At 67.4% G+C, this 57,671-nt stretch carries 44 protein-coding genes (1 of these 44 running past the window's edge); 23 read left to right on the forward strand and 21 right to left on the reverse strand.

The genetic code is table 11. The features are described 5' to 3' along the window. Positions 1-297: 297 nt before the first annotated feature. Both pelA and ACODRZ_RS00010 read right to left on the reverse strand, forming a co-directional pair. Positions 298-1,587: a pectate lyase gene (gene pelA, locus ACODRZ_RS00005; protein WP_488968970.1), complete on the reverse strand. Its 1,290-nt coding sequence runs from the start codon at positions 1,585-1,587 to the stop codon at positions 298-300. Between the two features lie 23 nt (positions 1,588-1,610). Beyond that, positions 1,611-4,226 carry a glycoside hydrolase family 3 C-terminal domain-containing protein gene (locus tag ACODRZ_RS00010; protein WP_488968971.1) on the reverse strand — a complete coding sequence of 872 codons (2,616 nt, stop codon included), beginning with the start codon at positions 4,224-4,226 and terminating at the stop codon, positions 1,611-1,613. A gap of 107 nt (positions 4,227-4,333) precedes the next feature. On the opposite strand from ACODRZ_RS00010, the gene ACODRZ_RS00015 reads away from it, so the two are divergent. The 3 genes from ACODRZ_RS00015 (at position 4,334) to ACODRZ_RS00025 (ending at position 9,706) form a co-directional block, all read left to right on the forward strand. Next, the gene (locus ACODRZ_RS00015; RefSeq protein ID WP_488968972.1) at positions 4,334-5,410 is read left to right on the forward strand and encodes a LacI family DNA-binding transcriptional regulator; all 1,077 of its coding nucleotides are present in this window, start codon (positions 4,334-4,336) and stop codon (positions 5,408-5,410) included. Positions 5,411-5,609: 199 nt separating this feature from the next. Further along, entirely contained in the window at positions 5,610-8,723 is a 3,114-nt protein-coding gene (locus ACODRZ_RS00020) for a sugar-binding domain-containing protein (protein ID WP_488968973.1), read from the forward strand. Further along, the gene (locus tag ACODRZ_RS00025; RefSeq protein WP_488968974.1) at positions 8,720-9,706 is read left to right on the forward strand and encodes a pectinesterase family protein; all 987 of its coding nucleotides are present in this window, start codon (positions 8,720-8,722) and stop codon (positions 9,704-9,706) included. The genes ACODRZ_RS00020 and ACODRZ_RS00025 overlap by 4 nt, the downstream gene beginning before the upstream one ends. Before the next feature lie 7 nt (positions 9,707-9,713). Here ACODRZ_RS00025 and ACODRZ_RS00030 read toward each other — a convergent pair whose 3' ends face one another. Further along, positions 9,714-12,221 (reverse strand): putative bifunctional diguanylate cyclase/phosphodiesterase, encoded by a 2,508-nt coding sequence (locus ACODRZ_RS00030; RefSeq protein WP_488968975.1) that lies wholly within the window; start codon positions 12,219-12,221, stop codon positions 9,714-9,716. A 168-nt stretch (positions 12,222-12,389) separates the two neighbouring features. Between ACODRZ_RS00030 and ACODRZ_RS00035 the strand changes: the two genes are divergently transcribed. Next, on the forward strand, positions 12,390-13,754 hold the full coding sequence (locus ACODRZ_RS00035; protein ID WP_488968976.1) for an FAD/NAD(P)-binding protein: 1,365 nt from the start codon (positions 12,390-12,392) through the stop codon (positions 13,752-13,754). A 6-nt stretch (positions 13,755-13,760) separates the two neighbouring features. On the opposite strand, the gene ACODRZ_RS00040 is transcribed toward ACODRZ_RS00035, so the two are convergent. After that, complete coding sequence (locus ACODRZ_RS00040) at positions 13,761-14,426, reverse strand: peroxiredoxin-like family protein (RefSeq protein WP_488968977.1); 666 nt, start codon at positions 14,424-14,426, stop codon at positions 13,761-13,763. A gap of 101 nt (positions 14,427-14,527) precedes the next feature. After that, positions 14,528-15,367: a LysR substrate-binding domain-containing protein gene (locus ACODRZ_RS00045; RefSeq protein ID WP_488968978.1), complete on the reverse strand. Its 840-nt coding sequence runs from the start codon at positions 15,365-15,367 to the stop codon at positions 14,528-14,530. Between the two features lie 274 nt (positions 15,368-15,641). On the opposite strand from ACODRZ_RS00045, the gene ACODRZ_RS00050 reads away from it, so the two are divergent. From ACODRZ_RS00050 to ACODRZ_RS00090, 9 genes are all read left to right on the forward strand, one after another. Next, positions 15,642-16,424: an ABC transporter permease gene (locus ACODRZ_RS00050; protein WP_488968979.1), complete on the forward strand. Its 783-nt coding sequence runs from the start codon at positions 15,642-15,644 to the stop codon at positions 16,422-16,424. A 38-nt stretch (positions 16,425-16,462) separates the two neighbouring features. After that, positions 16,463-17,257: an ABC transporter ATP-binding protein gene (locus ACODRZ_RS00055; protein ID WP_488968980.1), complete on the forward strand. Its 795-nt coding sequence runs from the start codon at positions 16,463-16,465 to the stop codon at positions 17,255-17,257. After that, on the forward strand, positions 17,254-17,874 hold the full coding sequence (locus ACODRZ_RS00060) for a cysteine dioxygenase family protein (RefSeq protein ID WP_488968981.1): 621 nt from the start codon (positions 17,254-17,256) through the stop codon (positions 17,872-17,874). The genes ACODRZ_RS00055 and ACODRZ_RS00060 overlap by 4 nt, the downstream gene beginning before the upstream one ends. Beyond that, entirely contained in the window at positions 17,871-19,097 is a 1,227-nt protein-coding gene (locus ACODRZ_RS00065; protein WP_488968982.1) for a rhodanese-like domain-containing protein, read from the forward strand. The genes ACODRZ_RS00060 and ACODRZ_RS00065 overlap by 4 nt, the downstream gene beginning before the upstream one ends. Positions 19,098-19,120: 23 nt before the next feature. Beyond that, positions 19,121-20,209 (forward strand): LLM class flavin-dependent oxidoreductase, encoded by a 1,089-nt coding sequence (locus ACODRZ_RS00070; protein ID WP_488968983.1) that lies wholly within the window; start codon positions 19,121-19,123, stop codon positions 20,207-20,209. 289 nt (positions 20,210-20,498) lie between these two features. Then, complete coding sequence (locus ACODRZ_RS00075; protein ID WP_488968984.1) at positions 20,499-21,833, forward strand: LLM class flavin-dependent oxidoreductase; 1,335 nt, start codon at positions 20,499-20,501, stop codon at positions 21,831-21,833. A gap of 24 nt (positions 21,834-21,857) precedes the next feature. Then, positions 21,858-22,718 carry a TauD/TfdA dioxygenase family protein gene (locus tag ACODRZ_RS00080; RefSeq protein ID WP_488968985.1) on the forward strand — a complete coding sequence of 287 codons (861 nt, stop codon included), beginning with the start codon at positions 21,858-21,860 and terminating at the stop codon, positions 22,716-22,718. Positions 22,719-22,721: 3 nt separating this feature from the next. After that, positions 22,722-23,660 (forward strand): ABC transporter substrate-binding protein, encoded by a 939-nt coding sequence (locus ACODRZ_RS00085; protein WP_488968986.1) that lies wholly within the window; start codon positions 22,722-22,724, stop codon positions 23,658-23,660. 233 nt (positions 23,661-23,893) lie between these two features. Further along, the gene (locus ACODRZ_RS00090; protein ID WP_488968987.1) at positions 23,894-26,431 is read left to right on the forward strand and encodes a TonB-dependent receptor plug domain-containing protein; all 2,538 of its coding nucleotides are present in this window, start codon (positions 23,894-23,896) and stop codon (positions 26,429-26,431) included. Positions 26,432-26,434: 3 nt separating this feature from the next. On the opposite strand, the gene ACODRZ_RS00095 is transcribed toward ACODRZ_RS00090, so the two are convergent. Further along, positions 26,435-27,322, reverse strand: coding sequence for a nucleotidyltransferase family protein (locus ACODRZ_RS00095; RefSeq protein WP_488968988.1), 888 nt, complete (start codon positions 27,320-27,322; stop codon positions 26,435-26,437). A gap of 145 nt (positions 27,323-27,467) precedes the next feature. On the opposite strand from ACODRZ_RS00095, the gene ACODRZ_RS00100 reads away from it, so the two are divergent. The 3 genes from ACODRZ_RS00100 to ACODRZ_RS00110 all read left to right on the forward strand — a co-directional run bounded on the left by ACODRZ_RS00100 (position 27,468) and on the right by ACODRZ_RS00110 (position 31,835). After that, positions 27,468-29,441 carry an OPT family oligopeptide transporter gene (locus ACODRZ_RS00100; RefSeq protein WP_488968989.1) on the forward strand — a complete coding sequence of 658 codons (1,974 nt, stop codon included), beginning with the start codon at positions 27,468-27,470 and terminating at the stop codon, positions 29,439-29,441. A 178-nt stretch (positions 29,442-29,619) separates the two neighbouring features. Next, positions 29,620-31,665 (forward strand): carbon starvation CstA family protein, encoded by a 2,046-nt coding sequence (locus tag ACODRZ_RS00105; protein ID WP_488968990.1) that lies wholly within the window; start codon positions 29,620-29,622, stop codon positions 31,663-31,665. 2 nt (positions 31,666-31,667) lie between these two features. Further along, the gene (locus ACODRZ_RS00110; RefSeq protein ID WP_488968991.1) at positions 31,668-31,835 is read left to right on the forward strand and encodes a YbdD/YjiX family protein; all 168 of its coding nucleotides are present in this window, start codon (positions 31,668-31,670) and stop codon (positions 31,833-31,835) included. 40 nt (positions 31,836-31,875) lie between these two features. On the opposite strand, the gene ACODRZ_RS00115 is transcribed toward ACODRZ_RS00110, so the two are convergent. From ACODRZ_RS00115 to ACODRZ_RS00135, 5 genes are read right to left on the reverse strand one after another with little or no spacing between them, the layout of a single operon-like run. Next, a complete protein-coding gene (locus ACODRZ_RS00115) occupies positions 31,876-32,661 on the reverse strand; it encodes an SDR family oxidoreductase (protein WP_488968992.1) in 786 nt (261 codons plus the stop codon). Between the two features lie 11 nt (positions 32,662-32,672). Next, the gene (locus ACODRZ_RS00120) at positions 32,673-33,431 is read right to left on the reverse strand and encodes an SDR family NAD(P)-dependent oxidoreductase (protein ID WP_488968993.1); all 759 of its coding nucleotides are present in this window, start codon (positions 33,429-33,431) and stop codon (positions 32,673-32,675) included. Further along, on the reverse strand, positions 33,428-34,228 hold the full coding sequence (locus ACODRZ_RS00125) for an NAD(P)-dependent oxidoreductase (RefSeq protein ID WP_488968994.1): 801 nt from the start codon (positions 34,226-34,228) through the stop codon (positions 33,428-33,430). The genes ACODRZ_RS00120 and ACODRZ_RS00125 overlap by 4 nt, the downstream gene beginning before the upstream one ends. 7 nt (positions 34,229-34,235) lie before the next feature. Beyond that, positions 34,236-35,018: a carboxymuconolactone decarboxylase family protein gene (locus ACODRZ_RS00130; RefSeq protein WP_488968995.1), complete on the reverse strand. Its 783-nt coding sequence runs from the start codon at positions 35,016-35,018 to the stop codon at positions 34,236-34,238. Next, entirely contained in the window at positions 35,015-36,481 is a 1,467-nt protein-coding gene (locus ACODRZ_RS00135) for an aldehyde dehydrogenase family protein (RefSeq protein ID WP_488968996.1), read from the reverse strand. Before ACODRZ_RS00135 ends, ACODRZ_RS00130 begins: the two co-directional genes overlap by 4 nt. A 154-nt stretch (positions 36,482-36,635) precedes the next feature. On the opposite strand from ACODRZ_RS00135, the gene ACODRZ_RS00140 reads away from it, so the two are divergent. After that, a complete protein-coding gene (locus tag ACODRZ_RS00140; protein ID WP_488968997.1) occupies positions 36,636-37,322 on the forward strand; it encodes a transcriptional regulator in 687 nt (228 codons plus the stop codon). A gap of 1 nt (position 37,323) precedes the next feature. Here ACODRZ_RS00140 and ACODRZ_RS00145 read toward each other — a convergent pair whose 3' ends face one another. Together ACODRZ_RS00145 and ACODRZ_RS00150 are read right to left on the reverse strand one after the other, a co-directional pair. Further along, positions 37,324-38,787, reverse strand: a complete 1,464-nt coding sequence (locus tag ACODRZ_RS00145) for an alginate export family protein (protein WP_488968998.1) — start codon at positions 38,785-38,787, stop codon at positions 37,324-37,326. 39 nt (positions 38,788-38,826) lie between these two features. Then, positions 38,827-40,146, reverse strand: a complete 1,320-nt coding sequence (locus ACODRZ_RS00150; RefSeq protein ID WP_488968999.1) for a dicarboxylate/amino acid:cation symporter — start codon at positions 40,144-40,146, stop codon at positions 38,827-38,829. Between the two features lie 240 nt (positions 40,147-40,386). Between ACODRZ_RS00150 and ACODRZ_RS00155 the strand changes: the two genes are divergently transcribed. The 5 genes from ACODRZ_RS00155 (at position 40,387) to ACODRZ_RS00175 (ending at position 48,501) form a co-directional block, all read left to right on the forward strand. Continuing rightward, positions 40,387-42,099 carry a sensor histidine kinase gene (locus ACODRZ_RS00155; RefSeq protein WP_488969000.1) on the forward strand — a complete coding sequence of 571 codons (1,713 nt, stop codon included), beginning with the start codon at positions 40,387-40,389 and terminating at the stop codon, positions 42,097-42,099. After that, positions 42,096-43,415, forward strand: a complete 1,320-nt coding sequence (locus tag ACODRZ_RS00160) for a sigma-54-dependent transcriptional regulator (RefSeq protein WP_488969001.1) — start codon at positions 42,096-42,098, stop codon at positions 43,413-43,415. Before ACODRZ_RS00155 ends, ACODRZ_RS00160 begins: the two co-directional genes overlap by 4 nt. Before the next feature lie 148 nt (positions 43,416-43,563). Beyond that, positions 43,564-44,799 (forward strand): glycosyl transferase, encoded by a 1,236-nt coding sequence (locus tag ACODRZ_RS00165; RefSeq protein ID WP_488969002.1) that lies wholly within the window; start codon positions 43,564-43,566, stop codon positions 44,797-44,799. Then, positions 44,792-45,946 carry a glycosyltransferase family 4 protein gene (locus ACODRZ_RS00170; RefSeq protein WP_488969003.1) on the forward strand — a complete coding sequence of 385 codons (1,155 nt, stop codon included), beginning with the start codon at positions 44,792-44,794 and terminating at the stop codon, positions 45,944-45,946. The genes ACODRZ_RS00165 and ACODRZ_RS00170 overlap by 8 nt, the downstream gene beginning before the upstream one ends. A 119-nt stretch (positions 45,947-46,065) precedes the next feature. Continuing rightward, on the forward strand, positions 46,066-48,501 hold the full coding sequence (locus ACODRZ_RS00175) for a hypothetical protein (protein WP_488969004.1): 2,436 nt from the start codon (positions 46,066-46,068) through the stop codon (positions 48,499-48,501). Between the two features lie 3 nt (positions 48,502-48,504). Here ACODRZ_RS00175 and ACODRZ_RS00180 read toward each other — a convergent pair whose 3' ends face one another. The 6 genes from ACODRZ_RS00180 to ACODRZ_RS00205 all read right to left on the reverse strand — a co-directional run bounded on the left by ACODRZ_RS00180 (position 48,505) and on the right by ACODRZ_RS00205 (position 53,459). Further along, positions 48,505-49,623 carry an alpha-hydroxy acid oxidase gene (locus tag ACODRZ_RS00180; RefSeq protein WP_488969005.1) on the reverse strand — a complete coding sequence of 373 codons (1,119 nt, stop codon included), beginning with the start codon at positions 49,621-49,623 and terminating at the stop codon, positions 48,505-48,507. Then, complete coding sequence (locus tag ACODRZ_RS00185) at positions 49,620-50,300, reverse strand: Fe2+-dependent dioxygenase (protein WP_488969006.1); 681 nt, start codon at positions 50,298-50,300, stop codon at positions 49,620-49,622. Before ACODRZ_RS00185 ends, ACODRZ_RS00180 begins: the two co-directional genes overlap by 4 nt. Before the next feature lie 67 nt (positions 50,301-50,367). Further along, on the reverse strand, positions 50,368-51,354 hold the full coding sequence (locus tag ACODRZ_RS00190; protein WP_488969007.1) for an FAD:protein FMN transferase: 987 nt from the start codon (positions 51,352-51,354) through the stop codon (positions 50,368-50,370). Positions 51,355-51,368: 14 nt separating this feature from the next. Continuing rightward, positions 51,369-52,274 (reverse strand): DUF4198 domain-containing protein, encoded by a 906-nt coding sequence (locus ACODRZ_RS00195; protein ID WP_488969008.1) that lies wholly within the window; start codon positions 52,272-52,274, stop codon positions 51,369-51,371. Positions 52,275-52,311: 37 nt separating this feature from the next. Then, positions 52,312-52,812: a DUF2271 domain-containing protein gene (locus tag ACODRZ_RS00200; protein ID WP_488969009.1), complete on the reverse strand. Its 501-nt coding sequence runs from the start codon at positions 52,810-52,812 to the stop codon at positions 52,312-52,314. Positions 52,813-52,826: 14 nt separating this feature from the next. Then, entirely contained in the window at positions 52,827-53,459 is a 633-nt protein-coding gene (locus tag ACODRZ_RS00205) for a PepSY-associated TM helix domain-containing protein (protein ID WP_488969146.1), read from the reverse strand. Between the two features lie 250 nt (positions 53,460-53,709). On the opposite strand from ACODRZ_RS00205, the gene ACODRZ_RS00210 reads away from it, so the two are divergent. Continuing rightward, positions 53,710-54,495, forward strand: a complete 786-nt coding sequence (locus ACODRZ_RS00210) for an energy transducer TonB (RefSeq protein WP_488969010.1) — start codon at positions 53,710-53,712, stop codon at positions 54,493-54,495. A 63-nt stretch (positions 54,496-54,558) separates the two neighbouring features. Here ACODRZ_RS00210 and ACODRZ_RS00215 read toward each other — a convergent pair whose 3' ends face one another. Continuing rightward, positions 54,559-54,942 (reverse strand): response regulator, encoded by a 384-nt coding sequence (locus tag ACODRZ_RS00215; protein ID WP_488969011.1) that lies wholly within the window; start codon positions 54,940-54,942, stop codon positions 54,559-54,561. Between the two features lie 85 nt (positions 54,943-55,027). Next, positions 55,028-57,671: the 3' portion of a PAS domain S-box protein gene (locus tag ACODRZ_RS00220; protein WP_488969012.1), read on the reverse strand. The gene runs 1,001 nt beyond the window's last position; 2,644 of the gene's 3,645 nt are visible here — the last part of the coding sequence; its start codon lies off the right edge, out of view; it ends in the stop codon at positions 55,028-55,030.

Raw genomic sequence — 57,671 nt, forward strand, 5'->3', positions numbered from 1 at the left:
TCATCCCAGCGAAGGCTGGGACCGCTGGCCTGTTACGGCCAACTATCGTCAGGGCGCCCTGCCGAGGGTTGGGTTTTACGCGGCCAGCGGTCCCAGCCTTCGCTGGGATGACGGGTTTTGTGGGATGACGGGGGTAAAGGGATCACGCACGCACATCCTCCCCGGCACGGGGAGGGGGACCACCCACAGGGTGGTGGAGGGGCACCCTCGTGCAGGGCGCTTCCTCTCGACCTTACATAAACCGCCTGTGCCCCTCCACCATGCTGCGCATGGTCCCCCTCCCCCAAGGGGGAGGATTTACTCCCGACCCTTCGCCCAGCTTTCGTACCGTTTCAGCGCCTGACCCGGCCCGCCGCCGAACCAGCTGTAGCCATTGCGCCGTTCCAGGCTGATCTCGTTCACATCGTCATGGACCGACTTGTCGCGGTCGCCGAATACGGGTCGCCCCGTGGCCATGTCGTAGAACCGCGCCCAGATCGGCCCGGCGCCTGCCTTGTCGAACAGGTGCTTGCCCGCGATGCCATCGTCGGCCAGTCCCCACGCCTTGTCCCGCACCGCGACCGAGCGCAGCCACGCGGCCCCGCCATGCACAGCCGCGACGACCTGCGGCGAGGGCGAAGGTTGCTCCATCAGCAGAACCAGCAACCGCGCGCTCTCGTTGCTGGACAGCGTGGCAGGCTCGAAGTTGCGCGCGCCGACCGGGGCCAGGGTCAGCGCATCGTGCTGCTGCGACCAGCCGGTCAGCCTGCCGTCCACCCGCACTTGCGTGGCCAGGATCACCCCGATGCCGCGATCGTATGCTGCCCTGGCCTTTCCAGCCTCCGCCGTCGTCACGAACGCGAAGTCGCCCTTGCGCCCCGCTACGTCCTCCAGCAGCGCGAGCACTTGCGCCATGGCGTCGTCGTTGTAGGTCACCGCGTCGTGATAGCCGCCCTGCAGCGGATAGACCTGCGGCCAGCCCCCGTTCGGGAACTGCGCTTCGAGCAGATAAGCCAGCCCCTTGCGGAACGAAGCGCGCGCCGCGTCTCCCTCGCGCCCCTGCGCATGCGCCTGAACGCGGGCGAGGAAGCGCATCTCGTCGAGCGTGGCGTTGTTGTCGATCGTGCCGACGTAGCGCCATTCCTCGCTGGCGCTGACGATGTCCTCGCGCGCGTTGGCGGGCAGGTTCTCGTGCGGGACCCAGCTCTGGCCGGGCAGCCGCGCCGGGCCGGAGCGGTCCATGTTCTTGCCCCAGCCGCCCGCCGGGGTCTGGAAGCTGACCACGGTGGCGGCGATGCGCCGCGCCTCCGCCCCGGCGTACCACGCGGCAGGCTTGTCCATCGGCATCCCGCCGCCGCCCGAGGGGCCGGAGGGCGGGTTGCTCGCCGGATGGGTCTTGCGCTCGGCGGCCAGCGCCGCCTTGTCCGCCGCCATCAGCGCCTGCGAGCGGGCGAGGTAACGATCCCACGCCTGCTGCTGCGCTGCGGGCAGGGCGGCGATCCGCGCGGTGGTGACCGGCTCGGCCGGGGTCATGGTGCCGATCGTCGCGGCCTGCAGCGGCGCGGCCGCGAGTGCGGTTGCGAGGAGCAGGGCTTTCAGGTTGCGCATGGTTCTCTCTCCCTAGGACGTCGTTATTTTGGAAGCGGCACGGCCTTGCCGGTCATGCGGACTTTCGCCCAGCCGCCGGGCGCGCCGGTATCGGGCTGGCCGCCGCCGACCCAGATCTCGACCTCGCCCGGCATCACGCGGCGCATCCCCGCCGCATCGACGGTGCTGAGCGCGCGCGGATCGAGGATGAAGCGCACCTCGCGGCTTTCGCCGGGCCTCAGGTGGATACGGGTGAAGCCCTGCAGCGCATGGCGCGCGGGGCCGCCGGGATGGCGCAGGTAAAGCTGCACGACCTCGTCGCCGTCCCGCTTTCCGCTGTTGGTCACCGTCGCCGAGACTTCCAGCGCCTTGCCCGCAACGACCTGCTTCGCGGTCCTGGGCGCGGCGTAGGCGAAGCTGGTGTAGCTGCGGCCATGGCCGAAGGGGTAGAGAGGCTTGTCCGCGAAGTAGCGGTAGGTCCGCCCCTGCATCGCATAGTCGCCGAAGGCGGGAAGCTGCTCGGCGGAGGCGTAGAAGGTCACCGGCAGGCGGCCCGCCGGGCTGAAGTCGCCCGCGATCATGTCCGCCACCGCGCGCCCGCCAACCCCGCCGGGATACCACGCCTCGACGATGGCGGGCAGGTGCCCTTGCGCCCAGTTCACGCTCATCGCGCTGCCGTTCATGAGCACGAGGATCACCGGCTTGCCGGTCGCGTGAAGCGCTTCGAGCAGCCCCTCCTGCGGGGCGGGAAGGTCGAGGCTGGTACGGTCTCCGCCCGCGAAGCCCGGCGCGTTGACGCGCATTTCCTCGCCCTCCAGCTTCGAATTGAGGCCCGCCGCGAAGACGACGAGATCGGCCTTGCGCGCGGCCTCGACGGCGGCGCCTTCCTGTTCGCGCATGTCGGTCCAGAGCAGCGACTGGTCGCCGCGATCGCCCTCCTGCCGAGCTTCGATGACGATGCTATACGCCTTGCCTGCGGTGAGGGTGACGCCGTCGTTGTGGATCGATGGCGGGTCGCCGAGGTCCCAGGCATCGGCGATCTCGCGCCCGTCCACGGTGATGCGGTAGCCGTCGTCGAGGTTCATGCGGAAGTGATATTCGCTGGTCGCCTCGGGCACGATCCAGCCGCTCCAGCGCATCGCGGTGCTGCGCTGCGCGCGGGCAGGGCGGCCCCAGTCGAAGCGGATGTCGGCGTTCGTGCGGCGGGACAGGGGCTTGCCTTCGATCACCGTCCCGGCAAATTCCTCGACGGTGACGCCCTTGGCGCTGCACCGCGCATCGACGCAGAGCACCGCGCCGGGCACGGGCTTCAGCGGCGGGCCGACGTGGCCGGTGCCCTGCACGTAGTCGATCCGCGCCTCGGGGAAGCGCTGGCGCAGGCCCTCCAGCAGCGTGACGGGCTTCGACGGCGTGCCGTTGTAGTTACCCACCAGCGCATCGACGCTGTCCGCATTCGGCCCGATCACCGCGATCGAGCGCGGCGCCTTCGCCAGCGGCAGCAGCCCGTCGTTCTTGAGCAGCACCAGCGATTCCCGCGCGACCTTGCGGTTGAGGTCGGCGTTGGCGGCGGTATCGTTCTGCGCGGGCGTGATGGCGGAATAGGGCGTCGTCTCTCCCGGCAGGCCGAGGCGCAGGCGGTCGGTAAGGGTACGCTCCACCGCGCGGTCGAGCAGGTCCTCGGGCAGCAGGTTCCGGCGCACGGCATCGACGATGATCGCCGGGTCGGAGGACTTGTCGCGCCCGAACTCGACGCAGATGAGGTCGGTTCCCGCGCGCACCGCGCTCGCCGCCGCGTCCACTGGATCGCGGCTGTAGGCGTGGGCCTCGGGGTTGAAGAAATCGACCATCGCGGCGCAGTCGGTCACCACATGCCCGGCAAAGCCCCAGTCCCCGCGCAGCCGCTGCGCGATGAGCGGCGAGCCGCAGGCGGGCACGCCGTCGATGGCGTTGTAGGCGCACATGATCCCGGCGGGCTTCGCCTCGGTCACCGTAGCGCGGAAGGCGGGGAGGTAGGTGTCCTCCAGATCGTAGGGAGAGGGGTGGACGTCCTCGCGGTGGCGGTTGCCCTCGGGGCCGGAATGGACGGCGAAGTGCTTGGCGACGGCGGCGGTCTTGTAGAACGTGGGGTCATCGCCCTGCAGCCCGCGCACGAAGGATACGCCCATGCGGCCGGTGAGGTAGGGGTCCTCGCCGAAGGTCTCCTGTCCGCGCCCCCAGCGCGGATCGCGGAAGATGTTGATGTTGGGCGACCAGACGGTGAGCCCGCGATAGCGCTTCGAACTGCCGTCGGCGCCGAGCGTCTCGCGGTACTTGGCGCGAAATTCGGTGGCGATGGTGTCGGCGGCCTGCTCGATCAGCGGCGCATCGAATGTGGCGGCCATGGCGACGGCCTGCGGGAAGACGGTCGCCTCCCCGGCACGGGCGACGCCGTGCAGGCCCTCGCTCCACCAGTCGTAGGCCGGGATGCCGAGACGCGGGATCGCCGGAGCCTCCGACTTGAGCTGCGCGGCTTTCTCCTCCAGCGTCATCGCGCGCACCATGTCAGTGGCGCGGCTCTGGAGCATAGCGGGGCTGGGTGGTTCGGCAGTGCCTTGTGCGCTGGCGATGGTCGGCAGGACGATGGTCGCCGCACATAGCAGCAGCCCGATTCGGTGCGTCACGATGCTCTCCCTATTATTTCTGATAGCGCTATCAATCAGCCGCTCACATTGCAAGCGGCTTGCGGGCGCGTTAGCAGCGAGGGTTCAGGCAGGGAGTTGAGGCACGCATGGCAGACGATATCGACGGATCGCCCATGCGGCCGCGTACCTCCCGCCGGTCGCGCGCGGGCAATACCATCTCGGACGTGGCGCGCGAGGCAGGCGTCTCGTTGATGACGGTGTCGCGCGTGATGAACGGCAAGGCCAACGTGCGCGAGGAAACGCGCGAGCGGGTCGAGGCGGCGATCAAGGCGCTGAACTATTCGCCCAGCGCCGCCGCCCGGAACCTCGCGGCGGCCAGCGAGATCCGCATCGGCCTGCTCTACAGCAACCCGAGCGCCGGATACCTCAACGAATTCCTCGTCGGCAGCCTCGACCAGGCGAGCCGGGCGAACGTGCAACTGGTGGTCCAGCTGTGCGAGACGAAGGAGGAGCGCTCGGGGATCGTGCAGCGGCTCATCGACAGCGGAGTGGACGGCCTGATCCTGCCGCCGCCGCTGTGCGATGCCGACGACATCCACCGGCTGCTTCAGGACGCCGAGGTGCCCGGCGTCGCGGTGGCTTCGGGGCGGCCGCCGATCTTCCTGTCCTCTGTCAACATCGACGATCGCGGGGCGGCGGCGGCCATGACGCGGCATCTTGTCGAGCAGGGGCACAAGCGGATCGGGTTCGTCTGCGGAAACCCGGACCAGACGGCTTCGGCGCTGCGGCTTTACGGTTATCTCGATGCGCTGGGAGAGGCGGGGCTGGTTTCCGACCCGGCGCTGGTGGTCGAGGGCCTGTTCACCTACCGCTCCGGCCTTGACGCTGCCAAACAGCTGCTGGCTCTGGCCGAGCGGCCGACCGCGATCTTCGCCAGCAACGACGACATGGCGGCGGCGGTGGTCTCGGTGGCGCACCGCATGGGGCTGGACGTGCCGCGCGACCTTACCGTGGTCGGCTTCGACGATGCCCCGCAGGCGACGACGACCTGGCCGGAACTCACGACGATCCGCCAGCCCATCGCCGACATGTCACGCGCGGCGGTGTTGCAGCTGGTCGAGGATATCCGCACCCGCCGCGAAGGTCGCCGCTTCGCGCCCCGCCATGCGCAGATGACCTTCGAGCTGATCCACCGCGAGTCCGACGCCGCGCCTTCGACCTGATCGGGCAATTCTCGTTCATCATCATCGCGAGCGCGGGATCTCTATCCCGGCCGTCTTTTAGCGAAGGCTCTTGCACATCTGGCTTGATCAATGATAGCGCTATCTCAATTCGGGTGAACGTGCAGCAAGCCGGCGCCGCGAACGGGGGAAGGGATGGCATGGAACAGCATCAATCCGCACGCCTGACGGAAACGGGTCGATGACCGCGCTCGATCGTCGGGGCTTTATCGGCGTCGCGGGCGCTTCGGGTGCGGCGGCAATGCTGCCTTCGACGGCGCTGGCGGTAGAGCACGGCAACCGCATTTCGCTGCCTGACGAGGGCTGGCGGCTCTGGCTCGATCGCGAGGCGCGGTTCGAGGACGATCGCATCGTGCTGCCTTCGCAGGTCGATCTTCCCAGCCTGCCGGTCAATCCGCCGACGGGTGGGTGGGGCATCCTCGACAGCGCGCCGTCAGTCGCCGTTACCCTCCCGACCACGGTGGAGGAGCACGTCTGGGGCAAGTTGGGCGAGCGGCCCTATACCGACGACGAGTACCGCTACGCCAACGACGATCCCGTGCCGCAGAACGGCGCCTATCGCGGCGTTTCGTGGTGGACGAAGGACTTCGATGTGCCCGCCTCATTCGCGAAGCGGCGCACGCTGCTGCACATTCGCGGCGCGCGGCTGCGGGCGGAGGTGTTCCTCAACGAGAAGCTGGTCGGTTACTCGATCATGGCCGAACTGCCGATCGTCTGCGATCTGACCGAGGCGCTGCGGCCCGGCGCGCGCAACCGGCTGGCGATCCGCATCACCAACCCCGGCGGCCGCTATGACTGGCGCGATTCGACCACGATGACCTGGGGCGCGGTGAAGCTGTTCCGCTCGCACGGGTTCGGCGGGATCGACCGGGATGTGTATCTCACCAGCCACCCGCTCGATGCGCATGTGGCCGACGCCTGGGTGCTCAATACGCCCGATCCGCATGTGGTGACCGCGCATATGGAGGTTGCCTGCCGCGACGCCGCGCTGGCGGCAAGGGCCGGAAAGCTCGCCAAGGCTGTGCTGCTCGATGACAAAGGCGCGAGGCTTCCGGCGAAGGTGGCGCTGGAGGACGTGCGCGTCGAGGGGACCACCGCGCATGTCCGCTTCCGCGTCGAGGCACGGGACGCGCAGTTGTGGGATCTCGACGCCCCGGTGCTGCACACGCTGCGCCTCTCGTTCGGCAAGGATGCGCGCGATGTGCGCTTCGGCTTCCGCTGGTTCGCGCCGGAGGGGCTGGGCAGCGACGCGATGCTGCGGCTCAACGGGCGGCGCATCAAGCTCTACTCGGCGATCTCGTGGGGCTATTGGGGTTTCAACGGGCTCTGGCCGCGCCCTGACCTTGCGACAAAGGAAGTCGAGGCGGCCAAGGCGCTCGGCCTAAACTGCCTGCACTTCCACCGCAACGTCGGCAAGCGCGAGGTGCTCGACCGGCAGGACGAGATGGGCCTGCTGCGCGTGATGGAGCCCGGAGGCGGCCGCTTTGCCATCGCGGGTTATGGCAAGAACGGTGAACTCTCCGACGCCGATCGCTTCGCGCGCGACTATCAGGTGGAGAAGTGCGTGGCGATGGTCCGGGCGTTCCGCTCGCACCCCTCGCTGGTGCAGTACACGCTGCAGAACGAGCTGGGCGCGGACCTCGCGAACCCCGATGTGCAGGCGGTGCTGCTGGCGATGCACCGCGCCGATCCGAGCCGCACGGTGATCCTCAACGACGGCTTCGTCCAGCGCGGCGCCTCCCAGGCGATGTACGTGCCTTACAGCGACCGATACTACCGCTCGGACGAGGTCGAGTGGGGTGGCTGGTGGGACAACCATCAGGGCGCGGGCGATCAGTGGTACGACGCCTTCTACAAGAGCCCCGACGACTACATCCACCGCCAGACCGGCAAGCCCTTCATCGTCGAGTTCGGCGAGATGGAAGGCTGCGCGGTCGCCGACGATCACGCCGCCATGGTCGAGACGATCCGCAAGGGCGGCGGCCGCTCCTACGACCTTGCCGACCATGCGGTGATCCTCGCCAATACCGAGGCGTTCCTGGAGCGCTGGGGGTTCCGCAAGGCATTCCCCACCGCGCAGGACCTGTTCCTGTCGATCGGCGCCAAGAGCTACGACGCCTGGGCCAACTACATGGAGAACATCCGCATCGGCGACGAGGTGGACGTGGCGGCGATCAGCGGGTGGGAGACCACCGCGATCGAGAACCACTCCGGCATCGTCGACAACCTGCGCGGCTTTAAGGCCGACCCGGCGCTGGTGCGGGCCAGCCTGCTGCCGGTGCGCCCCGTCGCCAAGCAGCGCAAGCTGGCTTACGCGGCCGGGGAGAGCGCGGTGCTCGACCTGTTCCTGTTCAACGATACCGGCAAGGCGGTGAGCGGCGAACTGGCGCTGTCCCTGCGCGATCCGCAGGGCGCCGTCGTGGAACTGGGGCGCTATCCGGTAGTCGCCACGGTGCCGGACCGGTTCAGTCAGCTGGTCGCCCACGAAGTCACGACGCCTGCTTTGGTTCGAGAGGGGGAGTGGCAGGTGCGCCTGTCCTTCTCCGGCGCTCCGGGCGCGAGCTTCACGCGCAGTCTGTGGGTGGCGGGGCTGCCCGCTCAGGTGGCATCCGGGCGGCGCGTCGCCGTCTCCGGGATCGCGCGTAGTCTTCGGGCGCAACTGGAGGCTTTGCCCGGCCTCAGGCTGGAGGAATTCCGGCCGGGGCAGCGGTACGATCTGGTCATCGCCTCGGGTCTCAAGGCGGACGAGATCGCCCGTCGCCAGATCGGCGAGCAGACCGGCCTTGAAGCGCAGCCGAAAAAGGGCGAGAAGCCCAAGCTGGTGCTCGGCGAACTGTCGCCGCAAGTGTTGGCTGCCGTGCGCTCGGGCGTGCCGCTGCTGGCGCTGGTGCCGGAGGATGGCTTGTCCGAAGGCGTCGCGCGGCAACTCGCGGATCTCGGCCTGCTGGAGTTCAAGGGCACCGTGGGCGACATTCGCGCGCCGTGGATGGGCAACTGGAACTACCTGCGCGCGCACCCGTTGTTCGCCGGTATCCCGGCGGACCGGGCGGCGGGGATCTTCCATCAGGTCGACGGTCGGCTTTCCAACGGACTGCTGGTGGACGGGCCGGGCGTCGAGATCGTCGCCGGCTACAGCCGCGACCACGATCGCCACAACGGCGCGGCAACGCTGGTGGCCGCGAACAAGGGGATGCACGCGGTGGTCCACCGCATGCCGGACATGGTGGCGCCGCTGCAGCGCCGTTTCCTCGCCAATGCCATCGAATGGCTGGCAAGACAGGGGAGGACTTCGTGAACCATAAACTGATCTGCGCGGCGCTTGTCGCACCTGCCATGCTGAGCGCGCCTGCCATGGCCCGCACCGTCCACGTCGACCCGGCGAAGGCAGAGGCATTCCATACCGTCCAGTCCGCCATCGATTCGGTAGCGGCCGAGGGCGGCAAAGTGCTCATCGCGCCGGGAACCTACCGCGAGAAGCTGACCGTCAGCGCCGCGAACGTCACGTTGGCAGGCACCGGCAGGCGGCCGGACGACGTCGTCCTCGTCTACGGCGATTCCGCCATGACGGCAGGCGGCACCTTCAAGTCCGCGACCCTGAGCGTGACCGGTGCTTCGTTCACGCTACGCAACCTGACGGTGTCGAACGACTGGTGGCTCGATCCCGCGCACGCGCCCTCGCAGGCGGTGGCGGTATCGCTGACGGGCGACGCGGCGGTGGTGTCGAACGTGCGGATGCTCGGCCATCAGGACACGCTGTTCGTCAACGACGGGCAGGGCGGCAAGGAAACCCGCGCCTACTTCGAGAACTGCTACATCGCCGGCCACGTCGATTTCGTGTTCGGCAATGCCAAGGCCTTCTTCCGCAAGTGCCAGCTTCACGGCGAGGCGCACGAGTCCGTCATGTACACCGCACAAAGCCGCAACGCGCCGGGCGAGGACAGCGCCTTCGTGTTCGAGGACTGCCGCCTCACCGCCGATCCGGCGGCGCGCAACGTCTCGCTCGGGCGACCGTGGCGCGATTATGCCTCGGTCGTGTTCCTGCAGCCGGTGCTCGATACGCCGCTGGCGCCGGGCGCCTTCACCGAATGGACGCCGGGCAAGACCAGCAAGCTGCCGACCACCCGCTATGCTCTCTACGCGCCGAGCGGGCCGGGTACCTCGGGGTTGACGCTGGCGAAGGAAGCGACCTGGCTCGATGCCGAGGGGGCGAATGCGTGGCGGCTGGAGCGATTCTTCGGTAACGACACCGCCTGGATCGCACGCGGCCTGAAGCGCTGAAGGGACCTCAGGCCGCGCGGGATGCCGTGTCTGCGGGAGCGAAGGTCTCGATTGGAGCGGGCCGCGCGAAGAGGTAGCCCTGGCCCAGCTGGCAGCCCATCTCCGCCAGCTTAAGGCGCTGCTCTTCGGTCTCGACACCTTCGGCCACGACCTGCTTGCCGAGGCCCTGCCCGAGCCCGATGATGGCGCGGATGATCGCCTCGCTCTGCCCGTCGTCCTCGAACAGGCCGAGGGTGAAGGAGCGGTCGATCTTGAGCACGTCGAAAGGCAGGTGCTTGAGGTGGATCAGCGAGGCATAGCCGGTGCCGAAGTCGTCGAGCGCCACGGTGACGCCCGCTTCGTGGAGGAGGTCGAGCGCCTTTGCGGTTTCGTCGACGGCGCGACCAAGCACGAAGTCCTCGGTAACCTCGATGCACAGGCGTTCCGGAGCGACGCCGTAGTCACGCATCCGCGCCAGCAGGCGGGCGGCGGCATGGGGGCTGTCCAGCTGCGCGGCGATGAGATTGACCGACAGCCTGGGCATCCGCTCGGGGTGATCGCGCAGGGCGGCGAGGCCCATGTCGAGCACGTGCTGCTGGATCGCAAGGCCCAGCTTGCGCTCGTTCAGCATGTCGCCGAAGACCGCCGGGGTCATCAGTCCGTGCACCGGGTGCTGCCAGCGCAGCAGCGCCTCGTAGGAGCCTATCGCGCCGGTCGCCATGTCGACGATGGGCTGGTAGTGGAGCGAGAACTCGTCGCGCTCGATGCCCTGGCGGGCCTCCTGTCCGAACAGCTGCCGGCTGTCGAGTTGCTCGCGCAGGTGCGGTGCATAGTCGAGCAGGCGGCGGCGCCCTTCCTGCTTGGCCTGGTACAGCGCGAGGTCCGCATTCTTTACGAGCACGTCCGGTTCGAAGGCATCCTGCGGGAAACAGGCCAGGCCGATGCTGAGCGACAGCGCCCATGTCCGACCGCCATGCGTCAGCGTCGCGCCCTGCAGTTCGTCGAGCGCGCGGCGGATGCGCAGTTCGGCGGCGGGGTCCCAGGGCAGCAGGATCGCGAACTCGTCGCCGCCGATGCGCGAGACGTGCGAGCCCAGGCCGCCCGCCGCCGCAAGGCCTCGGCCGACCTTGCCGAGCAGCAGATCGCCGCCGTCATGACCGAGGCGATCGTTGATGTGCTTGAGGTGGTCGACGTCGACCAGCAGCAGCATGAACGGCGCGCGGCTGGCGCTTTCGCACATCGTGCGCAGCACGGACTGGAACGCGGCGCGGTTGCCGAGGCCGGTCAGGTAGTCGGTCTGGGCGGCGCGGCGGAACGTCTCGCTCTCGACTTGCGCGACCTTGCGGGCCTGTTCCGCGGCATCGCGCTCCTTGCCGAGCAGGCGGAAACGGTCGGCGATGGCGAGCGAAAGGGCGATCGATTCAAAGGCGAGCGTCGCGAAGGTCGCCATGTCGATCATGTCGTCCTGCACGGTCAGTCCGAAATTGCGACTGACGCGCAGCGCGAAGACCGAAAGCACCGGCGTCCAGCCCGCGAGGTAGAACCAGACGACGCGGCTGCGTGCCCGTAGCGCGATGACGCTCCCCGTCCCGACGCTGGCGACGCTGAGGACGAACACCACGTTGAGCCAGCGGTCGAGCACGACCGGCGTGGTGACGGGCACGAAGGCGGCCATCAGTCCCACCGCCACGTTGAGGCAGGCGCAGACCTTGCCCCATCGCACCAGCCAGCGGGGCAGCACGCCTTCCTCGATGACGGCAAGGAAGAACATGTTGCCGGCTGCGATCAGTCCGGCGACTAGGAGATAGTCGGTCGTCACGGCCACTGGACCAACGTATTCGGGGAAAGCGAAGGCCAGCACGTTCGTCCATGTCAGGCCATAGGCGAGGACCAGCATCGACCAGACGAGATACCAGCGCTGGAATACCAGGCGCTGCCCGGTGTAGATCAGCAGGTTGTAGGCGAAGGCCGAGAATATGGCGCCCGCGAAAATGCCCATCAGACCCAGCCACATGCCCTCGAGGTGCAGGAGATCGCGCGGGCTCGCCGCCGTCAGCTTGCGCATCAGGGAGAGGTCGTCGAGGTCGCGGTAGCCGATGTAGACGTCGCGAACCTGCGCACCGGGTCGGTCCATGGCGAAGCGCAACATGCCGCCCAGTGCCCAGTGGTCGCGGATGGTTCCGGGTGTGATCGTGGTGGTGCGCACGCGCCCTTCGGTGTCGACCACCAGGGTGGTCATGCGCGCGAACCGGGTCTGGTCGGTCATCAACAGCCAGCCGGAGGGCAGGCTGGCCAGGGCGCCGGGATCGCGCAGCTTCAGCCAGACCCAGCCTTTGCCATAGGAGGAATAAGCCGGAGTGCGGGCGCAGTCGAATTGGAGCCGCGCGACGGAAGACGCGGTGGCTGGATGGTCGGCCGGTGCGGTCGCATAGCAGACGTTCGAGCGCATCCGCACCATCTCCGCCCGCGCGGGAGAGGTCCAGAACAGCGCCGCCACAAGCAGCCAAACGAAAACGAGATGCGATCGAACCGCCATGCCCTAACCTTGATCAGGAGCATCGGTATAAACCGAAGGTCACTAGTAATGGTTAACGACTGGTGGCCCCTCGGTGCGGTTCGTCGCAATCTATGAGGACAAAAAATATCCCGTAGCGGGAATTTCCTGTTAGCGAGCCTCATCAGCCGGATGGGAAACCTTCTTTTCATGATCAGTCACAACGTCGCCCGTGACCTTCCCATCGCGATCGTCGGAGGAGGGTTCAGCGGAACGCTCCTGGCGATCAACCTGCTGCGCTACGGGGTCAGGGTCGCGCTGATCGAGCGCAATTCCGCGCAGCTTGCCAAGGGCGTGGCGTTCGGTACGCGGCGGCCCGAGCACCTGCTCAACGTGCGCGCGTCCAACATGAGCGCATTCCCGGACGACGCGAAGCACTTCGCGCGCTGGATGGATTTCGCCGATGCCGACGAGGCGAACCGCTTCGTACCGCGCCTGACTTACGGCACATACTTGCGTGAACTGCTGGTGCAGGCGCTGGCGAAGGCCGGGCCGGACGCGCAGATCATCGACGGCGAGGCATGTTCGGTCGATTTCGACGACCGGTCGGCGCACGTGAGGCTGGCCGACGGCGATGTCGTCGATTGCCGCGGCGTGGTGCTGGCCCTCGGCAATTTCCCGCCCGCGCCGCACCGTGTCCTGGAGGCGCTGCCGGGGCATCTCTACAGTCCCGATCCGTGGGCGCGGTCGGCGATCGAGGGGCTTGCCGCGCTGGATCACGTTCTGGTCGTCGGCAGCGGGCTGACGGCCGCCGACGTGGTTCTGTCGCTGGAAAGCTCGGGGTTCGGCGGCAAGGTCACGGTTTTGTCGCGGCGGGGGCTCAAGCCGCTGGCTCACGCGGAAAGCGGGCCGGTGGTTACCCCGGTGCCCGATCCGGACCTGCGCGGCGCGGATCTCGTGCGCGGCGTGCGGCAAAGGGCAGGGGAGATCGGTTGGCGCGGTGCGGTGGACGCCCTGCGCCCGCATACCCAGAACATCTGGCGTCGCCACTCGACCGCAGCCCAGGCGCGGTTCCTGCGGCATTTGCGCCCGTACTGGGACATTCACCGCCACCGTCTCGCCCCTTCCGTCGCGCAGCGGCTGGAGGTTATGGAGGCGGCCGGGCGCCTAGAGTACGTGGCGGGCAAGCTGCGCGGCGCCGATGCAGTCGGCGCGCGGGCGGTAGTGCACTATCGCCCGCGCGGCAGTGAGGTCGCAGAGACGATCGAAGTCGACCGCGTATTCAACTGTGCCGGACCGGACGGCGACTTGCACCGGATTGACGCACCGATCCTGGCGCAACTGCTGAAGGCGGGCCTAGTCCGGAGCGACGCGCACGGCCTGGGCGTGGACGTCGACCACCTGGGCCGGGTGCGCGATGCCGAGGGCAATGCGCAGGACCGGCTGCTCGCCGTCGGCCCGATCACCAAGGGCGAGGCGTGGGAGATCGTCGCCGTGCCCGACATCCGGCGGCAGGTGTGGGGCCTCGCGCGCTTCCTCGCCGACGAACACTGGGTCGGCGGCGAGGGGCTCTGATCGCGGTCAGGCGCCGGTGGTCGCGGTCTGGCGCGCGGGCAGGGCGGCGAGGATCGTCTCGCTCTCGGTGCGCTTGAGCCAGTCGGGGCTGGCCTCGAAGAACAGCACGCTCGCGTCCGATGCCAGCGCCAATACGGCGGGCTGGTCGATCTCGTAGCTGTCGGTGCCCAGCGTCGCGCCGATCCACGGCTGGCCGGGGGCGACCGGGGGCTGCTCTTCGGGCAGGAACGTGATGCCGAGCTGGCGCCCGAGCGCGTAGCCGGGGTCCGACGCCACGGTGAAGTCGAGGCCGTGGCGCGCGATCAGGTCCCGATCGACCGGAATCTGTGCGCTGACCGCGATCAGGCGGATGCCCCGCGCGCGCAGTTCGGGCAGCAGGGTCTTGTTGTACCACGGCAGCGCGATATTGCAGGCCGGACAGCCTCCGAAGCGGAAGAACACCAGAACCGCCGGGCCATTCGCGAGGATCGCGTCGCGGGTCAGTTCGCGTCCGTCCTGATCGATGAGCGTGAAGGGCGCGACCGTGTCGCCTGCTTTCGGCTGCCGGGACGGATCGTGCCGCAGGGCGAGCACCCGGCGCTGCGACGCATTGCGTTCCAGCTGCTCGGCGCTCCAGGTGCGCTCGCGCTCGGCCTGCAGCGCGGCGAAGCGGTCGTTCAGGGTTTCGGTCATCGGTATGCCTCATCGTTGATCGCACCCAAGGCTATGGAAAGCCCGGCGATGCGACCAACGAGAAGCCCTGAGAACCGCTTGAGATTATCGAATAAGCAGCGTCAGTTCGGCAGCCCGGCGATGACCTCGCGGGCCAGTGTCGCCAGTTGGTGCGTCGGGCCGTCCAGCCCCGGCGCGGTGTGCAGCACGCAGGCGACCTGCGGCAGCGAGGGCAGGCCGATGTCTCCAAGCGGCGCATCGCGCAGGAACATCCCGGTGCGGCAGGTAAGGCCAAGCCCTGCGTCCACCGCCGCGCGCAAGGTGGTGAGATTGGGTGTCTCCACCGTGATGCGGAATGGCCGCCCGGCGTCCTCCAGTGCGCGGATCGCCGCTTCGCGAAAGCGGCAGGGCGTTTCCAGCACGGCGAGGGGGATGGTTTCATGAGCGGCCAGTTCTTCCTTGCCAAACCATGACATCGGCGCCGTGGTCACCGCGTTCCCATCGTTGGGCGCAGCAAAGCCCAGCACGATGTCGAGTTGCCTTCGCTCCAGCAGGTCGAGCAGTTCGGCAGTTCCCGCAACCCTTGAGTAAAGTTCAGCCTCCGGATGAAGGTCGGCGAATTGCGCTAGCAGGCCGGTCAGAAGCAGTTCCGCGAAGTCCTGCACCATGCCGATCCTTGCGGGTCCGGCGAAGTGCCCGGCGGTGACCGCCGCGACCGCCTCGTCATGCAGGGCGAGCACCTTGCGCGCATAGTCAAGCATCAGGTCGCCGTGCGCCGTCAGGGCAAGGCGCCGGCCTTCGCGATGGAAGAGCGACTGCTGCAGCAGCTCCTCGAGTCGCTTGATCTGCAGGCTGAGCGCGGACTGGCTCACGAACACGCGCTCCGAAGCATGGAGCATCGAGCCGGTATCGACGATCGCGACGAAGCTGCGCAGGAGATTGGTCGGGAGATTCACGGGCATCGGCGGGCTTTCGGGACTGGAGTGAATGCTTGCATGCATCCATGCGTTATGACTTATTCTCAATCAAAATAGTAGAGATTTAGGTGAGGCAAGCAATTCTGTCCCGTTTCGCGATGTGCCGCTTCCGGCCCGGTTTTCCGCACGTCCCGACGTCGGATGAGCGTTTCGCGGCGTCAGTATGAGCGTTGCTGATAGGTCACCAAGACTTTCTCCATTGAATTGGTAGACATCTAGGTGCCAGCTTGAGGTCATGGCAATACGAGGCACTTCGTCCATGTCCGCTTTCACTCGCTTGGCCCGATCGCTGGGTTCGGCCCGCTGGCTGTCGCCGCTGCTGCTGCTGGCGGTGCTTGAGGCAGGCTCCAGGACCGGCCTGATACCCGAGCGCACTCTCGCCGCGCCTTCTCAGGTGCTGGTGACCCTGTGGTCGATGACCGTGTCGGGCGAACTGACCGATAACCTTTTCGTCTCGTTCCTGCGGATCATCGCCGGTCTCGCAATCGGCGTGAGCACCGGCATCGTCCTTGCGTTGGTCGCGGGGCTTTCGCGGCAGGGCGAGGTGGCTGTCGATCCGCTGATGCAGATCAAGCGCACGATCCCGACGCTGGCACTGACCCCGCTGTTCATCGTCTGGTTTGGCATCGGCGAGACGCCCAAGATCGCGCTGATCGCTTTCGCCTCGATCTTTCCCGTCTACCTCAACCTCTACGGCGGCATTCGCGGGATCGACGTGCGCCTGCTCGAAGGCGCGCGCAGTCTGGGCCTGAGCCGCGCGGCGCAAGTCTGGCACGTGATCCTGCCGGGCGCGCTGCCCTCGCTGCTGGTGGGCCTGCGCTATTCGCTGTCAGTTGCCGTACTGGTGCTGGTCGTGGCCGAGCAGATCAACGCTACGGCGGGGTTGGGCTACCTCATCAATAACGCCCGCGATTTCATGCGCACCGACATTATCCTGGTGTGCCTTATGGTCTACGCCGTGCTCGGCCTTGCCGCCGACGGGCTGGTCCGCGCGATCGAGAGCCGTGCGCTCGTCTGGCGCCCTTCCGTCGTCTCCCAGTGAATTCGCATCGTGAACTTGCTCCCCGAAAGGACCCTGCCGTGGATGCTCGCCTGAACCACTTTACGCTGCCCGCAGCAACCGTCGCGACCCCCGATCCGGTCGTCAGCCTGCGCGACTTCACCCGCCGCTTCGGCGACAACACCATCATTTCGGGGCTGAACCTGCAGATCGCGGCGGGCGAGTTCGTCATCCTTCTCGGCCGCTCCGGCTCGGGCAAGACGACCCTGCTGCGCACGCTGGCGGGCCTCGATCCCGTCGAGGGGCAGGACGTGACCATCCCCGGCTCGCGTGCCGTCGTGTTCCAGGACGCGCGACTGCTGCCGTGGAAGAAGGTGTGGCGCAACGTCGCCCTCGGGCTGAAGCGCGGTAATGCGCGCCAACTGGCGGAAGAGGCGCTGCAGGAAGTGGGCCTCGGCCACCGTCTCGAAGCCTGGCCGCTGACGCTTTCGGGCGGCGAGGCGCAGCGCGTGGCGCTCGCCCGTGCGCTGGTGCGCGAGCCGCAACTGCTGCTGCTTGACGAGCCTTTCGCAGCGCTCGACGCCCTGACGCGCCTCAGGATGCACGAACTGGTGCTTTCGCTGTGGCGTCGTCATCGTCCGGCGGTGCTCATGGTGACACATGATGTGGACGAAGCCATTGCGCTGGCCGATCGCATCGTGCTGCTCGACGGCGGAAAAATCGTTGCGCAGGAGCGGATTAGCGCGCCACGCGGTCCCGAACGGGCTGCCGTGGCGGCGCCGTTGCGCAAGCGCCTGCTCGATGCCTTGGGCGGTCTGGTCGAGGAACGGCCTGCCGGGGAAATCGTCGCGCTGCATGCCGGAGCGCGCCCGTGAACGCCTTTGCCCCGATAGCGATCGCCACGGATTTGTCGCCGCTGCGCCGGTTCGTCACGGACTTCGCCGGGTTGCTTGACGATACGGACGATCTTGACCGGATTCTGAGCGATGGCGCGGATTTGCTGGCAGATCTGGTCGAGCAGGATGGTTGGCTGCCTGAGGAATACGCCCGGCCTCACCCGGAACGTTACCAGCAGTACCTCCTCCATTGCGACAGCGCCGAGCGTTTCAGCGTGGTCTCCTTCGTCTGGGGGCCGGGGCAGGCGACGCCGATCCACGACCATCGCGTATGGGGCCTCGTAGGGGTACTGGGCGGCACCGAAAGGGTCCAAAGCTTCCTCCACCGCGACCATGACGGTGCGCTGGTGCAGCACGGCGCGACCCGCACGCTCCACCCCGGCGAAGTCGAGGCGATCGACCCGCGCGAGGGGGATATCCACCGCGTCGAGAACGGCCACGCCGACCGCACATCGATCTCGATCCATGTCTACGGCGCCAACATCGGCGCGGTCGAGCGCGCTACCTACCGCGCCAGCGGCGAGGAGCGCCCGTTCATCTCCGGCTACGCCAACACCACGCTTCCCAATCTCTGGGATCTTTCGAGGAAAGCATGACCGTCACTCCCCATCAGGTCCGCAGCGCGCTTCTGGCGCGCAGCGAAATCGCGCTGATCGACGTGCGCGACGAGCATCCCTTCGCCAGTGGCCACCCGCTGTTCGCCGCGCAGATCCCGCTGGCGCGCATCGCCGCCGAGGCCGAGTGGCGCCTGCCGCGCAAGGACGTGCAGGTCGTCGTCTACGATGACGGCGAAGGGCTTGCCCCCTTTGCCGTCGAGGAACTGCGCGGATTGGGGTTCACCCGCGTCGATCTTCTGGACGGCGGCCTGCAGAGCTGGCGTGAGGCGGGCTACGAGCTGTTCGAGGACGTCAATTCCTACTCCAAGGCCTTCGGCGAACTCGTCGAGCACCGGCGCGGCACGCCTTCGCTCCCGGCCGAGGACGTGCAGGCGCTGATCGACGAGAAGGCCGACATCGCCATCCTCGACGCGCGCCGTTTCGACGAATACGCGACGATGAGCATCCCCGGCGGCCGCAGCGTGCCGGGCGCCGAACTGGTGCTGCGCGCGCCTGTCGCCGCGCCCGATCCGGACACCGCGATCATCGTCAACTGCGCGGGCCGCACCCGCAGCCTGATCGGTGCGCAGTCGCTCATCAATGCGGGCCTGCCCAACCGCGTCTTCGCGCTGCGCAACGGGACCATCGGCTGGACCCTCGCAGGGCAGCAGCTGGAGCACGGGCGGCAGGAGAGTGTCGAAGTCGGCGGCGACGTCGACGAGGCGCGCACTCGTGCCCGCGAAGTCGCCTATCGCGCCGGAGTGCGCCGGATCGACGTCGCGCAGCTTGCCGCGATCGAGGCCGAGACGCACCGCACCCTCTACCGCTTCGATGTGCGCCAGCCGGACGTCTACGCGGCCGGGCATCTGCCGGGGTTCCGCAATGCCCCCGGCGGCCAGCTCGTGCAGGAGACCGACCACTTCGCCCCCGTGCGCGGCGCGCGCATCGTCGTTGCCGACGACCTCGGCCCGCGCGCGGATATGACCGCGTCGTGGCTCGCGCAGCTGGGCTGGGAAGTGCTGGTGCTGGAAGCCGACTTCACCGGCCCGCTCGAAACCGGCCCCGACGGCGCGCCGCCACCGCGCGGGCCCGAGGGCCGCTACAAACGCCCTTACGAGGGCACCGACAATCCCCGCGCCGCCATGCAGGCCTACCTCGACTGGGAATACGGCCTTGTCGCGCAGCTTCAGCGCGATGGCACCCACGGCTTCTTCGTCATCTGAAATCATAACCGGAGTTCACCGCAATGACCGTCAAGTTCATCGGCTACATCGGCTTCAACGACACCTCGGAAATCCACAACGCCACCCGCTCGCGCGTGCTCGACCGTGAGTACGTGGACGCCGCCGCAATCGAGCAGGAGCGGGGCGGCTTCGACCGCGTGCTGATCCCGTTCGGTTCGGCCTCGCCCGAGAGCCAGATCGTCGCGGCGCACGCGGCGGCGATCACCAGCAAGCTGGGCTTCCTTGTCGCGCACCGCCCGGGGTTCACCCAGCCGACGCTGGCGGCGCGCCAGCTGGCGACGCTCGACCAGCTTTCAGGCGGGCGCGTTGCGGTGCACATCATTACCGGCGGCGCCGATGAGGAAATGGCGCGCGACGGCGATGTCGGCACCACCAAGGCCGAACGCTACGCCCGCACCGACGAATACCTCGATATCCTGCAGCGCGAATGGAATTCGGCGCAGCCGTTCGACCATTCGGGCCGCTTCTATCAGGCGCGCGGCGCCTTCGCGGCGATCAAGCCGGACAACCTGCCGGTGTTCTTCGGTGGCTCCTCGCCCGAGGCGATCGAAGTCGCGGGGCGTCATGCCGACGTCTACGCGCTCTGGGGCGAGACGCTGGAGCAGGTCGGCGAGGCGGTGCGCACCGTGCGCCACGCCGCCGCGCAGCATAACCGCTCGCCGGGGTTCTCGCTCTCGCTGCGCCCGGTGATCGCCGATACCGAGGAAGCCGCCTGGAAGAAGGCCGACGCCATCGTCGAGCAGGTCCGCGCCAACCGCGAGGCGGCGGGTCTGCCCATTTCGGGCCACCGTCCGCCCAATGCCGGATCGCTACGCCTGCTGGAAACGGCCGCTTCGGGGCGCCGTGACTCGCGCCTGTGGACCGGCGTTGCGGCGCTGACCGGCGCTGCGGGCAATTCCACTGGCCTCGTCGGCACGCCCGAGCAGGTCGCCGATGCGCTGCTGGAATACTACGACATCGGCATCGACCACTTCCTGATCCGCGGCTTCGAGCCGCTGGCCGATGCGATCGACTACGGCCGCGAACTGATCCCGCTGGTGCGCGAGAAGGTGGCCGAGCGGGATCAGCGCGAGGTCGCGCTGGCGGGGTGATCGGCAACCTACCTCCCGTCCCGCACCCCGTCACCCTGAACTTGTTTCAGGGTCCATCGGGCAGCCGGGGCCGGAGGGTCGGTTCGCCATTCGCCCCCTCGGTTGGCTGCGTCACAGCACCGGGCTGGGCGGCGAAATGGACCCTGAAACAAGTTCAGGGTGACGATGAGTATTGGGCGAAACGAGCCCCCCGAACCCATTGGCACAACTCACTTTCACATCAGCCAATCGCGTTGGTCCGCCCGCCTTCCGCCGCATAGCCTGACCTCACGACATAGGAGGAATTGACATGGCAGACAGACAGCTCAAGCTCGGCCTCATCCTGCACGGCGTCGGCCCCGGCTGGGACGACTGGCGCCATCCCGACGCGCAAGTGGACGCCAGCACCAGCCTGCCGTTCTATGTGCGGCAGGCGCAGGCGGCGGAGCGCGGCAAGTTCGACTATCTGTTCGTGGCGGACAGCGTATCGATCAACGCGCGCTCCTCGCCGCATTACCTCAACCGCTTCGAGCCGCTGACGATCCTTTCCGCCGTCGCGGCGCTGACGGAGCGGATCGGCCTCGTCGCCACTTCCACCGTCAGCTACAACGAGCCGTTCAACCTTGCCCGCCAGTTCGCCTCGCTCGATCACCTGAGCGGCGGGCGTGCGGGGTGGAACGTCGTCACCTCATGGCTGGCGGGCAGCGCGGACAATTACGGCAAGGCCGAACACCTCGGCCATGCCGAGCGCTACCGCCTTGCCGACGAATACCTCGACGTCGTCAAGGGCCTGTGGGACAGCTGGGAAGACGACGCGCTGGTGCGCGACAAGGCCAGCGGCCAGTTCCTCGACGCCGACAAGCTGCACGAACTGGGTCACAAGGGCGAGTTCCTGTCGGTGAAGGGGCCGCTCAACATCTCGCGCTCGCCGCAGGGGCAGCCGGTGATCTTCCAGGCGGGCTCGTCCGAGGACGGCCGCACGTTCGCCGCGCGCCATGCCGAGGCGATCTTCACCCATCAGGAGGATCTGGTCGAGGGTCAGGCGTTCTACGCGGACCTCAAGGCGCGGGCGCGCGGTTTCGGGCGCGATCCGGAGAAGCTGTTCATCCTGCCCGGCGCGCGGCCGGTGGTCGGCTCGACCGAGGAGGAGGCCGAGCGCCTGCACGGCGAACTGGCGGGCCTTGTCAGTCTGGAAAACGCGCTGCGGGCGCTTGGCCGCTCGTTCAACGACCACAACTTCAGCCAGTACGATCCCGATGGCGCCTTCCCTGCGCATGTCGCCGAGGAAGGTTTCAAGAGCAACCAGAGCGCATCGGAAAAGGTGCTCGCCGCTGCGGCGCAGGGCCTGACGCTCGGCCAGATCGCGCTTCGGGTGGCGACGCCCAAGGGCGGCTTCGTGGGTACGCCCGAACAGCTCGCCGCTCGCTTCCAGCTGTGGCTGGAGAAGCGGGGCTCGGACGGCTTCAACCTGTTCGAATCGCTGCCCGGCCAGTTGGAGGTCTTCGTCGATCAGGTTGTGCCGATCCTGCAGCAGCGCGGGATCTACAAGCAGGACTACGCAGGGAAAACCTTCCGCGAGAATCTGGGCCTCGACGTGCCCGTGAACCGCAATACCGCCGCGCGCCTGACCCGCTCGGCCGCCTGAAACGAGAAGAGAGGAGATACGACAATGGCTACTTCCGCTTCCACGTTCGATACCGCCAACGCGGGCCTCGTCATCCGTCCCGTGCAGCCGACGATCGGCGCCGAGATCGAGGGCGTCGATCTTTCCAAGCCGCTGACAGACGATCTGCGCGCGGCGATCCGTGCTGCGGTGTTGAAATGGAAGGTCGTGTTCTTCCGCGACCAGTCCATCGACGACGCGCAGCAGGCGGCCTTCGCGGCGAACTTCGGCCCGCTCTACACGCACCCCACCACCCGACACGACGCGGCGAACAAGGAAGTCCACGCGATCGCCGCGAAGCATGACCGCGAGTACGAGAAGAAGCTCGGCTACAAGGTCAAGCCGGGCGAGGCCTATCACTCGGACACCAGCTGGCGGCTGGTGCCGACCTGGGGCGCCGTGCTGCGCGACGTGAACCTGCCCGAAGTGGGCGGCGACACGATCTGGGTGGACGCCGCGCTTGCCTATGAAACGCTGCCCGAGGAGCTGAAGCAGCGCCTCGAAGGCAAGCATGTGACGCACAACTTCGTGCCCGCGCTGGAACTCTCAGGCCACGAATACCCCATCGTGGCGCACAAGATCGTGCGCACGCACCGCGAGACGGGGCAGAAGATCCTGTGGGTCAATTTCTCGCAGCAGCCGCAGATTCTGGGCGTGGAACTGTCCGAGAGCCGCGAACTGCTGGAGGAAGTGCTGCGCCAGTACAAGCGGCCCGACGTGCAGGCGCGCTTCTCGTGGCGGCCCGGCACCGTGGCGTTCTGGGACAACCGCGCCAGCGTGCACTTCGCGGTGCGCAATTACGGCGATTTCCCGCGCGAACTGCACCGTATCCTGATTGCCGACGAACCCTTGTGGACGGATCTCTGATTGATGCTCGACAGACGTAACCTGCTTGCAGCACTGACCACTAGCCTCGCTTTGGCCGCATGCGGCCGGGGCGGGGCTTCCGACACCGGCCTGCTGCGCGTGGGCAGCCAGAAGGGCGGCACCAAGGCGCTGATGCTGGCCTCCGGCGCGCTCGACGGGGCGCCGTACAAGGTCGAGTGGTCGGAATTTCCCGCCGCGCAGAACCTGCTCGAAGCGCTCGGCAGCGGAGCGGTGGACGTGGGGCTGGTGGGCGATGCGCCGTTCCAGTTCGCCTATCAGGCGGGCAGTCCGATCAAGGCGATCGGCGCGCAGACCACGCAGGAACGCACCGAGGGCGCGCTGGCGCTGATCGTGCCCAAGGCCTCGACCATCCACGGTCCGAAAGACCTCAAGGGCAAGCGCATCGCCACCGGGCGCGGCAGTGTAGGGCACTATCTGGTGCTGCGGGCGATGGCGGCGGCGGGCCTTGGCGCGAAGGACGTGACGGTCACCTTCCTCTCCCCCAGCGACGCGCGCGCCGCGCTGCAGACCGGCGCGGTGGACGGCTGGTCTACCTGGCAGCCCTACGTCGCGGCGGCGCTGGCCGAGGGCAACCGCATCGCCATCGACGGGCGCGGCTTCTCGCAAGGCTACGGCTTCGACATCGCCCCCGAAAGCGCGATCAAGGCCAAGCGCCCGCTGCTCGACGACTTCCTCAAGCGCGAGGGCAAGGCGCTGCAGTGGGCCAGCACGCACATCGACGAGTTCGCCAAAGTCCTTGCGGCCGAGACAGGTCTGCCGCTGCCGATCGCGAAGGAATTCGCCGGACGGGGCGCCCGGTGGCCGGTGCCGATCGATCAGGGTGTAATCGACAAACAGCAGGTGGTGCTCGATACCTTCCGCCAGTTCGGCGAGGTCAAGGGCGATCGCTCGCTGGCGGCTGCCTTCGCACCGGTGGGGTAGGCTCCAAGGTCCGTCATTGCGAGCGTAGCGAAGCAATGCAGGGCAGTCTTGAGCCGCACTGGATTGCTTCGCTACGCTCGCAATGACGAACGGCGGATGGCTTCGACGACCTCCGAAAACGGCCTATCCTGCATCAAGAAAAACTTGAGAACGAATAAGAGATCGCAATTTCTACTAAATAAGTAGACATGTCATGACGCTCCGGACAGATCACAAGTTCAGGGCCATTTCCGGTGAAAATTCTCAAGTCCGCCGCGCTTGCCGCCAGCGTTTCCTTCGTTCCCTTCGGCGTGGCGCATGCTGACGAGGCGCCCTCGGTGGCTAACCCTGTGGCGACGGCAGACGCCGCCGCCGATGCAGAGGGCGCGGCCATCATCGTCACCGGCGCGCGTGGGCATAGCCAGCGCTCGGTAGCCGACAGCCCCGTTCCTGTGGACGTGATCGGCCCGGCCGAGTTGAAGTCCACCGGCCGCACCGGCCTCAAGGAAATCCTCGGCAACATCATCCCTTCGCTGACGATGCCGGCGCTCGGCGGAGGCGGCACGTCCGCCAGTGTGCGTCCGATCGCGATCCGGGGGCTTTCGGGCGACTACGTCCTCGTCCTCGTCAATGGCAAGCGGCGGCACACCACGTCGCTGATCAACAACCTCTCGCGCGTTTCGGGCGGCTCAACGCCGGTGGATATCGACCTGATCCCGACCAGCGCCGTCGGCCATATCGAGGTGCTTCGTGACGGTGCTGCCGCCCAGTACGGTTCGGACGCGATTTCGGGCGTGATCAACATCATCCTCGACGATACGAAGCAGGGCGGCGACCTTTCGATCACCGGCGGGCAGCAGTACGAGGGCGGCGGCGATCTCTATCAGGTCGCGGGTTCCTACGGCGCCGGGATCGGCGATGGCGGTTTCGTCCGTATCGCGGTGGAGGCCAAATACCACGACCGGGCCAAGTCCGTCGCCGAGGCGATCCCCTACGTCTACCCGCTCGTGGATGGCCAGCCCGACCCGCGCGAGGCTGATGCGGATCACGTCATCGCGGGCGGCTATGGCCGCTCGAACCGGGACAAGATCGTCAACACCAGCTACAATGCGGAACTGCCGCTGGGCGACGACACGACGCTCTACTCGTTCTCGACGCTGAGCTATCGCAACATCAAGGACGCGCGCGGCGCATACGTGGCGTCGCCGACGGGCTACGGCGGGCAGGCGAATGCGCAGGGCTCGTCAGTGCTGCCGGACCTCTATCCAGCGGGCTTCCAGGCCTATCGGCGCATCTGGGAGTGGGACTGGCAGGCGGCTCTCGGCCTGCGCACGCAGCTGGCGGGCTGGGCGGTCGACCTGTCCACCAGCTACGGCCGTGATGCGGTGAAGCTGGGGGCGGAGAACACGCTCAACCCCTCGCTCGGGCCGGACAGCAAGGCCGACTTCTTCATGGGCCGCCAGAAGCAGGACCTGTGGGTCAACAACATCGACGTCAGCCGCGAGTTCGAGGTCGGTTTCGCCAAGCCGCTCAACGTCGCCTTCGGCGTCGAGCACCGCTGGGAGCGCTTCCAGAACGTCGCGGGCGAGCCCGACAGCTACCGCGACGGCGGCTACGTGATCCCCGACGATGGCTCCGCGTTCGGAGACCTCTATGCGGGCCGCTCGCCGTCGCCGGGCCTCGTCTCGTTTACCGGAACCTCGCCCGCCGACGCGACGAGCCTTTCGCGCAACAATCTCGCCGCCTATCTCGATCTTGCGACTGACGTGACGCCGGGCTGGTTCGTGGGTCTCGCCGGGCGGTTCGAGCACTATTCGGACAGCGCCGGGAACACCTTCAGCGCCAAGGCCAGCACCCGCATCGAACTGGCGCCGGGGCTGGCGGTGCGCGGCGGCGTCAACACCGGCTTCCGCGCGCCGTCGCTGGCGCAGACCGGGTTTTCGACGACGCAGAACACCGTCACCGTCATCGGCGATGAGCGTGTCTCGACCACCTCCAAGTTCCTTCCGGTCAACTCCGTCGCGGCACAGGCGCTGGGTGCCAAGCCGCTCAAGCCGGAGAAGTCGCTGAACTTCACCGCCGGTCTGACTTACGAGAACGGCCCGCTGCGCCTGACGGTGGACGCCTACCAGATCCGCATCGACGATCGGATCGTGAAGACCGAGTTCCTCGGCACGGCCTCCAACGGCGGCTCGGCGGTGAAGGCGATTCTCGAGGCGAACGGCGTGGACGACGTCGACAGCGCGCAGTTCTTCACCAACGCGATCGACACGCGCACGCGCGGCATCGACGTGGTCGGCGAGTATACGCTGGACACGGCCGCGCTCGGCACGTTCCGCCTGAGTGCCGCCTACAGCTACAACCGCACCAAGATCCTGCACGTCATCGACAATCCGGCTGAACTGAGCAGCCTCAACGTCACGCTGTTCGGGCGGCAGGCACAGCGCGACCTCGTCGTGGCGCTGCCGCGCAGCAAGGTGGTGCTGACTAGCAACTGGTCCTCCGGCCCGGTCAGGGCGCTGCTGCGCGCGACCCGCTTCGGACAGTACACCGAGTCCAGCAATGTCGCCGCATCGGACCGCACGTTCGGTGCGAAGTGGGTCACCGATGCCGAGATCGGCTATCAGTTCACCCAGGCGCTGGACCTTGCGGTGGGTGCGAACAACCTGTTCAACGTGCGCCCCGACAAGAACGGCGCGATCGCCTGGGACGGCTCGGGCCAATACGGCGGCTTCGCGCCCTTTGGCCTCAACGGCGGGTTCTGGTACGCGCGGATCGGCCTGAAGTTCTGACGGTTAGAGGCGTGCGCCTTGCAGCCGGTTCGCACTCGAAGGGGTGCGAACCGGCTCGCCGCGCAGCGCGAGCAGGGCCTCGGCGGCGGCATGCGTGTGATCGTCATCGACGTCGAGCGCCTGCGAGCCGTCAAGCATGACCACCGGCTTCAGGCGCTGCCCGATGCGGCGCGATACGCGCTCGGTGGCGTCGATCAGGCTGTTGGCCCGAAGGCGCAGCATGACGAGGTTGACGAAGCCGAACGCCCGCAGCACGCCGAGCGCATTGCCCGCGAAACGCCCGCCGCCGCGAAACACTTCGACGGCGCGCAGGGCCTCCGGATCGGCGGCGGCGTAGAGGTTGCAGCTGGCATATGCGCCGTCCGCAAAATCGAGGAAGGGGTGCACATGCTGCGGGTGGGCGGTGAGCACCGCGTCACGCGGCGCCATCGCGAAAGCGGCGTCGGAAGTGTCGAGCGCGGCGATCATCGCGTCGATCGACGCGGGCGTCAGCAGCGCATGGTCAGCCGTCGTCACCAGCAGCGGGCCGTCCCATCCGTGTGCGGCGGCGAGCACGCTATCGACGAGGTTCTCCCGCGCCTCGACCAGCTTGGCGATGCCGCGGCCGGGAAGCTGGGACAGCACGTCGAACAGGCCCTCGAACGCCTCGCGCTCGACGGATATGGCCAGGCTCTCGACAGCGGGATGGATCGCGGCGGTCTGCAGGACATGGGCGACCAGCGGGCGACCGGCCAGAGGCACGAGACACTTGTGGCTCATGCCGAAACGCTGGGCCAGTGCGTCCGTCTCGCGTGGGTGGCGACCGGCGAGCACGATCATGCGCACCGGCGGTCCAGCGTATTTCTGCCCTGCCACATATGCGGAGGACGCGGCGTGCGTCAGAGTATCCATGGCCGGCCGTTATCGAGGAGCGATGTGACGTACTGGTGAAACCCGACAGCTTTATGATGGATCCATCGGGCGTGATTTACTCTGTCTTCCATACGCCCGCCGTGCCAAGAGGCATGGCTTGCAAGGACAGACTTACAGGAACGCGATGTCGAAAGAGACGGTGGGGATGCAGCAGGCGGAAGGGCGCACCTCGGCGAAGGAGCTGACGCTGCGCGGCATCCTGCTGGGCGGGGCGATCACGCTGCTGTTCACGGCGGCGAACGTCTACCTCGGCCTGAAGGTCGGCCTGACGTTCGCGACCTCGATCCCGGCGGCGGTGATCTCGATGGCGATCCTGCGCGGGTTCAAGGACTCGACGATCTGGGAGAACAACATAGTCCAGACGGTCGCTAGCGCGGCGGGCACTCTGGCGGCGATCATTTTCGTGCTGCCGGGCCTCGTCATGATCGGCTGGTGGCAGGGCTTCCCCTACTGGACGACCGCCGCGATCACCGGCACCGGCGGTATCCTCGGCGTGTTGTTCTCGGTCCCGCTGCGCCGTGCGCTGGTGGTCGATACGCCGCTGCCCTATCCCGAAGGCCATGCCGCCGCCGAAGTGCTGCGCGTGGGTTCGGGATCGCGTGAAGGCGCGGAGGAAAGCGCCAAGGGCCTCACCGTGCTGCTGTGGAACGCGCTTGCCTCGGCGGGTTTCGCGGTCCTGACGCAGACGCGGCTGATCGTCGGCGAGGCTGCGGTGTGGTTCCGCACCGGCTCGGGCGCGACGGGGATTTCCGGCGGCCTGTCGTTCGCACTGCTGGGCGTGGGGCACCTCGTCGGGCTGTCGGTCGGCATGGCGATGTTCCTCGGCCTCGTCATCGGCTGGTGGGTGCTGCTGCCGATCCTGACCGCGCAGAGCCCCATGGCAGGCGACGTCGGTGCATGGGCGGGGGCGATCTTCTCGCGCGATGTGCGCTTCTTCGGCGCGGGCGTGATCGGCGTGGCGGCGGTTTGGACCTTGCTGCGGATCGCCGGCCCGGTGATCGGCGGCGTGCGCTCGGCCATGGCCGCGAGCCGTGCGCGCCATGCCGGTGAGGCGCTCGCGATCGAGGAGCAAGACCTTCCCATCAGCGCCGTCGCGCTCGGTGCGCTGGCGATGATGGTGCCGATCGCGGTGCTGTTGTGGAGCGTCATCGCCGCTGGCCCGTTGGCCGGGAGCGAACTTGTGCTGATCGCAGGCGCGGTCGTCTTCGTGGTTGTCTTCGGTCTGCTGATCGCGGCGGTGTGCGGCTACATGGCGGGCCTCATCGGTGCGTCGAATTCGCCGGTGTCGGGCATCGGTATACTCTCCGTCGTTGCTGCATCGCTGATGCTGGTCGGATTGTTCGGGCGCGATTCCGGCGCAGAGACGTCGTCGGCGCTGGTCGCCTATGCGCTGATCGTCACAGGCATCGTCTTCGGCGTGGCGACGATCTCCAACGACAACCTGCAGGACCTCAAGACCGGCCAGCTCGTCGGCGCGACGCCGTGGAAGCAGCAGGTCGCGCTGGTGATCGGCGTGGTGTTCGGATCGCTCGTGATCCCGCCGGTGCTGGACCTGCTCAACACCGCGTTCGGGTTCGCCGGGATGCCGGGCGCGGGGGCGAATGCCTTGCCCGCGCCGCAGGCGGCGCTGATCTCGGCGCTGGCCAAGGGCGTGCTGGGCGGCAACCTCAACTGGACGATGATCGGCTGGGGCGCCGCTGCGGGCGTGGCCTTCATCGTGCTCGACGAAGTGCTCGGCAAGGCCGGACTCCTGCGTCTGCCGCCGCTCGCGGTGGGCATCGGCATCTATCTGCCGATGAGCGCGATCCTGCCGGTCGTGATCGGATCGGTCATCGGCAAGGTCTACGACGGCTGGGCGGAGAAGCGCGCCGATCCCGAATTCGCGCTGCGCATGGGCGTGCTGACCGCCACCGGCATGATCGTGGGCGAGAGTCTGTGGGGCGTTGCCTTTGCAGGCATCGTCGCCGCATCGGGCAGCGATGCGCCGCTGGCGCTCGTCGGCGACGGCTTCGAGATACCGGCACTGATAGGCGGCACCGCGCTGTTCTTCGCACTGGTGGCGTTCCTCTATGGGCGCACGCGCAAGCTGGTGGGGTGATCGTCGTCCCGGGCTTGACCCGGGACCGCTGGGTGTCTTTAGCTATGCGCTATGGCGCAGGGGGCTGCGACAAGCTCAGCCTGAGCGGGATTTGAAGCCCTGCTCTCAATCCCGCTCAGGCTGAGCTTGTCGAAGCCCCATCGGTCCAAGCCGCCAGCGGCCGAACGGAGAGGCAGACTTGAAGCATATCCCCTGGATCATCCTCGCGACCGTCGGCGCGGTCTGTCTTGCCGTGCTGGCGGTGTCGCGCGGAGAGGCGGTCAACGCGCTGTGGATCGTCGTTGCGGCGGTGAGCTGCTTCCTCGTGGCCTATCGCTATTACGCTCTCTATATCGCACGGCATGTGATGCGGCTCGACCCGAACCGCGCGACGCCTGCGATCTATCGCGCCGACGGGCTGGACTACGTCGCCACCGACCGGCGCGTGCTGTTCGGTCATCACTTCGCCGCGATCGCAGGCGCAGGCCCGCTGGTGGGGCCGGTGCTGGCGGCGCAGATGGGCTATCTGCCGGGCACACTCTGGATCATCTTCGGCGTCGTGCTGGCAGGCGCGGTGCAGGACTTCATGGTCCTGTTCATCTCCATGCGGCGCGACGGCAAGTCGCTGGGCGAACTGGTGCGCATGGAGATGGGCGCGGTCGCGGGCACGATCGCCCTTGCAGGCGCGTTCCTCATCATGGTGATCATCCTGGCGGTGCTGGCGCTGATCGTGGTGCGCGCGCTGGCCGAGAGCCCCTGGGGCATGTTCACCGTCGCGGCGACGATCCCGCTGGCGCTGGCGATGGGCGTCTATACCCGCTGGATGAGGCCGGGGCGCATCGGCGAGGTGTCGGTGCTGGGCTTCGTCGGTCTCATCGCGGCGATCGTTTTTGGCCAGAACATCGCCGCTTCCGCGTTCTGGGGACCACTGTTCACCTTCACTCCGCAGACGCTGTGCTGGATCCTGATCGGTTACGGCGCGCTGGCCTCGCTGCTGCCGGTGTGGCTGCTGCTGGCGCCGCGCGATTACCTCTCCACCTTCCTCAAGATCGGCGCGATCACCGCGCTGGCCGTCGGCATCGTCGTGATGGCGCCGCCGCTTCGGATGCCCGCGCTGACCCAGTTCGTCGGCGGAGGTGGCCCCGCCTGGTCGGGCGCGCTGTTCCCGTTCCTGTTCATTACCATCGCCTGCGGTGCCGTTTCCGGCTTCCACGCACTGATCGCCAGCGGCACCACGCCCAAGCTGATCGGCACCGAGACGGACGCGCCGTTCATCGGCTACGGCGCGATGCTGATGGAGGCCTTCGTGGCGATCATGGCGCTCGTCGGCGCCTCGATCCTCGATCCGGGCATCTACTTCGCGATGAACAGCCCCGCCGCCGTGCTGGGCACCGATCCCGCCAGCGCCGCCCATGCGGTGACCGCGATGGGCTTCCCGGTGAGCGCCGACCTGCTGGTCCAGACCGCGCGCGACGTGGGCGAGCACACCATCGTCTCACGCACCGGCGGCGCGCCGACGCTGGCGGTGGCGATGGCCGAAATCTTCAGCCACGTCGCAGGCGGCACCGCGATGAAGGCGTTCTGGTATCACTTCGCGATCCTGTTCGAGGCGCTGTTCATTCTCACCGCCGTGGATGCGGGCACGCGCGCCGGGCGCTTCATGCTGCAGGACCTGATCGGCCTTGCGGTGCCCTCGTTCCGCGCGGGCACCTCGTGGGTGCCGGGCGTGGTGGCGACGGCGCTGTGCGTGCTGAGCTGGGGGTTCTTCCTCTATCAGGGCGTCACCGATCCGCTCGGCGGGGTGAACACGTTGTGGCCGGTGTTCGGTATCTCCAACCAGATGCTCGCCGCCGTGGCGCTGATGCTGGCGACGACGGTGCTGTTCCGCATGAAGCAGCAGCGCTATGCGTGGGTGACGGTGATCCCGACTGTGTGGCTGCTCATCTGCACGCTTAGCGCCGGTTCGCTCAAGCTGCTCTCCAGTGATCCGGCAGTCGGTTTCCTCGCCCACGCGGCGAAGTTCGGCGCGGCTGTAGAGGCTGGCACGGTGCTCGCCCCGGCCAAGTCGATGGAGCAGATGCAGGCCATCGTCTTCAACGACCGCGTCGATGCCGGGCTCTGCGTGATCTTCCTCGCGGTGGTGATCTCGCTGCTGTTCTTCACCGTGCGCACCTGCATGGCGGCGCTGCGTGAAGACCGCCCGACCGTCAACGAGAGCCCCGTGCAGTTGGTCCCGGCCGAATGAGAATGTTGCGCCAGATGCTGCGGCTCATGGTCGGGCAGCCGCCGTATGAGGTCTACCTCGCCCACATGGCGCGCGCCCATCCTGACGCCACGCCGATGACCCGCGTGGAGTTCTTCCGCAACCGCGAGCAGGCACGCTTCGGCGGCGCGGGCGGGGGCAAGTGCTGCTAGCCAGGTTCGTCATTGCGAGCGAAGCAATGACGGGGGGTGTTCACGGCCTGAGCACCCAGCCTCCATCGACGTGAATCGTCTGCCCGGTGATCCACCGCCCGGCTTCCGAGCACAGCAGCAGTGCGGTGCCGACCAGTTCGTCCGGCTCACCGCGCGAGCGCAGCGCGCAGGTCATGTCGAGGAACTGGATGAACGGGGAATCGTCGGGCACCAGCAGTTTGCCCGCGTCCGACTTGACGTTGCCCGGCGCGATGGCGTTGCAGGTGATGCCGTCCTTGCCCAGCTGCTTCGCCAGCGTCGTCGTCAGCCCCACCAGCGCCAGCTTGGAGATGCCGTAGAGCCCCGTCGCCGGGAACGCCCCGCCGCTGGTCTGGTTGACGATCCGCCCGCCACCACGTGCCCGCATCGAGGGGATCACCGCCCGGGCACAGAGCAATGCACCGTTGAGGTTCACCGCGAAGGCCCGGTTCCACGCCTCCAGACTGACGGTTTCGCAATTGTCGTAGCTGACGTCCACCATCAGCGCGGCGTTGTTGATGAGGATGTCGACGCCCCCGAAGGTCGCGGTCGCCCCCGCGCCCATCGCCAGCGTCGAGGCTTCGTCCGCCACGTCCACCTGCACGCCGAGGGCCTTGCCGCCGCTCGCGATGATTTCCTCGGCGACGGCCTGAGCGCCTGCACCGTTGAGGTCGGCCACGACCACCGCCGCGCCCGCTTCGGCCAGCCCGAGCGCATAGGCGCGCCCGATGGAATTGCCGCGCCCGCCCGCGCCGGTGACCACCGCCACCTTGCCGTCGAGGCGGAATTGATCGAGGGAAAATGTCATCGTCTGGTCCTTCAGCCTGCAGTGATGCCAGCGTCGATCGAGAGGCACGCGCCATGGAAGCCGCGCCCGGCGTCCGAAGCGAGGAGGACGATCATGTCCGCCACGTCCTGCACCTCGACCAGTCCGCGCATTCCGGAGAAGCGCTTGAGCAGGTCGATGTCGCAGCCTTCCGGGGGAACGTAGTTCGCCGCGATGTTCGTCATCATGCCGCCCGGCGCGACGGCGTTGATGCGGATGGGCTTCTTCTGGAATTCCATCGCCAGCGCTTTGGTCATGCCAACGAGGCCCCACTTGCTCGCGCAATAGGCGGCGGCATAGGCCTCGCCGATGTAGGAGGCGCAGGACGCCACGTTGACGATCGCGCCATGGGTTTCCAGCAAGTGCGGGATCGCCGCCTGCGACAGGAAGAACGGCGCGTTGAGGTTGACGTCGATGGTGCGCTCATAGCGTTCGCGCGGCATCTCGGGCGTGTTGGCGAGATAGATCAGCCCGGCGACGTTGCAGAGCGCATCGAGCCGCCCGAAAGCCGCGACAGCCCCGGCGATGGCGTTCTGGCAGGCGGCCGGGTCGGAAAGGTCGGCGGCTTCGCTGCGCACCTCGGCCGAGCCGAGCAGCCCGACCGTTTCGGCAAGCCCGGCGGCGTCGAGGTCTACCAGCCACAGCTGCGCGCCTTCCGCAGCCAGCTTCAGCGCCGTGGCGCGGCCGAGGCCCGATGCGGCGCCGGTGACCAGCGCGACCTTGCCGGTGAGATTGAGGTTCTCGAAGATCATGGTTTCTCCGTGGTCACGCCGGTGGCGTGGAGGAAGGGCATTGCGGCGGCGGCGAGGGCGTTGCCGGGCTGCGCGATCGTGCCGAGCAGGTTGACGTCCTTGAACAACAGGCCCGCGCCGTGCGCGAAGGCGGGCGGGGAGGGCAGGCGGGCATAGACCTCGAAGCCGAAGCTGCGTCCGCTCGAATGATTGATGAGGTCGGCCAGTGCGGCGCGGTCCACACCGATGCCTTCGGCGATCTCCAGCGCGGCATGGGCGAGGCCCATGTTGGCGGCGAGCAAGGCGTTGTTGACGATCTTGGCCCGCTGTCCGGCGCCGGGCGGGCCGAGCAGCACGATTTTGGCGCCGAAGGTCTGCAATACGGGGAGCGCCTTGGCGAAGGCTTCCTCGCTGCCGCCGCACATGACGGTGAGCGTACCGGCCTCGGCTGCCGGGCTGCCGCCGCTGACCGGGGCATCGAGCAGCAACACGCCGCGCTCCGCTGCCTTCGCGGCAAGCGCCTCGCAGGTCTGCGGGAGGATCGTCGAATGGATCGCCAGCAGCGTTCCGGGGCGCATGGTGGGCAGCAGCCGGTCGCAGACTTCCATCACGCCCGCATCGTTGACCACGCAGACGCCGACATGATCGCAGGCCGCCCCGAGTTCCGCCACCGAGGCCGCCGCCTTCGCGCCCTTTTCGACGAAGGGCGCCAGAGCCTCCGCGCGCCGCGCCCAGACGGTCAGCGCATTGCCTGCCATCATCCGCGCCGCGATCGGCGCGCCTTGTGAGCCGAGGCCGATGAAACCTACCTCAGCCATGCCCATCTCAGCCATGCCAGGGGAGCCCTTTCTCCACCTTGCCGATCATCTCGATCACCACGCCGTTGATGCGCGAGGCCTTGGGCCAGCCCGCGTGCGTGCCGTACTGGAGCACGAACTCCAGCATTTCCTGCGGCTGGCAGTTGCCGCTCGCCATGGCGGCGTGGATGTGGCTGCGGATCGGGATGTCGGCGCCGGATTCGCACACGCCGACAAGGGTGATCCAGCGGCGCGAAGGCTCGTCTAGCCCGCGACGGCACCACATCTCGCCGAAGACGAAGTTGTTGATACCGACCAGATAGGGCGAATTGGGCGGGCCGGGCGGAAAGGTCATGACCTTGGCGAATTCCGCGTGGCCCTGGTCGTTACGCTCCTGCGCGTTCCAGGGAGCGCTGCGGATCGGCGGGACTTCGGCGGGCGGCAGGCCGAGCGCCTCGGCTGCCTGCGTGACGGCGCGGTCGAGCTTGCCGCCGTTGCCCCACCCCGCATAGACCGCAAGGTGCAGCGCCGCTTCGCGCAGTTCGGCAAAGGTCAGCGCGCCGGTGGTGAGCGCGCCGCGCACGAAGTCCTCGATCTGCCCGTCCGCCAGCCCGCATGTCGCGGCGGAGGCCATGGCGACGAGGAAGCGCGCGCGGCGCGGCAGGCCGGGCCGCGTCCAGACTTCGGCGAAGACGAAGTCGCGCCAGGATTCCTCCAGCAACGTCGTCGGGGCGGGGGCGTCGTGTCCCGTGGCTTCGGTCTGGGCGGCAAGCCCGGCGGCGCTGCGCGTCTGCGGATCGAGCAGGCTCATTGCAGGTTGATCCACACGTTGCGCACCTGCTGGAATTCGCGCAGGCCCTCGATCCCGCCGAGGCGGCCGTGGCCCGAATGCTTCATGCCGCCGAACGGCACGCAGGGCGTCATCGCCTCTCCGGAGCCGTTGACCTGCACCTGCCCCGCCATCATCTGCCCCGCCACGCGATGCGCGCGGGTGAGGTTGGTGGTGTGGATATAGGCGCCGAGGCCGTAGTCGCTGTCGTTGGCCAGCATGACCGCCTCCTCCTCGCTGTCGAAGGGCGTGACGACGAGGACAGGGCCGAACACTTCGTTGCGGGCGATCTCGCTGCCATGGCCGACGTCGGCGAGCACGGTGATCGGATAGAACGCGCCGCCCGCGTGATCGCCGGCCATGCGCTCGCCCCCGCATACGATACGTCCGCCCTCCGCCGCCCCGCGCGTGACAATGCCGTGAATGCGATCCAGCGCGGTCTCGGAGATGACCGGCCCCATGATCGTGTCCATGGCGAAGGGATCGCCGACTTTCACGTGCGCCGCCATGGCCTTGAGCATCTCTACGTAAGGCTCATAGATCGCGCGTTCGACCAGCAGGCGGGTGCCGTTGACGCAGCCCTGTCCATTGGCGCTGACGGCGCCGGACAGTCCTCGCTTGGCGGCTTCTTGTAGATTTGTGTCGGCGAAAACCAGCACCGCCGACTTGCCGCCCAGTTCAAGCCCCACGGGTTTCAGCGACTGTGCTGCGCTGGCGAGGATTTTCTTCGCGGTGGTGCCGCTGCCGATGAACTCGATCTTGTCGATGCCGGGATGCTCGACCATCGCCGCACCGACATCCGGGCCGCCGGTGACGAGGTTGACGACCCCCGGCGGGAAGCCCGCAAGCCGTATCAGTTCGAGCAGCTTCATGATCGACCACGGCGCATTTTCGGGGGCCTTCAGCACCACGCAGTTCCCGGCCGCAAGCGCCGGCGCCATTACCATGGTGGCCGCGAAGAACGGACCGTTCCACGGGACGATGATGCCGATGGTTCCGAACGGTTCATAGCTCACGTAGTCGTGCGCGGGTCCGCCCCAGGTCGGCACGGTGCGGCCTTCCAGCTTGTCTGCCCAGCCGCCGAAGTAGCGGAATTTCTGCGCCGCATCCGCGCTCATGTGCGGTCCGGCGAGGAGGATGGAGCCGTTCTCCGCGCTCAACAGCGGGGACATTTCGGCCGCGCGCTCCTCGATCACCGAGGCGAGGCGCAGCATCAGGTCACGGCGCTTGTCGCCGGGCATGGCGCGCCAGGCGGGGTGTGCGGCGCGGGCAGCTGCGACGGCGCGGTCGACGTCGTCGGCGCCTGCCAGCCTGATCTCGCGGGTGACTTCGCCGCTGGCGGGATAGACGTGGGCAAAAGTCTCGCCAGTGCCGGCGGTTTCGGCGCTTTCGCCGATGACATGCGCGAATTCAGGCAGGGAAACGGCGGGCATGCGGAAGCCCATGGCACTGCTCTCCTCTCCTGCGGCAACTGCTGCGCCGCTTCGATGGGAGAGAGGCTATCGACCTATAAATAGGCGGTCAATTGACTTGAATTGTGTGTTATGGCGCCGATAATCGATGTGAATTGCATATAATATGCATATTATTGGGAATGCGATGAGCGGAAAGAAGGCCAGTCTGATCATCCGCACCACCGAGGCCCTGCGCGAGCGGATCTACGCGGTGCCTGAGGGAGAACGGATCGGATCTCTGCATGAACTGGCGCGCTCGCTGGAGGTGGGGATCGTCACGCTGCAGCAGGTCGCGCGGGTGCTGGAGCACGAAGGGCTGCTCGAAGTGCGACGCGGTCCCGGCGGCGGCTACTACGGCGCGCGGCCTGATGCCGCAGCGCTGGAGCGGGGCCTGCACGCCTACATGCGCATGAACCCGGCGTCCTACGAGGAGGCGCTCGACATGACCTCGCTGCTGTTCAACGAACTGGCGACGGCGGCAGCGCGTTGTACCGACGCGGGGCTGCGCGGCAAGCTGGCGGCACTGGCGGAGCGACTTCCTGCCTGCGCCACCATGATGGATTGCGGACGCTTCGAGATGGAATTCCAGGAGCTGCTGTTCCGCATGGTCCGCCGCCCGCTGTTCGAGATGCTGACCCGGGTGACGCTCCATTACTCCACCGCGCATACCGCTCCGGACCTCAAGGTCTTCGATGACGACGGTGCGGCATGGCGGGAGGGGCGAGCGAGGATCATCACCGCGATCCTCGCTAACGATGCGGACCTGACGCGGTTCGAGGCCGATCGGCAGAACCGCGCGGTGGTCCTCGCCTACCTGGAGGAGCGGGACTGAATCAAAAGCGGTAGCTGATCCAGCCTGCTAGGAAATCGGAACTCTTGTAGCCGGCATCGGTCAGCGCAGGTCCGGCATCGAGGTGCTCGTATCGGCCGGTGAATGACAGGCGCGGGGTTATCGTCCACACCATCTGCAGGCGCGCGAGTTCGGCAATCTTGCGGGCGGTGCCGTTTTGGGTTCCCGCAAAGGGCTGGCCATTCGCGCGATAGACCGCGTCGTTGACGTTGTCGCGATAGGCGAATTCGTACTCGGCCGTGATGCGCGCGTCCTTAAACGGTGAGAAGCTGAAGTTGGGGGTGACAGCGCGCAGGTTCGAAGGCGTCAGGTAGAGCTGGTAGCTGAAGTAGATGTTGTTCCCGAAGGGCGCATAGGCATTGCGCAGCTTGCCGTCTCCATAGCCGCCACCGCCACTGGCGTAGTCGAAATGGACGCCGATGCGCGGTGCGGTCTTGCTCTTGCCCAGCTTGTAGGTCTGGGCGATGAAGGCCTGCCAGGCAGAGATGTCCTGGTCCATGTAATAGCCCCACTGGCGGTTCACCGACCAGTCGAGGTTGATCGCTCCCACGTCGCCGCGCAACCAGCCGCCCAGATAATAGCGCGTCGCCGGGCCTACGCGACCGCCCCATGCGCCCACATCGTTGTGCCGTCGCCACAGGAATGCATCGAAGGCCATGTTCGCCTTGTTGCCGAGGATCGTCTTGGGCAGCATCACACCCACCGAGGCGCCGGAGAAGCGGCGTGCCGGGTCATTGACGTCGTCGCCGGTGCCAAGGTCGCCATAGGCGGTGGGGCGGAAGTCGAAGGCGTCGATGCGCAGCTTGGATCCGCGTGCGTAGAAGCGCCAGCCGTTCATCGTGTAGCGGATGGTGTTGTTGTCGCGCTGCGAGGTCAGCAGGTTGGGGCCGTCGACGAATTCCTGTCGGCCGTAGCGCACGCCGACATCGACGTCGCCGATGTCGGTCCGGGCCTCGACGAAGGACTGCTGGATGACCACATCGTTGCGCAGGGTCGCTGCGGGAACACCGAGGTTCCGGCCGGAAATGCCGCCGTGGGCGACCTCGCCATAGAACCGCAAGTGCTCGCCGATGTGAAGATCGGCGCCGCCGACGATGCGGTTGATGTCCTGCCGCTGGGCCTCGGCCTCGCGCAGGTTCGGGTTGGTGGTCTGGTTGACGCGCAGGCGAAGCTCGCCGGAGAGGGTCAGGTAGACATCGCCGTCACTGTCGAGCGGGATGTACTTGAGCCGGTCGAGCGGATCGTCGCGCTTTGCCGGATCGGCCATGGAGGTCCAGTCCTCGGCCCAGCGCGAGAGCGAGTAGCCGCCGGTCACTGCGCCGTCGCCGTTGAAGGCCTGCGGGTAAGCGGCATCTTCGGCGTGGGCGGCCGCCGGGGCCAGCGAGGTGGCCGTCGCCAGGGCGAGCGGCAGGGTGGCGGCGCGAAGCCGCGAAGTAACGGTAATCATGGGGTGCGACCCTTGTGGCTCTGTAGTCGGTTTTTGGTTTTATTCGGCCGCAGCGAGCATTGGCTCGGGCAGTGCGTGGCCGGACAGCGCCGCGTCGAGCTGCGCGTGATCGAGCTTGCCCTCCCAGCGCGAGACGACGACGGTGGCGACCGCATTGCCGACGAAGTTGGTCAGGCTGCGACACTCGGACATGAAGCGGTCCACACCCAGGATCAGCGCCATGCCCGCGACCGGCACGTCCGGCACGATCGAGAGCGTGGCGGCCAGCGTGATGAAGCCCGCGCCGGTGACGCCCGCCGCGCCCTTGGAGGACAGCATCGCCACGCCGAGCAGCAGCAGCTGCTGGCCCAGCGTCAGGTCCACGTTGCAGGCCTGCGCGATGAACAGGGCAGCCAGCGTCATGTAGATGTTGGTGCCGTCGAGGTTGAAAGAGTAACCGGTGGGGACGACGAGACCGACGACGGCCTTGGGGCAGCCGGCGCGCTCCATCTTCTCGATCAGCGCGGGCAGGGCGCTTTCCGAGGAGGAGGTGCCCAGCACCAGCAGCAGCTCGGCCTTGAGGTATGCGATCAGCTTGAAGATCGAGAAGCCGCACAGCTTGGCGACCGCGCCGAGCACGACGACCACGAACAGGATCGAAGTGAGGTAGAACGTCGCCACCAGCTGCGCGAGGTTTGCAAGGCTGCCCACACCGTACTTGCCGATAGTGAAGGCCATCGCGCCGAACGCGCCAATCGGGGCCAGCTTCATCACGATCGAGACGAGCTTGAAGACGACGATGGAAATGTCCTCGAGCAGCGAGAGGACCTTGTCGCCGCGCTCACCGATGGCGGCGAGCGAACAGCCGAACAGGATCGCGACGACCAGCACCTGCAGGATGTTTTCCTGCGCCAGCGCGGAAACCAGAGTGTCGGGGATCATCGCGTTGAGGAAGCCGAGCAGCGATGTCTCATGCGCCTTTTCGGCGTATTGGGCGACCTTGCCCGCATCGAGCGTGGCGGGATCGATGTTGAAGCCCGCACCGGGCCGCACGACGTTCGCGACGGTCATGCCGACGATCAGCGCCAGCGTCGAGAAGAACAGGAAGTAGGCGAAGGCCTTCGCCGCCACGCGCCCGACCGAGCCGAGATCGCGCATTCCGGCGATGCCGGTGACGATGGTGAGGAAGATGACCGGGGCGATCACCATCTTCACCAGCTTGATGAACATGTCGCCGACCGGCTTCAGCGATTCGCCGACCGCCGGATAGAAATGGCCAAGCAGCACGCCTGCGGTGATCGCGGCAAGAACCTGGACATAGAGGTGGGCGTACCAGCGCTTCGCAGCGACGGGCTGAATGTGCGACGGATCATAATGCATAGGTAAAAGCCTTCGTCATCCTCGGGACGCCGACGACACCCTTGGGGTGACGCTCGTGCCTAGGGTGAAACTGCAGCCCGTTTCATTGCGCGCAAAGAAGAATTGCACTTTTGTAAAAATCAATAAATATCAATATTATGCAGAAATATTTTTAATACCTCTGTCTAATAATTTGCCCTGACGAATGCCGTTGAGTGCAGAAACTTGCACATCATTCCGACTTGGCTTAGGCGGATTCGCGTGGTTCGATCGCGGTATCTCTGGTGGTTCACGGCGACGCTGGCATGCGCTGCGGCGGTGGCGTTCCTGACGGGGCTGGTGGTGCGGGAAGGCGCCACCGCGCGCTTCGCCGCGCAGGCCGCCATCGATGCCCGGTTGCGGCAGGCGCTGCTGGCCAGCGAGATCGCCCGCTTCCGGTTGCTGCCGCTGGCGCTGGCGGACGATCAGGACCTTGTCGCGCTCGTGGCGGGCCGACCGGGCTCGGAAGCGGTGATGAATGCCAAGCTGGAGCGGCTTTCGCGCGATCTCGGCTCACCCATCATCTACATCGTGCGCAAGGATGGCCTGACTCTGGCTGCAAGCAACTGGCGCGATCCGCGCAGTTTTCTCGGCAAGGACTACAGTTTCCGGCCCTATTTCCGGGCGGCTTTGCGCAGCGGGATCGGCGAGCAGTTCGCGCTCGGCACCGTCAGCCACCGGCCGGGTCTGTTCTTCGCGCGGCGCGCGGCGGGTGACAGCGTCGTGGTTATGAAGATGGAATTCGACCGCGTCGAGGAGCAATGGCGGGAAGCCAATGGCGTTACCTTCGTCACCGATCGTAATGGCGTCATCCTCGTCACCAGTCGCCGCGAGTGGCGCTATTCCGCCACTCGGCCGCTGCCGCCAGAGCAGGGCAGACGCGAGCGTGAACTGATCGGTGTCGGCGACCTCAAGCCCGTGCCCTTGCGTGAGCGCAAGGACGGCCGTTTCGTCCTGCAGGGTGAGACCGGCGACCATCTCCTGACGACGACCACGGCCGACAGCCTTGGCTGGCGCGTCAATCTGGCGCTTCCCTTGCAGGGAGCGGTCGACGCCGTGGTGCGGGCTGCGCAGTTCGGCGCTGCGCTATTGACGCTGGCGCTCTGCGCGCTGGCGGCCTTCGTGCGTGAGCGTGGCCGCCGTCGTCGCGAACATACCGCGCAACTCGAAGCCGCCGTCGCCGAACGCACCATCGACTTGCGCCGCGAGATCGAAGACCGCGCTGCCGCCGAGGAGCACGCGGCGCAATTGCGCGAGGGTTTGCGGCAGGCCAACCGCCTCGCCACGCTGGGTCAGGTCACCGCCAGCGTCGCGCACGAGACTGCGCAGCCGGTCGCCGCGATCCGCAATTATGCCGCGACCTCTCGGCAACTGCTCGACATGGGCGCCGAGGATGCCGTGCGCGACAACCTTTCTGCCATCGATCGTCTGGCCGAACGCATCGGCGCGGTGACTGCCGAATTGCGCGGCTTTGCCCGCAAGGGCAGCCGCGCGGGTGGTCCCATCCCGCTGGTCGAGGTTATCGAGGGCGCGTGCCTGCTCCTGAAGGAGCGGCTGTCGCACGTCACTTTCGTGGTGCCGGAAGTCTCGTCCGGTCTGCTGGTGTTCGGCGGGCATGTCAGGTTAGAGCAGGTGCTCGTCAACATCCTGCAGAACGCGCTTGAGGCTCTGGAAGGGCGGGCCGGTGCGCGCATCGAACTGGCTCTGGAAGCGGATGCGAAGACCGTCCGCATGACACTGCGCGACAATGGCCCGGGCATCGCTCCTGAAGTCGCCGACCGGCTGTTCACGCCCTTTGCCACCAGTCGGCCAACGGGACTGGGGCTTGGCCTCGTCATTTCCAAGGACATCGTCGAGGACTTCGGCGGCACCCTGCAACTTGAGGCTTCCGAAACGGGGGCCTGCTTCGCGATCGTATTGAGGCGCGCACCATGAATGATCAGGCACCCGGACAGGCACGGCGCGTCGCGCTCGTCGAGGATGATGCGGACCTGCGCATCTCCACCGCGCAAGTGCTGACGCTTGCGGGCTTCGTCGTGGAAAGCTTCGCCTCGGCTCCGCCCGCGCTGGATGCCATCGACGCGGAGTGGCCGGGGATCGTCGTCTCCGATGTGCGGATGCCGCACATGTCCGGCACCGAACTGTTTCGGGCGCTGCACGAACGCGATCCCGATCTGCCGGTGATTCTCGTTACCGGGCATGGCGACGTGGCGATGGCAGTGGATGCGCTCAAGGCCGGGGCGTGGGACTTCCTGACCAAGCCTTTCGACCCGCAGGCACTGGTCGCGGCGGCCGATCGTGCCGCGACCGCGCGGGCGCTGGCGCTCGACAACCGGCGCTTGCGGGCCGCGGCGCGGGGCGATGCGGCTTCCGGGCTGATCGGCGAATCTCCCGCCATTCGCCGCCTGCGCGAAATGATCCCGACCCTGGCCAATGCCGACATCGACCTCTTCATCGAGGGTGAGACCGGGACCGGCAAGGAACTGCTCGCGCGGCTCATCCACCGCGCGGGCAAGCGGTCACGCCAGCGGTTCATGTCGGTTTCCTGTGGCGCCTTGCCGGAGGCGCTGGAGGACGAACTCTTCGCGCCGATGGGCGAGGCGAGCATCGCTTCGGTGGCGCGCGGCACGCTGTTTCTCGACGACATAGACCACGCCTCGCGGCGGCTGCAGGCGCGTTTGACCCCGCTGGTGGAGGAGCGCGTGCTGCGCAGCCCCGGCGCGCGCGAGCCGCTGCCGCTGGACTTGCGCGTGATCGCCACGGGCGGGATGGATGAGGGGGACTTGTCCGAGAAGATCACGCCCGGCCTGTTCTATCGCCTTGCGGCGCTACGCTTGCGGATGCCTCCCTTGCGTGAGCGGAAGGAAGACGTGCCCACGCTGTTCGCGCACCTTGCCGGAGCCGCCGCGACCCGGCTGCGACTGCCACTGCCGATGATGACCGGCGCCGTGCGGCACCATCTCTCCAGCCACGACTGGCCCGGCAACGTGCGTGAACTGGCGCATTTCGCAGAGCGTTTCGTACTCGGGCTGGAAGACGCTGTGCCTGAGGCTGCAAGCGAGCCTTCCGGCGATACTCTCCCGCAGCGTCTCGACGCCTTCGAGCGCGACACCATTGTTGCCGCTGTGCTGGGCACGAAGGGGGAGGTCGGCGCCGCGATCAAGCGCCTGGGTATCCCGCGAAAGACCTTCTACTACAAGGTGCACAAGCACGGCATCGACCTCGCGACACTGCGCAAGGGCGGGCGCTGAGCGTCGCTGACCGACCGGCAGGCCGGTCCAGCGGGCATCCCACCGCGCAATTGTTGCAAGGCGGCGAGGGCGCTGCGACCTTCTGAAATGCGTCGGCAAACCGATGGGGCCAAAGATCGGATAGCCGAAGCCTGGAATGGAGGAAGCCATGCTCCAAGGAGCGATCGAGCGGCTCGCCGACCCCGCGGCACCGCAGAAACTCTGCTTTTTCTTCAACGCGCAATTGCATCACGTCTTGCACGCGATGCCGCTGGCGATCGAACTCGCTCGCGATCCGCGCTTTGTCGTAGACGTCATGGCGATGACTGCGGAACATATCGCCATGGCCCGCGATATCGCGCGGCAGCACGGCGTTTCGACGATCCGCTTCGTGCAGGTCGAGGGCGCACTGCTATCCGCTTTCACCCGGCTGGTCGGTGCCGCTACTCCGCCCAAGCTCGTCGCGCTGGCGGCCGCACGCAGCCGTCTTGTAGCCTATGACGCCATAGTCGTGCCGGAGCGCACGTCGCTGCTGCTGCGGCATGTCGGTTTGCGGCGCACCTGCTTCATCCATACCTGCCACGGCGCGGGCGACCGGGCCGTGGGCTACGACCGGCGCATCCGCCAGTTCGACTTCGTCCTCCTGGCGGGTGAGAAGCAGCGCTCCAGGATGCTCGACAAGGGCCTGATCCGCGAGGGCCACTATGCGATCGTCGGCTACGGCAAGTTCGATCTCACCGCGAACCGTGCCCCGGCGCGGCTGTTTCCGCAGGATCGGCCGGTGGTGCTGTACAACCCGCATTTCTCGCGCAAGCTGTCCTCGTGGCCGCAGATGGGCCTCGACGTGGTTCGCCAGTTCGCCGAGGACGACCGCTTCAATCTCATCGTCGCGCCGCACATCCGCATGTACGACGGTTGCCGTCGCCGCGAACGCATGGAACGCCGGCTCGAGGAGTTTGCCCGCCTTCCGCATGTTCACGTTGATCTCGGCAGTGCGTCGAGCGTGGACATGAGTTATACGCGCATGGCCTCGGTCTATCTCGGCGACGTCAGCAGCCAGATCTACGAGTTCGTCGTGCACCCGCGTCCCTGCATTTTCCTCAATACGCATGGAGCCAACTGGCAGGGCAATCCAAGCTATCGGCACTGGCAATACGGCCCGGTACACGAGGACTGCGAGGACATTGCCGACAAGGTCGCCCATGCTATTGCCTCGCACGGCACTTACGCTCCTGCCCAGTTGCAGGGGCTTCAGGACACCTTCGATTGCGATGACCGCAGTGCGTCCCAGCGTGCAGGCCGGGCGGTCGCGGATTTCCTGACCTCGCGCGCCAGAGGGACCGCCACGGCGCGGTCGGCGTCATCGTCCGGTTTTGGCCGCAGGAGCGTGCTCGTTCATGAATGAGGCCGCAAGCATCTGGGTGGTCGCGCGTGTCCATGCGCCGGACGAGGGCGGTGTGCAGACTTACGTGAGCCAGGTCGCCCGCGCCTATGCGCGTAGCGGCCGGAAGGTAACCGTCTTCGCCAAGTCATCCATCGGGCCGCGTCGCCTCTCCGAAGACGGCATCACGCTGATCGACGTGGGTCCGGCGGCGCAACTGGTGGTCTATGTCCGGCTCGCGATGGCAATGCTGCGGGTATGGCTGGGCGGAGAGCGGCCGTCCGCCATCCACGCCTGCACATGGCGCGCGGCGATTCCGGCCCTGCTGTTCCCGCGTCCCTTGCTCGTGACCGTGCATGGGCGCGAAGTGGGGCGCCCGTCCAGGGGGGCGTTCCGGCTCATGAGCGCGGTGTTGTCCCGGACCACGCGAATACTCGCGGTGAGCGATGCTACGCGCCGTCTTTTGCTCGATCGTGCGCCCGATCTCGCCGCCCGCTGTGTTACGGTGTGGAACGGAGTCGTCCTGCCCGGCGAAGAGCGGTCCGAGCCCACCAATCTCAGGCCGCGCGTGATTACCGTATGCCGCATGGTGCCGCGCAAGAACGTGCCCGCTGCGGTACGCGCCGCCGCTGCCTGCCGGAGCGATGGCGTGGCGCTCGACTACGCGGTCATCGGCCGTGGTCCCGACGAAGCGGCCATCCGCGCGGCTCTAGAGCCTGCCGAAGGCGAAATGGGCGCAACGGTCATGACCGGCTACATCGACGATGCGGAACTGGCGGAGCGACACCGGACTGCCGACATCTTCCTCCACCCGCAGATCGCGCTGGAAGATGGCGCCGAGATGGAGGGCTTCGGCATCAGTGTCGCCGATGCGATGGCGCATGGCATCGCCTGCATTGTCGGTCGGGATGGCGGCCCGGGCGAACTGGTGCGCGACGGGCTGACCGGGCTGGTCGTAGATGGCCGCGATCCGGTAGCCATTCGTGCCGCCCTGGCTTTGCTTGCGCGCGATCCGGCCTATCGGCGTCGCCTTGCTGAAAACGGCCGCCGTTTCGCGCGTGAGAACTTCTGCTGGGACCGGCATTGTCGACTGGCCCTCGCAGGTCTGGTGGCCGACGCGGCGCAAGTCGATGAACATGGTCTGGAACAACTCGCGGCCTCGTTGAATTAGCATCGACGGGCGCGATTGCGGCTCGTTTCGGACTGTGCGGGCTTGAATGCCGGTCTGTGGAGCGGCTAAGGCGTGCCCGGGGCGCCCTTGGTCTGAAACAACGACAGGATTTCGGCTTTTTGCGCAAGAGATCGTCAGAGCGCCGCTTTTCGAGCATTTTCACTGGACTGCTGGTCTCGCCGCTGCTGGTCGCTACTCCGGCACTGGGCGATCCCGCGCCGTTCGAGCTGGCCGGTCCGGACTTGCGCATCGAAGTCACGCGCGAGGGACAGACGCTGCCGATCGCCCGCGTGCCGAGCCTCGCGCCCGGCGACAAGGTCGTTGTCCACGGCGCCTTGCCGAAGAACCAGAGCGCCCGGTTCGTTCTCATGTCCGCATTCCTGCGGGGTGCGACGAACCCTCCGCCCAAGGACTGGATCGATCTCGCACGCACGTGGAAGGAGAAGGAAAAAGACAGCGCCCTGACCCTCACCGTGCCGCGCGATGCCCGGCAGATGGTGCTGCTCATGGTGCCCGAGACCGGCGGCGCGGAAGGGGTGCTGATGGACGCGGTGCGCGGCAAGCCCGGTGAGTTCGTGCGCGCCAGCCAGGATCTCAACCAGGCCTCGCTCGATCATTCGCGCCTCAATACCTTCATGGCCGCGATCCGCGCACAGGATGACAATGGCTCGGAATACCTGCGCACCGTGGCGCCGGTGCTCGCCAGCAGCCTGTCGATCAAGCTGCAGGAGGACTGTCTCAACAAGGTGATCCAGTCGCAGGCATCGTGCCTCGTGGAGAACCGCGAATCGCTGGTCCTGAACGACGTGCACACCAGTTCGCTGGCGGAGACGATTACCGGCACGCCGACCGATCTGGCGCTGCAACTCAGCAACACGCGCGAGGCCGGGGCAGGGTATTACAGCGCCTACATCGCGGTGGCGCGGGACGTGGCGAAGATCTTCGGCGCATTCAACAATCCGACGTTCAACTACCTGCCGACCCTGACCCTGCGCGATGCGGATCGGATGTCGCTGCTGCTCAATGCGGCGCCCTCTTTCCAGAAGCCCAAGTCGGTGATGATCGCGGCCATGCCTGCGGTCGAGGCGGATATTCCCCCGCAATTGCGCAGCTCCGCGAAGGGGCCGATCTGCATGGCGCTCGGCGCCGTACTGCCGGTCGAAGGGGCACCGCTGGTGTTCTCGACCGACTTCGCCCACGACATGAAGGTGCGCCTCACCTCCGCATCCGGACAGACGCTGGACGTGCCGGTCAAGGCGCGCGCCGACAAGGGCGGTTACGTGCTCGCCGCCGATACGCTTCCCGCCGCCTTTGCAGGAGACGTTCGCGGCCATCTCCATGGCGTTTGGGGATTCGCGCCTTTCGATGGTCCGGACTTCCTGCTCCAGCGCCCGGGCGGCGAAGCGTGGAAAGCCACTGATGTCGATGGCCTGATCGTTGGGCGCGACAACGAGGTTGCGCTGGAAGGCGCCGCTCCTGGCTGTGTTGAGGAAGTGACGTTGCGGCAGAGCAACGGCGGCAGCCGGCCACTCGCGTTCAAGGCGCTGGAAGGGCGGCGCCTGAGCGTCACGGTGCCGCTGACGGACGCCACCGCAGGCGAGGTCCGGCTGGAGATCCGGCAGCGCGGTGCAGCTGCCGCGCAGACCGTCGCCTTGCGCGCGCGGGTGCAGGCGAGCCGCCTGGAAGCGCTCGAACTCCATGCCGGCGACACGCAGGGTTTCCTGACCGGGCAGCGGCTGGACCAGGTTCGCGCGGTCGTGGTGGGAGACGCCGAATTCCGTCCCGACGGCCTGACGCGCGAGGGTGGGACGGACCGCCTGCGCCTGCTCGTGCAGGGCGCGGGCAAGGTTCCCGTCGATGCCGCTAAAGCGCCCGATAAGGCGACCGTGCGGCTGGAGGACGGCCGCGACCTGACGCTTCCGGTGCGCATCGGCGGGCCGCGTCCTCAGGCAGCATTGTTGCAGCGCACGGTCTATCCCGCTCCCGCGGCGCAGGGCGCGAGGATGCTGGACATGGGCTCGGGCGATCTCCTGCCTGACAACGGCGAGATGGTGTTCTCGCTCAAGGCTTCGGGCGAAACGCGGTTCGGTGCCGGTTCAGCGATCGAAATCGCCCCTGCTTCGGGAGAGGCGGTTACCCGGCTCGCGATCGGCAAGGGGCTCAATCTGGAAAGTCCCGAGGTGCTTGTCGCCACTCTGGACGCCGATGACCTGCCTCCCGCCACATTCGGCCCTATCCGCCTGCGCCTCGTCAGCAAGGGGCCGGGTGGGCGCGAGGATCGCGGAGACTGGATGCCGCTCACGACGGTCGTGCGGCTGCCACGGATCGAGAGCGCCACGTGCGAAGGGCAGGACGGGCCTTGCACGATCACGGGACGCAATCTGTTCCTGATCGATGCGGTCGCGGTCGAAGATGGGTTCGTTAGGCCTTCCGCCGTACAGCCGGGCTACACCGGGCGGACCCTGCAGATTAGCGGTCGCCCGACCGATGGAATGTTGCGCATACGGCTGCGCGATGCCCCGACGGGGGTGGTGAAGCTGCCGCTCGACAAATAGCGCTCAGCGACCCAGCGCGACCAGCCTGTCAGGGCCGAGCATGGCGCAATTCGGGCATCCGAGCTGCGCCATGGCCGCTTCCAGTTCCGTGCGCAGCAAGTGGATCGCATGCGCCACCCCCGGCATTCCCGCCACGGCCAGCGCATGCATCTGCGGGCGACCGATGAGCACGGCGCAGGCGCCCAGTGCGAGCGCCTTGATCACGTCGGTGCCCATCCGAACACCGCCGTCGAGGAGCAGCGGGACGCGGCCGCGCGTGGCTTCGGCGACGCTCTGTATCAGGTCGACGGGGCTCGGCAGGCCGTCGAGAACGCGGCCGCCGTGGTTGGAGATGATGAGCGCGTCGGTGCCTTCATCCACCGCGCGCGCGGCATCTTTGCCCAGCAGGAGGCCCTTTACGATGATCGGGAGGCTCGTCGTCTTGCGCAGCCACACGAGGTCGTCCCACCCCGGAGCAGCGTCTGCGAGCGGAGTGCCGAGCAGGATCCGGCCGCCGGGCACGGAAGTCTGCGTTGGGCGCGGCATTCCGGCCAGATTGACCGCACCGACGCCTTGCGGCAGCGTGATCCCGGCGGGTTTGAGCGCCGCATCGACAGTCAGCACGATGGCCTCGTAGCCCGCCGTTTCCGCGCGGCGGACAAGTTGCAGGCTGTGCTCGCGCTCGGGCTGGAGGTAGAGCTGGAACCACAGCGGTGCGGGCGTCTTGCCGAGTTCGCGGGCGAGGGCATGGGCGGCGGCGGCGGCGATGTCCTCCAGCGAGACGCTCGACAGCGTGCTGACGATCATGCCGGTATCGAGCGCGGCGGCCGCGCGCACGCAGGCGAGTTCGCCCTCGGGGTGGGCGAGGCGCTGGTAGGCCAGCGGCGCCAGCAGGATCGGTGCGGCATGGCGGCGGCCGAGCAGGTCGATTTCGGTACTGCCGTCGAGGCTGGCCATGGCGCGGGGGAGCAGGCCGATGCGGTCGAAGGCGGCGCGGTTTTCGGCCAGCGTGATCTCTCGGCCCGCGCCTTCCTGGATATGCCGCCAGACCTCGGGCGTCAGGTGGGCTTCGGCGTGGCGCTCGTAGTCGGCGAGGGTGCGCAATTCCGGCGGAATGGCGGAAAGCGGTGGTTTCGGGCTCATGTCGCCGACCACTGGCGCAGCAGGTTGTGGTAGACTTGGGTGAGGGTATCGACCGAGGGATGCTCGGGATGATCCGTCGCGACCAACTGGATCGCGCCGTCCAGTTCGAACATCAGCCGCCTTTTTTCGGGCGAGGCGACGAAGCTCTGGGTCCAGAAGAACGAGACGAAGCGCACGCCGCGCGTCACCGGCATGACGCGGTGGAGGCTGGATCCGGGGTACACGATCAGGCTTCCGGCGGGCAGTTTGGCGGTGTGGGTGCCGAACATGTCCTCGATCACGAGTTCGCCGCCGTCGTATTCCTCGGGGTCGGAGAGGAACAGGGTGCTTGAAACGTCGGAGCGGAGGTGCTCGCCGGTTCCGGGGATCGGGAAGATCGCGTTGTCGACGTGGTTGCCGTAGTGGCCGCGCCCGTCGTAGCGGCTGAAGCGGGGCTGGAGGACGCGGGCGGGAAGGGCTGCGGCGATGAACAGCGGGGTCTGCGAGAGGCGGCCAAGGACGCGGTCGGCGAGCTGCTTTGCAAGGGGATGGTCAAGCGGTAACTGCTCGTTTTCCTTGACTTTTACGGCGCGGTGGCCGGCGGTGGCGCGGCCGTCCGCCCAGTCGGCGGCTTCTAGCGCGGAGCGGATTTCGCGCACTTCGGCAGCGTCGAACAGTTCGGGAATTTCGATGACCATGGCGTCTCTATTCGCGCAGTCCGGCGGTGCTGACAATGATCCGCATCAACAATAGTCCGGTGCCGGATCAGGCCGGAACTTCGTCCTCGGCCTCGATCATGGCGGCAAGGGCGGGGCTGATCCACTCGGTCAGACCGGTGCCGTCACGGTACACAACGCGCACACAAAGGCACTCACGGGCACCCAAAGCGCTCACAGCGGCAGGGGAGAGCACGCTAAACGCGGTCGCCCAGGCATCTGCGAGCATCGCGCTGGAGTGGATCACGCTGACCGCCATGGCATGCTCGACCGGCATCCCGCTGCGCGGATCGATACTGTGGAATCCCCGGATGTAATCGCCCGAGGTCGCCACCGCCAGTTGATGCAGCGCGACCCGCAGCGGGGCGATGTCCTGCGTCGGCGTTTCGAGGTCCACCCACCACGGATCGCCATTGGGACGCAGGCCCCGCCCGACCAGTTCGCCGCCGATCTCGACGAGCGCGTGGTGGCAGTCCATCCCGGCGAGCAGCGCGGTCAGGGCATCGACGGCGTAGCCCTTGGCGATGCCCGACAAGTCGAGCCTCAAACCGCCGGGCTGGCGCAGTCGCCGCGTGTCCGGTTCGTAGGCGAGGCGCATGAAGCCGGAGACCGCGCGCGCCTGTTCGATCTCGTCGGTCGTGGGCGGGCGAGCGACCTTGACCGGCCCATGGCCCCATACATCGACGAGCGCACCGATCGCGGGATCGAAGGCCCCGCCCGATCGCTCGGCGACGGCGAGGGCGGCTTCGATCACCGTCGCGAAATCGGCGGGCAGGGTGAACCATTCACCCGCATCCGCGCGGTTGAAGCGGCCGAGCACCGAGTCCGCGCGCCAATGGCTCATCTGCGCGAGGATGTCTTCGAGCCGCGCCTCGATCGCCCGGCTCGCCGCCTCCCGGTCGAAGCCGGGGGGCGGGGCGAGCCGGATGCTCCATGTCGTCCCCATTGTCTCGCCGCCCATCGCGATCACCGCCGCGGCCTGCCGCCATGTGGCGAGCGAGGCTGCGTCGATCTCCAAGGGAACGGCGAGGCGCATGGGCTTGCCAGTCGTCAGGGAGCGACGACTTCCAGCGTGGTGGTGAAGGACATGCGGCGGGCGCTGGCCTTCTTGTCGGCGGGCTTGGCGTCTTCGGCGCTGGCGCTCAGCCAGTACCAGCCCGCGACCGGCCACTTGACCTTGACGACGCCGTCGGGGCCGGTGGTCAGTTCCTGCGCATCCTCGGCCGCGCGGTACTTCTTGCCGCCGGGGACGACCGTGATCTTGACGCCCGCAGCGGGTTTGCCGTCGATCAGGAAGCGGAAGCTGCCTTCCTCGTCCGAGACGAGTTCGTCGGGATGGGTGACCGGATCGAACTCCAGACCCTTGCCGGTCAGGGCGACCTTGGTGGGCTCACCGGCAGTGACGTAGATGAAGTTGCGCGAGGTCACTTCGGTCAGCTTGATGTCGGTGGCGTTGGCCGGAATGTCGGCCACGGTCGGCACCATGCGCATCGGCGGACGGGCAGGGCCACCGGCCGGACCGCCAGCCGAGGGAGCACCCGCCGGAGCGCCCGCGCCCGGAGCGCCGGGAGCGCCTTGGGGACGACCACGACCGCCCACGCGCCATTCCTCGGCACCGACCTTGAAGGTGCCCATGACGGACTCGCGCTCCATGCCGATCTTCCACGTGCCCGCCTTGTTCAGCGCGACGTCGAAGGTGCCGCGATGACGGCCCTTCGCGGGGTTCTCGACCTTGCCGTCAGTACCGTCGGGCGCCCAGACCGAGACTTGCGCCGGGTCCATGGCGACGTGGTCGGGGTAGAACAGGTCGTTCGACACGGCGGCGTCGACGGTGACATATTCATTGGTGCTGGCGAGCGTGCTGGTCGAGGGCAGCAGCCACATGCGGTGAGCAAGAGCTGGCGCCGCCAGCATGGAAGATGCCGCAGCGGCGATCAGGATGGAGCGAAAGCGCATTCGTATTCCCCTGTTAAATAAAGCGAAAATAGTCGGATCAGCGGACGGTGACGGTGCCCAGCTCGGTCTTGCCCGAGACGGAACCACCCTTGCCGCCGACGGTGAACGGCACGGACACCAGCTCGCGCCCGCCGGTCTCGCGCGCGGCCTCGACCTTCAGGACGTAGTCGCCCTTGGGCAGGTTCGCGGGAATGGCGACGGTGTAGCTGCCGGGCGCGCGGGTCGCGCCGCTGATGCCGTCGGCGGGCAGCTTGAGCGAGCGGCCGCCCTTGCGCCACCAAGTGCGCAGGTCCGCCAGCCACTTGGTGCCCGGCTCAGCGCCGCGCTTCTTGCCGTCGAACCACACGAAAAGGGTGCGGGCATCGCCGCCCGCCGCAGGTTCGACCCAGCCCGCCACGTAGGGGCGGTGGTATTCGGCCACCTTGATCTGCGGGACGGTGACGGTAACCGACGCTGCGAGCGCGGGCGAGGCGGCAAGAGCGGTTGCAGTGCCGGCAGCCAGCAGAGGCAGCGCGGGCAGGATCTTGGATCGGGTCATCACGGGCTTTCTCGTCAGTGGATGAAAAGGAGGGCCAGCAGCAGCGGGATCAGCAGGCTCAGGCCCACCATCGGCCAGGTCATCGGCCGGTGCTTCGCGTGAAGCTGGAGCAGGAACAGGCCGGTGATCGTGAACACGAGACAGGCCACGGCGAACAGGTCGATGAACAGGGACCACGCGGCGCCGCTGTTGCGGCCCTTGTGCAGGTCGTTGAGGTAGGAGATCCAGCCCCGGTCGGTGACTTCGGCCTGAATCTCGCCGCTCGCACGGTCGATGCTGACCCAGGCGTCGCGGCCGGGGCCGGGCATGGCGACGTAGACTTCGTCCTCGGCGGTCCAGTCCGCCGCGCGGCCCGAAGGATCGAGCGGAACCGCCGCCGCGACCGCCTTCGCCACTTCGGCGGGGAGCGGATCGGTGCGGTCGCCGGGGGCGGGCAGCTTTGCCAGCAATGCCTCGGGCAGCTTGCCCTGGCTCTGCGTCACCGAAGGCTCCGCGCCGATCGATGCCGCGTGGTTGAGGGTGATTCCGGTCGCCGCGAACAGCAACATGCCGACCAGCGAGATCGCCGCGCTCACCCAGTGCCAAGTGTGCAGCTGTTTCAGCCAGAAGGCGCGGGCCTTCTTGTTCTTCTTCTTTTTCGGCGCCAGCTTGCGCGTGTCGGAAGACGGGGCGCGCTGCGGAGCGGCTGACGCGGCGTCACGCAAGTCGTCGGCGTGGCGGTCTGGGGCGTCGGCAACTTGCAAGGTGTCGCATCCTTTGTGTTCTGATTCGATCGCGGGAAGGGCGCACTTCGAAAGAACGTGCCGCCACACGTTGCGATGTCGGGTGCCCTCTGGACGACGAGCTGCTTAGTGTATATGCAAATCACTCGCAATAGTGGTTGGCAGGAGATTACAATTGGCGACAGTTGCCGCGCTCGCGCCGGACGAACTCGTGTTCGCCCCGGTTTCGGCCGTTGCGCCCGAGCCGTTTCCTGCGGTTTCGGCGATTGGCGACTCGGCGATCGAAGCTGATGCCGGTCGCTCGATCTATCGCCCCGCGAGGGCGAATCCGGTGGCCCTGTTCGCCTCGGCCGGGATGATCCTGGCCATGGCGGCCTGCCTGGCGACGCTCAACATCGTGGCGGCGCACAAGGAGCGGGCGCATCTCACCACCGTCGACGTGCAGGAACTCGACGTGACGCCGCCGCCGCCTCCCGAGCCGACGAAGCTGGAAACGCCGCAGGCCGCGATCACCCAGACGGTCGTCCCCAAGCCGATGATCGAGCTGCCGAGCCCCGGCCCGCAGCAGGTCATGGTGGATGCGCCGCCGCCGCCCGCTCCGCCGTCGATGACCAGCGAAGGCGCCAAGGTCAGTGCCCCGCCGGCCGTGGCACCGCCGCCTGCAGCCACGACGCTGGAAGGCGGCGACCTGTCGAGCAAGGTTCTGTCCGCCAAGCCGCCGGCCTATCCCATCGACGCGCGACGCGCGCGTGAGCAGGGAACGGTGAAGCTGCTCCTGCTGGTCGGGAGCGACGGGACGGTCAAGGATATCCAGGTGGTGTCGAGCAGCGGCAGCTCGCGGCTTGACGGTGCGGCCTTGCGCGCGGTCAGGCACTGGCGGTGGTCGCCGCTGATGAGCAACGGCGTGGCCACGGCGGTGCGCGGTTACGTCACCATCCCGTTCGTGCTCACCAACGTTTGAGAGTGTTCCTGGACCGCTGCCGTGAAACTCGTGGCAGCGAGCCTCCAGACGGACGTTGATCGCTCAGTCGCGCCCCTGCAGCACGGCGTGCAGGGCCGTCATCGCCTGCTCCAGCTGGGACGCGCTATAGGGCTTGTCGAGGCGCACGGTCGGGCGGTGCGCGAGGTCGGCCTCGAACCCGCCGCTGGCGATCGCAACGGGGACATCGCGCGCGGCCAGTTCGGCGATGATCGGGTCCGCCTTCTCACCCGCGAGGTTGAGATCGATCACGGCGACGTCGTACTCGCCCGAACAGGCCGTCTCGAGCGCGGTGGAGAGGGTCGCGAATGGCCCCACGACCTCGCAGCCGAGGTCGGTCAGCATCTCTTCCAGCAGCATGGAGACGAGGAATTCGTCCTCGGCCACCAGTACCCGCATTCCATCGAACCGAGGCGTCTCGTCAGGCATGGTGCCACCCTGGAAATTGCGTTCGCGACAACGCCTTGCGCGGCAAAGCTATTGGCAGTCGTTTGGCCTGTGAGCAAGCGGGCATTCAGCCCTCGATGATCTCGCGGATGCGCCCGGCCAGCGTATCCATGGCGAAGGGCTTGGTAATCATCGCCATGCCGGGTTCGAGGAAGCCGGACGCGACCGCCGCGTTCTCCGCATAACCGGTCATGAACAGCACTTTCAGCCCCGGCCGGCAGGCGCGTCCCGCATCGGCGATCTGCCTGCCGTTGAGCCCGGGCAGGCCGATGTCGGTGACCAGCAGGTCGATGCGCTCGTCCGACTGGAGGACGGCCAGCCCCGAAGGACCGTCCGCAGCCTCGATCGCCCGGTAGCCGAGGTCGTCGAGCACTTCGAGGATCAGCCCGCGAACGACCGGCTCATCCTCCACCACCAGCACGACCTCGCCGTGCTGCGCGGTGGGCAGCAGCAACGGCTCTCCCGGGATTTCGGCGACCGTGTCGGCGCCGAGATGGCGGGGGAGGTAGAGCTTTATCGTGGTGCCGATGCCTTCCTCGGAATAGATCCGCGCATAGCCTTCCGACTGGCGCGCGAAGCCGTAGATCATCGAGAGGCCGAGGCCGGTGCCCTGGCCGATCGGCTTGGTCGTGAAGAAGGGCTCGAAGGCCCGCGCGGCGGTGTCCCGGCTCATGCCGACGCCGGTGTCGCTGATCGCGATGCAGACGTATTCGCCCGGCTTCGCGTCCCTTTCGCGCGCGGCGGAGCGGTCGTCGAGGTGGGCGTTGCAGGTCTCGATGGTCAGCTTGCCGCCCTGCGGCATCGCGTCGCGCGCGTTGATGACGAGGTTGAGGATCGCGCTTTCCAGCTGGTTGGGATCACACCGCGTCAGCCACAGCCCGCCCGCCAGCACGAAGCCCAGCTCGATGTGCTCGCCGAGCGTCCGGCGCAGCATGTCCTCCATCGAGGCGATCAGCGGGTTGGTCCTGACGGGGCGCGGGTCGAGCGGCTGGCGACGGGAGAAGGCGAGCAGGCGGTGCGTCAGCGCCGCGGCCCGCTCGGCTGACGTGCGTGCCCCTCCCAGCCAGCGCTCGAGGTCCTGCGTGCGGCCCTGCGCCAGCCGGGCGTGCATCATGTCGAGGCTGCCGGTGATGCCCTGCAGCAGGTTGTTGAAGTCGTGCGCGATGCCGCCGGTCAACTGGCCGACGGCTTCCATCTTCTGACTCTGGCGCAAGGCGTCCTCGACCGCGCGCTGCTCGGTGATGTCGCGCCCGATCGCGTGGATACGGCGGTCGTCGGGCACCGCGGTCCAGGCGATCAGGCGGAAGTCGCCGTCCCTGGTGCGATAGCGGTTCTCGAACGCGATCGTGCGCTGTCCGGTGGCAAGCTTGGCGACTTCGGCGGCAGTGGCCTCGATGTCGTCGGGGTGCACGAAAGCCGCGATGCGCTGGCCGAGCATGTCGCTCTCATGCCACCCCAGCAGGCGCTCGGCCGAAGGGTTGACCGCGGTGATCGCGCCCTCGAAGTCGCACACCAGCATCAGGTCGCGGCTGATCGTCCAGAGACGGTCGCGGTCCTGCGCATAGGCGGCCTCAGCCTGCTTCTGCGCCTCGATCTCGGTGTTGGTGCCGATCCAGGCGGAGATGACCCCGTGCGCGTCCTTGAGCGGCATGGCCCGGGCGAGGTGCCAGCGATATAGCCCCTCGCAGTCGCGCAGGCGCAGTTCGGTGTCGTATACCTCGCCGGTCGTCACGGCCTGCGCCCAGCGTTCCACGGCGCTGGCGCGGTCTTCGGGATGGACGAGGCGGGTCCAGCCGTCACCATGGAGGCTGCCCGGCATCTCGCCGGAATACGTGTAGGTCCGCTCGTTGAACCAGTCCATCGCGCCATCGGCCCGGGCGGTCCAGACTTGCGTGGGCATGTTCTGGGCAAGCGCGCTGAACTGCGCCTCGCTCTTTTCCAGAGCCAGTTGGGTCCGCTTGCGGTCGGTCACGTCGCGCACCGCACCGATCATCCGCACCGGCTTGCCGGCGGCATTGAACTCGAACTCCGACTTGCGAGCGATCACCCGCTGCTCGCCGGTATCGGGGCGGCGGATGCGATATTCGACATCAAGCTCCGCGTTTGCGGAATTGCGCCGGGCATGGTTCGACGACAGGTAGCGGTCTTCGGGAATGATGATCTGCTCGAACAGTTCCGGGCTCATCTCGCCGCCCTGGGGCATTCCGAAGAGGCGGCAGAACTCGTCGGTCCCCGTGATCGTGTTGCCGACGATATCGACCGAGAACAGCCCCACGCCGCCCGCGACCTGGGCGCGGCTCAATTGCTCGGCACTCAGGCGCAGGGCTTCCTGTGCATCGTGCTCGAACGTGCGGTCGCGCATGAGCTTGACGAAGCCCGTTGCGCTTCCCGTGCCGTCGCGCAGGGGAGTCATTTCGCTGAGGCCCCAGAAACGCTCGCCGGTCTTGCGCAAGTGCCAGCGGGCGTCATGGGCGCGGCCGCTTTCGAGGGCTTCCCGGCGTTTGGCGGCGGGGCGACCGACCGCACGGTCCTCGGGCGTGAAGAACAGATCGATGGGATGGCCGAGCATTTCCGCCTCGGTCCAGCCGAGCATGGCGGCGGCACCGGCGTTCCACAAGGTGATCCGTCCGTCGAGATCCGTGGCGACGATGCCGTAGTCGACGGCGCCGTCGAGGATCTGGCGATTGTAGGCCTCGCGCTCACGCAATTGA

It is taken from the genome of Novosphingobium sp. FG90 (assembly GCF_057808725.1).

What these genes read in the sequence shown, in the direction of transcription:
- pelA (WP_488968970.1), bottom strand. Translation starts at nt 1,587, where the DNA reads ATGCGCAACCTGAAAGCCCTGCTCCTCGCAACCGCACTCGCGGCCGCG.
- ACODRZ_RS00095 (WP_488968988.1), bottom strand. Translation starts at nt 27,322, where the DNA reads ATGGATACTCTGACGCACGCCGCGTCCTCCGCATATGTGGCAGGGCAG.
- ACODRZ_RS00075 (WP_488968984.1), top strand. Translation starts at nt 20,499, where the DNA reads ATGGCAGACAGACAGCTCAAGCTCGGCCTCATCCTGCACGGCGTCGGC.
- ACODRZ_RS00150 (WP_488968999.1), bottom strand. Translation starts at nt 40,146, where the DNA reads ATGCATTATGATCCGTCGCACATTCAGCCCGTCGCTGCGAAGCGCTGG.
- ACODRZ_RS00140 (WP_488968997.1), top strand. Translation starts at nt 36,636, where the DNA reads ATGAGCGGAAAGAAGGCCAGTCTGATCATCCGCACCACCGAGGCCCTG.
- ACODRZ_RS00080 (WP_488968985.1), top strand. Translation starts at nt 21,858, where the DNA reads ATGGCTACTTCCGCTTCCACGTTCGATACCGCCAACGCGGGCCTCGTC.
- ACODRZ_RS00050 (WP_488968979.1), top strand. Translation starts at nt 15,642, where the DNA reads ATGTCCGCTTTCACTCGCTTGGCCCGATCGCTGGGTTCGGCCCGCTGG.
- ACODRZ_RS00045 (WP_488968978.1), bottom strand. Translation starts at nt 15,367, where the DNA reads ATGCCCGTGAATCTCCCGACCAATCTCCTGCGCAGCTTCGTCGCGATC.
- ACODRZ_RS00200 (WP_488969009.1), bottom strand. Translation starts at nt 52,812, where the DNA reads ATGACCCGATCCAAGATCCTGCCCGCGCTGCCTCTGCTGGCTGCCGGC.
- ACODRZ_RS00180 (WP_488969005.1), bottom strand. Translation starts at nt 49,623, where the DNA reads ATGAGCCCGAAACCACCGCTTTCCGCCATTCCGCCGGAATTGCGCACC.
- ACODRZ_RS00100 (WP_488968989.1), top strand. Translation starts at nt 27,468, where the DNA reads ATGTCGAAAGAGACGGTGGGGATGCAGCAGGCGGAAGGGCGCACCTCG.
- ACODRZ_RS00120 (WP_488968993.1), bottom strand. Translation starts at nt 33,431, where the DNA reads ATGATCTTCGAGAACCTCAATCTCACCGGCAAGGTCGCGCTGGTCACC.
- ACODRZ_RS00165 (WP_488969002.1), top strand. Translation starts at nt 43,564, where the DNA reads ATGCTCCAAGGAGCGATCGAGCGGCTCGCCGACCCCGCGGCACCGCAG.
- ACODRZ_RS00020 (WP_488968973.1), top strand. Translation starts at nt 5,610, where the DNA reads ATGACCGCGCTCGATCGTCGGGGCTTTATCGGCGTCGCGGGCGCTTCG.
- ACODRZ_RS00130 (WP_488968995.1), bottom strand. Translation starts at nt 35,018, where the DNA reads ATGAGCCTGCTCGATCCGCAGACGCGCAGCGCCGCCGGGCTTGCCGCC.
- ACODRZ_RS00190 (WP_488969007.1), bottom strand. Translation starts at nt 51,354, where the DNA reads ATGCGCCTCGCCGTTCCCTTGGAGATCGACGCAGCCTCGCTCGCCACA.
- ACODRZ_RS00035 (WP_488968976.1), top strand. Translation starts at nt 12,390, where the DNA reads ATGATCAGTCACAACGTCGCCCGTGACCTTCCCATCGCGATCGTCGGA.
- ACODRZ_RS00160 (WP_488969001.1), top strand. Translation starts at nt 42,096, where the DNA reads ATGAATGATCAGGCACCCGGACAGGCACGGCGCGTCGCGCTCGTCGAG.
- ACODRZ_RS00015 (WP_488968972.1), top strand. Translation starts at nt 4,334, where the DNA reads ATGGCAGACGATATCGACGGATCGCCCATGCGGCCGCGTACCTCCCGC.
- ACODRZ_RS00070 (WP_488968983.1), top strand. Translation starts at nt 19,121, where the DNA reads ATGACCGTCAAGTTCATCGGCTACATCGGCTTCAACGACACCTCGGAA.
- ACODRZ_RS00040 (WP_488968977.1), bottom strand. Translation starts at nt 14,426, where the DNA reads ATGACCGAAACCCTGAACGACCGCTTCGCCGCGCTGCAGGCCGAGCGC.
- ACODRZ_RS00135 (WP_488968996.1), bottom strand. Translation starts at nt 36,481, where the DNA reads ATGGGCTTCCGCATGCCCGCCGTTTCCCTGCCTGAATTCGCGCATGTC.
- ACODRZ_RS00145 (WP_488968998.1), bottom strand. Translation starts at nt 38,787, where the DNA reads ATGATTACCGTTACTTCGCGGCTTCGCGCCGCCACCCTGCCGCTCGCC.
- ACODRZ_RS00030 (WP_488968975.1), bottom strand. Translation starts at nt 12,221, where the DNA reads ATGGCGGTTCGATCGCATCTCGTTTTCGTTTGGCTGCTTGTGGCGGCG.
- ACODRZ_RS00170 (WP_488969003.1), top strand. Translation starts at nt 44,792, where the DNA reads ATGAATGAGGCCGCAAGCATCTGGGTGGTCGCGCGTGTCCATGCGCCG.
- ACODRZ_RS00125 (WP_488968994.1), bottom strand. Translation starts at nt 34,228, where the DNA reads ATGGCTGAGGTAGGTTTCATCGGCCTCGGCTCACAAGGCGCGCCGATC.
- ACODRZ_RS00185 (WP_488969006.1), bottom strand. Translation starts at nt 50,300, where the DNA reads ATGGTCATCGAAATTCCCGAACTGTTCGACGCTGCCGAAGTGCGCGAA.
- ACODRZ_RS00110 (WP_488968991.1), top strand. Translation starts at nt 31,668, where the DNA reads ATGTTGCGCCAGATGCTGCGGCTCATGGTCGGGCAGCCGCCGTATGAG.
- ACODRZ_RS00215 (WP_488969011.1), bottom strand. Translation starts at nt 54,942, where the DNA reads ATGCCTGACGAGACGCCTCGGTTCGATGGAATGCGGGTACTGGTGGCC.
- ACODRZ_RS00115 (WP_488968992.1), bottom strand. Translation starts at nt 32,661, where the DNA reads ATGACATTTTCCCTCGATCAATTCCGCCTCGACGGCAAGGTGGCGGTG.
- ACODRZ_RS00065 (WP_488968982.1), top strand. Translation starts at nt 17,871, where the DNA reads ATGACCGTCACTCCCCATCAGGTCCGCAGCGCGCTTCTGGCGCGCAGC.
- ACODRZ_RS00195 (WP_488969008.1), bottom strand. Translation starts at nt 52,274, where the DNA reads ATGCGCTTTCGCTCCATCCTGATCGCCGCTGCGGCATCTTCCATGCTG.
- ACODRZ_RS00085 (WP_488968986.1), top strand. Translation starts at nt 22,722, where the DNA reads ATGCTCGACAGACGTAACCTGCTTGCAGCACTGACCACTAGCCTCGCT.